At 65.9% G+C, this 57,671-nt stretch carries 36 protein-coding genes and 1 pseudogene (1 of these 37 running past the window's edge); 28 read left to right on the plus strand and 9 right to left on the minus strand.

Annotated features, from left to right (window positions below; all coding sequences use genetic code 11):
* Both ABMA59_RS37355 and ABMA59_RS31030 read right to left on the minus strand, forming a co-directional pair.
* Window positions 1-194: transposase (locus ABMA59_RS37355; protein WP_425476014.1), on the minus strand; the 194-nt coding region annotated here is incomplete at its 3' end.
* 470 nt (window positions 195-664) lie between these two features.
* Window positions 665-2,422, minus strand: a complete 1,758-nt coding sequence (locus ABMA59_RS31030) for a winged helix-turn-helix domain-containing protein (protein ID WP_349009248.1) — start codon at window positions 2,420-2,422, stop codon at window positions 665-667.
* 249 nt (window positions 2,423-2,671) lie between these two features.
* Here ABMA59_RS31030 and ABMA59_RS31035 point away from each other — a divergent pair, with 249 nt between their 5' ends.
* Both ABMA59_RS31035 and ABMA59_RS31040 read left to right on the plus strand, forming a co-directional pair.
* The gene (locus tag ABMA59_RS31035) at window positions 2,672-3,058 is read left to right on the plus strand and encodes a hypothetical protein (RefSeq protein WP_349009249.1); all 387 of its coding nucleotides are present in this window, start codon (window positions 2,672-2,674) and stop codon (window positions 3,056-3,058) included.
* 925 nt (window positions 3,059-3,983) lie between these two features.
* A complete protein-coding gene (locus ABMA59_RS31040) occupies window positions 3,984-6,341 on the plus strand; it encodes a calcium-binding protein (protein WP_349009250.1) in 2,358 nt (785 codons plus the stop codon).
* Between the two features lie 326 nt (window positions 6,342-6,667).
* Here the strand turns inward: ABMA59_RS31040 and ABMA59_RS31045 are convergent, their stop codons facing one another.
* From ABMA59_RS31045 to ABMA59_RS31065, 5 genes are all read right to left on the minus strand, one after another.
* Window positions 6,668-6,931, minus strand: coding sequence for a hypothetical protein (locus tag ABMA59_RS31045; protein WP_349009251.1), 264 nt, complete (start codon window positions 6,929-6,931; stop codon window positions 6,668-6,670).
* Window positions 6,932-6,954: 23 nt separating this feature from the next.
* Window positions 6,955-7,164: a hypothetical protein gene (locus ABMA59_RS31050; protein WP_349009252.1), complete on the minus strand. Its 210-nt coding sequence runs from the start codon at window positions 7,162-7,164 to the stop codon at window positions 6,955-6,957.
* Between the two features lie 773 nt (window positions 7,165-7,937).
* On the minus strand, window positions 7,938-9,302 hold the full coding sequence (locus tag ABMA59_RS31055; RefSeq protein ID WP_349009253.1) for a calcium-binding protein: 1,365 nt from the start codon (window positions 9,300-9,302) through the stop codon (window positions 7,938-7,940).
* A gap of 145 nt (window positions 9,303-9,447) precedes the next feature.
* A complete protein-coding gene (locus ABMA59_RS31060) occupies window positions 9,448-9,753 on the minus strand; it encodes a hypothetical protein (protein WP_349009254.1) in 306 nt (101 codons plus the stop codon).
* Between the two features lie 508 nt (window positions 9,754-10,261).
* The gene (locus tag ABMA59_RS31065) at window positions 10,262-10,687 is read right to left on the minus strand and encodes a hypothetical protein (RefSeq protein ID WP_349009255.1); all 426 of its coding nucleotides are present in this window, start codon (window positions 10,685-10,687) and stop codon (window positions 10,262-10,264) included.
* Here ABMA59_RS31065 and ABMA59_RS31070 point away from each other — a divergent pair.
* Together ABMA59_RS31070 and ABMA59_RS37360 are read left to right on the plus strand one after the other, a co-directional pair.
* Window positions 10,676-11,194, plus strand: a complete 519-nt coding sequence (locus ABMA59_RS31070; RefSeq protein WP_349009256.1) for a hypothetical protein — start codon at window positions 10,676-10,678, stop codon at window positions 11,192-11,194. The two genes, ABMA59_RS31065 and ABMA59_RS31070, sit on opposite strands and share 12 nt — an antisense overlap.
* 24 nt (window positions 11,195-11,218) lie before the next feature.
* Window positions 11,219-11,401 (plus strand): annotated as a pseudogene (locus ABMA59_RS37360) (tyrosine-type recombinase/integrase); the annotation flags it as partial.
* Window positions 11,402-11,695: 294 nt separating this feature from the next.
* Here ABMA59_RS37360 and ABMA59_RS31075 read toward each other — a convergent pair.
* Entirely contained in the window at window positions 11,696-14,074 is a 2,379-nt protein-coding gene (locus ABMA59_RS31075) for an AAA family ATPase (RefSeq protein WP_349009257.1), read from the minus strand.
* Window positions 14,075-14,297: 223 nt separating this feature from the next.
* On the opposite strand from ABMA59_RS31075, the gene ABMA59_RS31080 reads away from it, so the two are divergent.
* The 22 genes from ABMA59_RS31080 (at window position 14,298) to ABMA59_RS31185 (ending at window position 50,893) form a co-directional block, all read left to right on the plus strand.
* Window positions 14,298-16,337 (plus strand): hypothetical protein, encoded by a 2,040-nt coding sequence (locus ABMA59_RS31080; protein ID WP_349009258.1) that lies wholly within the window; start codon window positions 14,298-14,300, stop codon window positions 16,335-16,337.
* 27 nt (window positions 16,338-16,364) lie between these two features.
* On the plus strand, window positions 16,365-19,298 hold the full coding sequence (locus tag ABMA59_RS31085; protein ID WP_349009259.1) for a phage tail sheath subtilisin-like domain-containing protein: 2,934 nt from the start codon (window positions 16,365-16,367) through the stop codon (window positions 19,296-19,298).
* Window positions 19,299-19,302: 4 nt separating this feature from the next.
* A complete protein-coding gene (locus ABMA59_RS31090) occupies window positions 19,303-19,956 on the plus strand; it encodes a phage tail protein (RefSeq protein ID WP_349009260.1) in 654 nt (217 codons plus the stop codon).
* A gap of 31 nt (window positions 19,957-19,987) precedes the next feature.
* A complete protein-coding gene (locus tag ABMA59_RS31095) occupies window positions 19,988-20,518 on the plus strand; it encodes a phage tail protein (protein WP_349009261.1) in 531 nt (176 codons plus the stop codon).
* Between the two features lie 72 nt (window positions 20,519-20,590).
* A complete protein-coding gene (locus ABMA59_RS31100; protein ID WP_349009262.1) occupies window positions 20,591-21,415 on the plus strand; it encodes a hypothetical protein in 825 nt (274 codons plus the stop codon).
* 2 nt (window positions 21,416-21,417) lie between these two features.
* Window positions 21,418-21,618, plus strand: coding sequence for a hypothetical protein (locus ABMA59_RS31105; RefSeq protein WP_349009263.1), 201 nt, complete (start codon window positions 21,418-21,420; stop codon window positions 21,616-21,618).
* A 2-nt stretch (window positions 21,619-21,620) separates the two neighbouring features.
* Entirely contained in the window at window positions 21,621-22,382 is a 762-nt protein-coding gene (locus ABMA59_RS31110) for a CIS tube protein (RefSeq protein ID WP_349009264.1), read from the plus strand.
* A 2-nt stretch (window positions 22,383-22,384) separates the two neighbouring features.
* Window positions 22,385-22,672: a hypothetical protein gene (locus ABMA59_RS31115; RefSeq protein ID WP_349009265.1), complete on the plus strand. Its 288-nt coding sequence runs from the start codon at window positions 22,385-22,387 to the stop codon at window positions 22,670-22,672.
* Window positions 22,669-24,033: a hypothetical protein gene (locus tag ABMA59_RS31120; protein ID WP_349009266.1), complete on the plus strand. Its 1,365-nt coding sequence runs from the start codon at window positions 22,669-22,671 to the stop codon at window positions 24,031-24,033. Before ABMA59_RS31115 ends, ABMA59_RS31120 begins: the two co-directional genes overlap by 4 nt.
* Entirely contained in the window at window positions 24,030-24,407 is a 378-nt protein-coding gene (locus tag ABMA59_RS31125) for a GPW/gp25 family protein (protein WP_349009267.1), read from the plus strand. The genes ABMA59_RS31120 and ABMA59_RS31125 overlap by 4 nt, the downstream gene beginning before the upstream one ends.
* Complete coding sequence (locus ABMA59_RS31130) at window positions 24,404-29,041, plus strand: baseplate J/gp47 family protein (RefSeq protein ID WP_349009268.1); 4,638 nt, start codon at window positions 24,404-24,406, stop codon at window positions 29,039-29,041. The genes ABMA59_RS31125 and ABMA59_RS31130 overlap by 4 nt, the downstream gene beginning before the upstream one ends.
* Window positions 29,038-31,512, plus strand: a complete 2,475-nt coding sequence (locus ABMA59_RS31135) for a baseplate J/gp47 family protein (protein WP_349009269.1) — start codon at window positions 29,038-29,040, stop codon at window positions 31,510-31,512. Before ABMA59_RS31130 ends, ABMA59_RS31135 begins: the two co-directional genes overlap by 4 nt.
* Entirely contained in the window at window positions 31,509-35,363 is a 3,855-nt protein-coding gene (locus ABMA59_RS31140; protein ID WP_349009270.1) for a phage tail protein, read from the plus strand. Before ABMA59_RS31135 ends, ABMA59_RS31140 begins: the two co-directional genes overlap by 4 nt.
* Window positions 35,360-43,093, plus strand: a complete 7,734-nt coding sequence (locus tag ABMA59_RS31145) for a hypothetical protein (protein WP_349009271.1) — start codon at window positions 35,360-35,362, stop codon at window positions 43,091-43,093. Before ABMA59_RS31140 ends, ABMA59_RS31145 begins: the two co-directional genes overlap by 4 nt.
* Before the next feature lie 21 nt (window positions 43,094-43,114).
* Window positions 43,115-43,447, plus strand: a complete 333-nt coding sequence (locus tag ABMA59_RS31150; RefSeq protein WP_349009272.1) for a hypothetical protein — start codon at window positions 43,115-43,117, stop codon at window positions 43,445-43,447.
* The gene (locus ABMA59_RS31155) at window positions 43,444-43,656 is read left to right on the plus strand and encodes a hypothetical protein (RefSeq protein ID WP_349009273.1); all 213 of its coding nucleotides are present in this window, start codon (window positions 43,444-43,446) and stop codon (window positions 43,654-43,656) included. Before ABMA59_RS31150 ends, ABMA59_RS31155 begins: the two co-directional genes overlap by 4 nt.
* Window positions 43,653-44,870, plus strand: a complete 1,218-nt coding sequence (locus tag ABMA59_RS31160) for a phage baseplate assembly protein V (protein WP_349009274.1) — start codon at window positions 43,653-43,655, stop codon at window positions 44,868-44,870. Before ABMA59_RS31155 ends, ABMA59_RS31160 begins: the two co-directional genes overlap by 4 nt.
* Before the next feature lie 17 nt (window positions 44,871-44,887).
* Window positions 44,888-45,085, plus strand: coding sequence for a hypothetical protein (locus ABMA59_RS31165; RefSeq protein ID WP_349009275.1), 198 nt, complete (start codon window positions 44,888-44,890; stop codon window positions 45,083-45,085).
* The gene (locus ABMA59_RS31170; protein ID WP_349009276.1) at window positions 45,054-46,697 is read left to right on the plus strand and encodes a hypothetical protein; all 1,644 of its coding nucleotides are present in this window, start codon (window positions 45,054-45,056) and stop codon (window positions 46,695-46,697) included. Before ABMA59_RS31165 ends, ABMA59_RS31170 begins: the two co-directional genes overlap by 32 nt.
* A 1-nt stretch (window position 46,698) precedes the next feature.
* Complete coding sequence (locus tag ABMA59_RS31175; RefSeq protein ID WP_349009277.1) at window positions 46,699-49,176, plus strand: hypothetical protein; 2,478 nt, start codon at window positions 46,699-46,701, stop codon at window positions 49,174-49,176.
* 776 nt (window positions 49,177-49,952) lie between these two features.
* A complete protein-coding gene (locus ABMA59_RS31180) occupies window positions 49,953-50,165 on the plus strand; it encodes a hypothetical protein (RefSeq protein WP_349009278.1) in 213 nt (70 codons plus the stop codon).
* On the plus strand, window positions 50,162-50,893 hold the full coding sequence (locus tag ABMA59_RS31185) for a hypothetical protein (protein WP_349009279.1): 732 nt from the start codon (window positions 50,162-50,164) through the stop codon (window positions 50,891-50,893). The genes ABMA59_RS31180 and ABMA59_RS31185 overlap by 4 nt, the downstream gene beginning before the upstream one ends.
* 348 nt (window positions 50,894-51,241) lie before the next feature.
* Here the strand turns inward: ABMA59_RS31185 and ABMA59_RS31190 are convergent, their stop codons facing one another.
* A complete protein-coding gene (locus ABMA59_RS31190) occupies window positions 51,242-51,502 on the minus strand; it encodes a hypothetical protein (RefSeq protein WP_349009280.1) in 261 nt (86 codons plus the stop codon).
* Between ABMA59_RS31190 and ABMA59_RS31195 the strand changes: the two genes are divergently transcribed.
* Both ABMA59_RS31195 and ABMA59_RS31200 read left to right on the plus strand, forming a co-directional pair.
* The gene (locus ABMA59_RS31195) at window positions 51,392-57,565 is read left to right on the plus strand and encodes an eCIS core domain-containing protein (protein ID WP_425476016.1); all 6,174 of its coding nucleotides are present in this window, start codon (window positions 51,392-51,394) and stop codon (window positions 57,563-57,565) included. The genes ABMA59_RS31190 and ABMA59_RS31195 overlap by 111 nt on opposite strands.
* Window positions 57,555-57,671, plus strand: the beginning of a protein-coding gene (locus ABMA59_RS31200) for a hypothetical protein (RefSeq protein ID WP_349009282.1). Its footprint extends 456 nt past the window's final position; the window shows 117 of its 573 coding nt (coding positions 1-117); its start codon is at window positions 57,555-57,557; the stop codon falls past the right edge of the window. The genes ABMA59_RS31195 and ABMA59_RS31200 overlap by 11 nt, the downstream gene beginning before the upstream one ends.

Consider the following 57,671-nt stretch of genomic DNA (forward strand, 5'->3'; position numbering starts at 1 on the left):
TCGGGAAGATGTCGCCACTGCGCACCCGTGCGCCCCATCCAAATCATGCCTTCGAAGTAGAGCCGGTTGTCTTGTGCCGGCCGACACCCGCGTCCGCGCTCAGGCGGCAGCAAAGGCCCGATCAGCGCCCATTCCTCGTCCGTCAGTCCAACGCGTTCGCCCAAGGCTCCCTCCAAAAAGAAGCCTTGAATCAAAACCGGATTCCTCAGTCAACGTTTGTCCACGAGCGCTAAGTCGCTATGACCAACGCGCCGTCAACACTCGATCCCAAATCGATCGCCTCCAGGGTAACCCATTTGTGGCAAACCCGGTTATGAACTGTTGTCTGCGGCTGGCTTTTAGATGATACGCGCTCCCGCATGTCGAGGTAATTGGGATCACGGGACGACGGCTGACTGCGGTCATCCTGATCAACGGACACCGAATTTTTCTAGGACTTCGTATTTTCTCGCTGTTCCTATCGAATCGACATCCGCCGGTCGTGGGGGCAGGGAAATCAGCGATGGATCCCGATCGTCGGTTGCTCGTGTTCGAAGAGTCAAAGTTGCCGACCCTGGCACGGCGTGATTGTCGTCGTGCTAGGACCGGTTGCTGCGTGTTACTACGCAAGCATGGCCTTCATCTCGGCGACCTGAGGAGTGATCCCCGGATCATGTCCAGCACACTAATTCGACGCCGCCTGCGCCCGCTTCTCGTCGCATTGCTTGAGTCGATACAAACCAGTATTGGCCGCAGCCTGCGCCGCGGTCATGCAGACTGGTAGCGCCGCCTTGGCGGCTGCTTCGGGGAGCAGGGTCTCGTCCGAAAAATTTTGGTAGGGGAACATGCTCTCTGCGGTCCAGTCGGGATTCATCCGCAGCGCCTTGGCGGCGGCGTCGGCCGCCTCCTGCTGCTTGCCGAGCTGTGCGGCGCTCATGGCCAGATACGCGGCCTGGTTGGGCGATTCTCCCAGATGCTTCGCCGCTGCATAAGCCTGGTCGAAACGGCGCGCCGCGAACCAGGTCTGCGTGATCGGGAAGTTCCACCAGGACGGATAGCGCGGGTTGTGCGTCAGCGTTCTTTCGATCAGCTCAGCGGCGCGTTCCGTCTGCCAGCCGCCCAAGCCCCAGGCGACCACCATGCGCACGTCGAGGTTGGTGGGGGCGACCTGCAGCGCCTGTTCCCGGTAGCGCTCCGCCCGCTCCTCATCATCCCCGTGAACCACTGCCATCATGGCGTTCACCATGGCGTCATTCGGATCGAGCGAAAACGCCTTTTCCGTGTAGTTCCGTTCCGCGTCTTTCCATGCAGGAAAGTCGATAGCCGCACCGAGGTCCATCTCGACGGAATAGGCGACCCCCATGTCGCGCACGAGCGGCATGAAATCAGGCGCCAGCTTCAACCCCTTCTCGAACCAAGCACGGGCCTCGACAAGGCCCTGCGGACTCATTCTGTGTTTTGCCCCGACGCCGAGCAGCCAGGAGTCATAGGCGTCGAGATCCGCATTGTTCTTGCGTCGCGCGATTGCGCGCTCAGCTTCGGTCACCGTTCCCTGATAGCCCGTCAGCGTCGCCGCGATCTTCTCCGTGATTTCGTCCTGCACCGTGAGCAGTTCGGCTGCCGGTCGGTCGTAGCGCTCCGACCATAAATGCGTGCCCGTCTCCGCATTGATGAGCTGCGCCGTCACCCGCATCCGCTCTCCGTCGACCTGTAAGCTGCCTTCAACAAAGTATTTGACGTTGAGCGCCCTGCCGATCTCGCGCATGTCGTCCGCCTTGTCGCGATAAGCCTCAGTCGATGTGCGGGCGATCACCGGAATGTCACGGAACCTGGCAAGGTCGGTGATGATGTCCTCGGTTATGCCGTCGGCGAATCTGTCCCAACGCGCGTCGCCATTCATGTTATCGAACGGCAGCACGGCGATGGCAGGTGGCTCTGCTCCGGACTTTGTCACCGGCAGGAAGTAAGCTGCTGCAGCGGCCCCGGCGATCGCGAGCCCCGCGACGATGCCCAGCCAGGATTTCCGGTGGAATGCGAGGGCGCGGAGGTTGACGGCAGGCTTTCCGTAAACGGCCGCGTCGCCTTCTGCGGCAGCCTTGTTCTCGATGGCCCTGGGGCCCTCGACGGATGTTGCGGCCTCGAGCAGGTAGCCCCGCTTCACCAGCGTCTTGACGATCTCGTGCTTCTCGTCGCCGAGGGCTTTGCGGATCTCGGTGATGCACTGCACCAGGCTGTCGTCGGTAACGGCGATGTTTCCCCACACGGCCTGCATGAGCGCGTCCTTGGAGATGATCTCGCCGGGTCTCGCGGCGAGCATCTTCAGCACCTCCGCTGACTGCGGCCGGATAGTGACGACGTGCCCGGCCGCATCCATCACCGACCCGCGCCCAACGTCGACCATGCGACCGTTGAGGCGAAGCGACTTCAGCGCCGGGCTGTCCATCGGAAGGATCCCCCCAGGGCCGAGGCCGTTCAGGGCATCGGCCAACCAAATTACCTCGAACCCCACCGTTGCGCCACCATTTGCAACGCTTTTCCGTCCGGAATCGGCAAGCTTTCGTCCGATTTCGTCTGCCGATCGTGTCGTTCACGTTGCGAAAGAGAGGGTCGGGCTCAAGATGTCTGCTGTCCGCATCAATCGGACGCAATAGCGTGCCGCGAGGCTGGCGCCCAACTGGAGGAGAAAACAGCAATGATCAGGTTACTTGCGCTATCCCTGTTGGCGGGCTCCGTGCTGACTGGCGCCTCTGCTGCCGACGTCAAGCTGGCGCCGGGCAGCGCCTACAGCGTCCATCTCGCCGACGTCGACGGCGTCGTCTACTACTCGATCGATAAGGACGGATACCGGGTTGTCGCAACCCTGGCATCCGGCGTGGATAACCTGCCGGTAAGGGTGGTCTCCACGCTCACGCCTGGACAGCGGATGAGCCTCTCGGTGCCAGGAGCGCTCGGCGAGCCGGCGTTGGATGTCGAGATCCTGCACGACGGTCATTCGCTTGTCGTCAGCGATCCAGCGTCCGAGACAAAGGACGCGGTGAGCAAGTTCGGCAATGGCGCACCACAATTGCCCCCAAGCTGACCGTGTGGTTCACGCCTTTCGCCACTGCGGCCGAAGGAAACGTCAGCCGACGGCATGCAGGCTGGTCTAGGACGCCAGCCCACGCGGAGCTTTTTCCCATATCACTGTGAAATCCACTACCGTGAAGCAGGGGCCTGGTTGCCAGGACTGCGAACTTGATCGCGGCCACACCTTCTCGCCCGGCGCCTCGAAGACCTGGCGGACGATGTCCTTGGGGCCAAGACCGACGCCGCAAGTGTTGGTGTCGTCTTCCCAGACGACGACCTGGCGCCCACCCCGATGACTTCGATCTGTGCATTGCTTTGACCCGATAGTGCTCCCGCGAAAGGATCGAGGATGGTATTGGTAGCATTCGCCTGGACAGCGCTGCTCCAAAGCGTCGATGTGTTTGGCATGCCTCGTCCCCCAAGCAACGGCCGCCGATTTTGGCAGCACCCCAAGCCAGAAGTATTTCAAGTTCGGATGGCTAGGAAGCCACAGGCCGCAACCCGCCCAGCGTCGACTGGTCGCCTGCGTCACCCCCCAAATGCCGCAAGGATGACTGTCTTGCGACGTTGTTCCGAGCCCGGACCTCGTCCGCCTTGTTCGGCATGTATCCCACTGTCATTTGGGCTACCCCACTTTCGCTAGACTTTGTTGCCATCGTGCCATTGTCGGGCTAACCTCCGACATTGGATTTGTCAGCAACATCATCGCAGCGATGAGCGTGACAACAGAATAACATCCCGACAACCGTTGCCGCGCCGCAAGCTGACCGAAAGGTTACAGGGGAAATGCCATGGCAACATTCGTCGTGTCCAATACCAATTCTTCTGGTGCAGGGAGCCTCGCCGCTGCGATCCTCCAAGCTGAAGCATCGACTAATGCAGACAGAATTACTTTCTCGGCTGGCCTGGGAACAATCGTCACACCGAACCTCTTCACGTTGACGACCAAGATCACATTTGACGGCGACCTGAACAATGACGGCATCGCCGACGTCACGCTGTCTGCCGATACAGATGGCAACGGTCTAGGCAACCATACGCTTTTCCAGATCGATCCGACCGGCGACGTGGCGTTTGACGGCCTCAACCTGACAGAAGGGTCGGGTCAAGGCTTCACAAATGCCCCCACCGCCGGGGCCATCGTAAATTTTGGTAAGGCCTCGATCGTCAACTCCCTGCTCGCAGCCAACGTTGGGGAAGGCCGTGACCAGGTTGCCGCTGGTGCCGGACAGGACGGCGCCGATGGTGGCTGGGCGGCGGGTGCCATCTTCAACGCTGGAACGCTCTCGCTGTCCTTCACGACGTTCCAGGACAATGAGGGGCGTGGTGGCGACGGAGGAACCGGGGGCGCAGGCTCCAATGGCGGCGATTTTGGGGGCGATGGCGGCAAAGGCGGCACGGCCGGTTATGCCTCGGCCCACATCATTAACGCCGCAGGTGCCTCAATGGCACTAAACGTGGTCGACTTTAAAGGCGGGACTGCGGCCAGTGGCAAGGCCGGCAATGGTGGCAACGGTGGAGACGGCATTCTATTTGGCGGCGATGGGGGCGACGGCGGCGCCAATGCCTTTCTCGGTGGGGAGTTCCTGAATTTCGGCTCTGCATCGGGATCGTTCACCACCGACTTAGGGCCTGGCCTCGGTAACTTCGGTCCTTCTCCTGGCGGCCTTGGTGGCACGGGAGTATTGGCGGTCGGCGATCCGGGCTTGCCCGGAAGCGAGGTGCAGCGTGCCTTCTTCGGGATGACAGTCGGGACGGATGGCAACGACCTCAGGATCGGCCTGAGTGGCAAGGACTTAATCATCGGACTGGACGGCGCCGATCGACTGTTCGGCCGCAACGACAATGATGACCTTAGCGGTGACAGCGGCAATGATACTTTGGATGGAGGTGCAGGTAATGACGCGCTTCTCGGGGGCGCAGGCGATGATACGCTGATCGTCTCGACGGGCGCCGACACCTATCTAGGGGGCGCCAATACCGATGAGTTGGATTTCAGCGCGATCACCAAGGGTGTGTCGATCGATCTTGCTACGACCACCGCGCAAACGATTTTTGGCGGCAGCGTCGATCTGTCTCTGGACATCGAAAATGTTCGCGGAACCGATTTCGGCGACACGCTGACCGGAAGCGGAGTTGCCAACCGTCTTGACGGAGGCGGCGGCAACGACACGCTCGCAGGCGAGGCAGGCGACGACATCTACATCGTTGATGTGGTTGGCGACGTAGTGACCGAGGCATTCGGCGATGGCGTCGCCGACCGCGCAATGGCGCGGTCGAACTATGCATTAGCGGCGGGAGTCGACATCGAACTGCTAACGACGGTGTCGTCGACTGCTGCCACCGCGATCAATCTGACTGGAAATGCGCTTCATCAGGAAATCACCGGCAATGCCGGGAGAAACACGCTGAAGGACGGTGGCGGCGCGGCCGATCAACTGCGCGGACTAGGCGGCAACGACACCTATCTGGTCTACGCAGGTGGAACGAGCGTCATCGAGGGGTCCACCGGCGGTGCCGACAAGGTTTTGGCGGCCGTCGATTTCACGCTCGCCGCAGGCCAGTATGTCGAGGCGCTGGCAACCACCAACGGCTCCGGCACCTCGGCTATCGACCTCACCGGCAACGCGCTACACCAGACCATCACTGGAAATGCCGGGGTGAACATCCTGAGCGACGGTGGTGCCGGCAATGCCGACACGATGATCGGGCTTAGCGACAACGACACCTACCGGGTCTACAATGGCGGCGACGTGATTCAGGAGACGGCAAGCCAGGGCGCCGCCGACAGGGTGATGGCAGCGGTGGACTATCGGCTGGGCGCAGGGGTTCACGTCGAACTCCTCAGCACGAATGGCTCGTCGGGCAAATCGGGCATCGATCTCACCGGTAACGAGTTTGCACAGGAGATTGTCGGCAACGCCGGCGACAACCGACTGGAAGGCCGCGAGGGCAACGACACAATGCGCGGCCTCGGCGGCAACGACACCTTCGTCTTCAACACAAAACTCGGCGCGTCGAACATCGACACGATTATCGACTTCAACGTCGCGGACGACCGTATTCTCCTCTCGGATGCGATCTTCACCAAACTGAACACCGGCGTGATGCTGTCAGGTTACTTCCGCGCCAACACGACCGGGGTGGCGCAGGATGCCAACGACCACGTCATTTACGAGACCGACACGGGAAAGCTGTTCTACGACGCTGACGGCCTCGGAGGCGCGGCCGGAATTCAGTTTGCCAAGATCGGCATCGGCCTGGCGCTCACCAACTTGGACTTCCACGTCGCATAGTCATGGCAATTATGACATCACCGAAAATCCCTCGGCTTGACCTTGATGATGTCTATGTGGAGGTCGGGGATGTAGATATCGCGGGCCTTCGTCCCCTTCGGCGGCAACGTTCGTGGATCGAGGCCAGGGCTGCCGTTATGGAATTCGTCGCCGCGGCCATGCGGTAGCGGGAAGGCGGCATCCCGGCTGCCAATACTGGCCAGTTCGGCAGACAGATCGGTGCGTTGGTGCGCAACGACATGCGGGTGTCTTTTTATGTGAATTTGCCTGCCGTCGTCGGCCAGAGCGTCAGCTACCTATCGGATAACGGTCAAGCCCGGCCGTCCTTATTTCGGAAGACATTCTACGTTGTAGGCGATGATGATCTGTGCGGGGTCAGCACCACCTGTGCTTTTCAAGTCTTCCAGGCCCGTTCTTAGCTTTTCCCCTGCCTCCTTAAGGCTACCCTCAAGTTTCGCTTTGGCGGCCATGCACCGCTCTTCGTTTGAAAATTCTTGGAAAACAACCGTGGGGACGAGCCGCCATTCTGCCCGATCGTTTGTGGCGGCTGGATCGACCGAATACGAGAAGACATACATCAGAATCCACATTGGCATGCTCCAATCGCGGTCCCCTACAAGCCTTGCGCCCCAAGGAACGCTTCGATTTGCGCCTCGGTCGCTGAAAACGGCAGTGGGCACCTACCGAACACAACGTCGCCCGCGCGGTTTCGCACCATGTAGCCGCCGTATCCGTTGCCGACTTCAAGAAGGAAGCCGCCGGCATCAAGCCTAAACCGCACTGCATCCTCGCGCGGCTCCTCGCGAAGCAGTTTCTTGCCCATGGTGACCCCCTCTCTGTCCCCCGACAGCCGAGATTGCCCCTTGGCCGAGGGCGGCGCAAGGCAAAATCCGGGGCTTCGATCAGGGCGGGGGTAGGGCTGAAAATCGCTAATCCGGCAGGGGACCGGCGCCCCTATCGACAATTTGCGAACGGACGCACTGGGGGTCGATGGTCCGCTGGGTTTCAGCATTCCAGCGCCCCGCATCGACCAGCAGTCACCTCCTGCCTACGCAGCGCGTCCGAGGGCCGTCCAGGCCGTGGAGTACGAGCGCAGAGGGCCCCTGTGCCCACTTCTAAGGCAGTGCGCGCGGGGAGGCGCAGATAGCTGGCTTTCCGGGCACCAGCTTCCTGCTATTGATTGGCGGGACTGATGGGTGCCGACCTCCTTTAGGTGCTTCGGTAGAAGGAAGTCGACGATCGCGAAAACCAAGGGCGCCAGTCCGGTCAAGGGAAAAAGGATGCAGACCGTAAGGGCCATGATCAAGATCGCGATCGGGACCTGGAATTTGCGTGGGTATGCCCGCCCTTGCCTGGCATCAAGGCGTGCTTGCGCGAATGAATTCCTAGATGAGGTCATGACCGGCATGCGTGAATTGAAGGGCAGCGTCTCGAGGCTTCACCAGCGCATAGACCAAATTCTTCACGACAAAGGGCGGGGGAAAACTGTTTATCGCCGTTGGCGCATTGTTGGCCTGACGATAGGATCTTCTGTAGGCGAAACTTGGCCCCGCTGGCTCCGGCCGGCGGGGCTTTTTGTATTCGCAGGAGCTTCAGCTAGATCACAACGAAATCGGCCGCAGTCAGTTTCAAGCCTGCATCCAAAACGGCGAACTGTACTCTTGCCGCAGTACCCGTACCGTCGGCGTCATAGAAAAGATTACCCGTGTCGGTCTCGAAGATGATGCGGTCGGTGGTATCACCCGCCAAACCAGTGGTATTGGCCCGGAACGCTGACGCTGCAAGAGTGCCGGTCGCAGTGAGCGCCTTGAACACGGCATTCTCCAGCCGGATCGTGTCGTCGACAGGCTGGAAGTCGGTGATCGTGTCAATATTTCCAGCGCCGAGTGCAGACGAAAATACGAAATAATCCTTGCCGGCGAGGCCCGTCATCGTGTCATTGCCGCCCTTGCCATCGATGATGTTCGATCCGGCATTCCCCGTGAATTTCTGCCCAACCTCATTCCCGGTGAAATCGATCGCGGCTGTGGCAGTCGAGCTGTTTGTGGTCAGTTGCTCGATATAGACGCCGGCAGACAGCTTATAGTCCGTTGAGGATATGATCCTGTCGGCCGTGCCCTGGGAAGACGATTCAACAATCACCGCGCCGGAATTGTAAACTCGGTACGTGTCGTTCCCGCCTAGACCTGCCAGTTTGTCAGCGGCGCCAACGCCACCTTCGTTGAGGATATTAGCCCCGGCGTTCCCGGTAACATCCTGCTTCAGCGCGTTGCCGGTCAGATCGATCGCAGCCGTTCCTATCGAACTCGCGGTCGCCATGAACTCGACGTAGACGCCAGACTTGAGCCCATAGTCTACCGATGCCGTAAGGCGGTCGGCGGTGCCCTCCGATGCCCCCTCGAGGATGACATCGGCAATATTGTCCACGATGTAGGTGTCGCTGTCCGACCCACCGATCAGTGTGTCAACACCGACGCCTCCATCGAGGCGATCGGCTCCGCTGTCGCCGCGCAGCGTGTCGTTTCCATTTCCGCCCATCAGGCGATCTGAGCCGACGCCACCCTTGATGACGTCGTTTCCACCGAACCCGTAGAGCACATCCGGTCCGGCTGTCCCGGTGATTGTGTCGGTACCAGCGAGAGCGATGCTGAGCAGGCCAAGTGTGTTGTTTGCATACGCATAGTCAGCAATCGTCGTCGCCGGGACATCGTTCAAGCCGGTGATTTTGATGACGGTCGCACCATTGGCCACAAATGACGCAGATGTCACGACGCCGCTTTTTGGCTCTCCGTCGGAATAGTAGGTAAGGCCTCGCCCTTGAAACAGCGTGTAGTTGGACGCATTGTCGTAGAACTTTGCGGACGTGCTCTTCAGCGATGCGTATTGATAGTTGAATATATTGGCGATTTCGATCGCCTCAAAATCCAGCACATATACATTGCCGCCGGTGACGGTTGCCATGATAGTTTCCCCTGCCTCTAAGCCCGGATCGGTGCTATGCCAAGTTTGGTCGATTTGCAATTGAGATAAAGATCGCTGCCTGCACGCTTGCGGCGCTTCTTCAAGCTAAAACGTTTTTATGCCGCGTTGCTCAAGCCTGTGCCGACTATTTCGCGGTACGCCAAGGAGACCATGGTGTTGCAGTGGCAAACCGCACTGTGGCACTTGCCCCGACGGATCTCTTTGCTTCTCCGGCCATAATCGCTACGCAACGGGGGCACGTAACGCCGGCATTCCCAAAACTGGCCTCGCCGGTCGGCACCTCTCCATCGCCGCAGCGCGGCCACAACAGGCGACCTTCGTCCAGCGTTTCCGACCCTTCGACGGCATGAGTAATGCCCTCCCGGTCGGTCCAGCGAATGCCGACGCCATAGACCTTCGTGACTTCATTAGGGGTGATATGGGTATTCATGACCATCTCCCGTCACATGAATTGTGGTGGCCCGCCGAGGTCGGAAACCCCATACCGCCCTCCCTCGGCGAGCGTTCAATTCCCGATTTGGTACATCGGTGCCAGCAAGTGGCCTGGCAACTAAGCACGAAGCACGTGCCGTGCCAGTCAGTTGCGTTGCGCTGTGCATCGAAGCGGGATGGGTCTCACGGACGGAGCGTCGGGAATCTCTTTGACGCGTCAAGCTTGTTGGAGAGCGTAGCGCGTCACTACGCGAGGATGAGACCCACCGCCGCCGTTGCCACGACTACCACGAACAGCGTGATGACAAGCCGACCCACGGACCAATGTCGGGCTCGTGTTCGGGTGGGTGCTTGTCCCAGCCGGAGACCATGTCAATGGCAGTGGACGGTTCCGGTGCTGTTGTTCATATGGCAGCATTGACCGGGCGGCGAACTCTTGCGGCATCCCCCGCCGTGGGCCGCCGAGGCAGCGGTCTGCGCCAATGTCAGCAGCAGTGCGAGCCCGATTAAACGCATGTCACCTTTTCGCGCGCCATTGTGACCAGCCCAGCCGCGACGATCACCGCTGCACCGGCGACCGAGATCGGGTCGATTGTCTGGTTAAAAAACATGTAGCCGAACAGAATGCCCCAAGGCAGCGCGGTATAGTTGAAAGGTTGGAGGATGCTTGCCGGGGCGTTCGCCAGCGCCACCATGATGAGGCCAAGGTCGTCCCCTTCAGGAAGGGCGCGCCATCCAAGTCGGTCGCCCATCCCTACCTGGTGCTGAAGAAGACCAAGGACTGGAAGGCGCTCGAACCGAAGACGCAAAGCCACTACAGCCAAATCATTGAGACCCGCATTTTGGACGCCAAGATACTCGGCAAGCTTTTTGGTTTCGCGCCCTTCGCCGAGGTCCAGAGGAAGCATATCCTCGCCGTCTTGAACCTGCATGCCGACGAGCCGTTTGAGGAGCGCATCACGCTCATCTGCATGCGGAAATTGACGCTGGTCGCCATGGACGAGGGGTGGCGCACCGACGACCCCTGCTGCCGCATCAGGCGTAATCCGCCCACCGATGGGCACAAGGCGTGGCCGCTGAAAGCCTTGGAAGCCTTCGAGAAGCATTGGCCCATCGGGACGCCGCAGCGCACCGCTTATGCGGTGGCGCCCTGGATGGGCAATCGCTGCTCCGACGTCGCCCGGCTCAAATGGTCCGACCTGACCCGGAAGGAGATCGTCATCGACGGTGAAATCGTCACGGTCGACGGCTTCGAGTTCGTGGAGCACAAGGGCCGGAAGCGCCATCCAACGAAGTTCTTCCTGCCGCTGACGCCGATGCTGGAGGCCGAGTTGGAGGGGGTCGACCGCTCGACCACCTACGTCGTCAACAACACCGGCAACCGGCGCAGCGGCGGCTGCTACACCGACCACTCGCTTAGCCGGGGCGTGTCGCTTTGAGCGAAGGAAGCGGGCTGCGGCAACGGCTGTACGGCGCATGAGCTCCGCAAGGGTCTCGGGACGAAGCTGGCCGAGGCCGACGCCTAGACCCGCCAGTTGATGGACGTTTTGGGGCACAGCAACATCGCCCATGCCGAACTCTACTCCCGCGAGGCTTCGCAGGTCCGCCTAGCGGTCAAGGGCATGGAAAAGGTCGCCAAGGTCGAGATGGCGCGGCGGGCCGTGCGAAGCTGGCTGCCGCAAACTAGTCCCCTTGGGACACTAGACTTGGGACCACTTGGGACGCTTGCCCATTTTTTTGGAGTTACTATCGCGTTCAGCTACGAAACGTTCTTGTCAAGCATAGTCTTTTCACCTAACAGTTGGTGCCTGTGCAGAGGCACCTTCCAATCTGGAGGAGCCGTAGCAGAAGCTTACCGACGCCATTTCCCGGACGAAGACCCTCTATTTCCAGACAATCGTCCCGTTCACTTAAGCGGAATTTTGCGACACAACCATATGTCAGTCGATCTCGACTTCTAGCACGAGCGAGGGCTTCACGGGTTGTTCATGGCTGGACCAGAACCGTTGCAGCATCTCGAAATCGTGGCTTTCCTGTAGGCGCAGGGTTAGCGGCCGGACACCGGCAGCGATGCTCGGTGGCCGGGAAAGAAAGGCGTGGACGACGCCCAGGATTTCCAGTTCCTCCTCGGGGCGCTGGCACCAGGCCGACAGGACGAAGCCCAGGCGCAGTCCTTCGCCATCCTTCGTACCGCCGCGGCGGCCGGCCAGCCGGTACATTGCTAGCGACAGTGCCGGACGCTGGCCCGAGAGCGCCTTTTCGGTGGGAGCGCCTTCCTGAATATGTATCTCTTTGAGGAACACCGAGCGAAGGTGTCCGTCCAGTGCCTCTTTGAGCGCGCGCGCCGCGCCACGCAATACCGCGCCGCGGTCTTCCGCCACGCCGGCATCTGATGGATCGCGGGAGAGGCGGCCCATCTCGTACAGTTCCAGCCGGACCGCAGCCTCCAGAAGCGCCTGGCCGATCGGCACCCCGCGCTGGTCGGCGAGGAATACGGCCTTCAGGGCGGCGTTCCGGATCTCGCCTCCCGAGAGTTGATGCGCCGCACCGAGCGCAGCTAAATCAACCCCCGCGACGGCGCCAAGCATCCTGGCCCAAATCTGGTGTCGCTCGCCTGCGTCAGGGAGTGGGAACTCGGTGCGGAAGCGGAACCGCCGCATCAGCGCCTCGTCCATCCCCTGCATCAGATTTGTCGCAAGGATGATCGGCCCGTCATGTATCTCAATCCGCGGCAGTATATAGCCCAACACCATGTTCGAGAACTGCTCGCCCCCCGATGACGCCTTTTCCACGCGTTTGGAGAACAGCGCGTCAGCCTCGTCAAAGAAGAGGATCGCGCCGGCCTGCTCTGCGTCTATTAGTGTCTCGTCGATGTGTTTCTCAGTTTCGCCCACGTATTTGCTTACCAGTTGCGACAGGTCGACAGAGTAGAAGGGGCGCGAAAGTGCCGCAGCGACGGCCTCGGCCGCGACAGTCTTGCCTGTGCCTGGGCGACCGTGGAACAGGGCGACGGGGCCCCGCGCCATGTCGAGGTGCCGCCGGCCCGGATGTGTCTCGTCGACACGATCGCGCGCCTTGATGAAGTGTACCAGTCGATCCAACCCGGCACGCGCGGTTGGGCGCAAAACCAAGTCGTCGAGCGTCAGGCGTGGTGTCCGCACGACCGCACGCTGAGCTGTCGCCGCGCGAGTGCCGGCGATGAGAGCGTCGAGCGTGCGCTGCGCTTCGTCGGGCATGAGTCCGGGGGAGAGCTGGGCGAGCAATCCCGCCATATCCTCCCGTTCTGTCCGGTGGCGGCTGGCAAGGCTCCCGGCGACGCCGTCGTCGAGCATGACCCCGGCGGACTCCGCTGCAGTCAGCCAGTCGACACGGCGCTGGCTCCAGGCCGGAGGATCGCATCTTAGGTGCGGCAAACCGCAGGGCAGAGGCCGCGATGACAACAACTGCAATGATCCTCCAAAAGCGGCGGCTAGGCGGGCGGCTTCGGCCGCGGCAGCCTGCGCCGTGTCGGACGACAAGGCGCGCAGGTCGACAATCGGGCAGACATCCAGAATGAGACCAAGTCGCCATGCCGCCGCGACGGTCGCAGCGGCTGGCTCGGCGCTTCCCGGCTGAGTCAGGCGAACGTGCATTGCGCGAGTGCCGCCGGGCACATCGGCAATCGCCCGCTTGCCCAGCCCCCCTGATCCGAAGAGGATACGGGCGGGCGGGCGCGGAATTTCATTCCCTCCGCTGCCGTCTTCGCACCGAAGCTCTCCCGCTCCGGCAAGGCCTGTAGCGGGTTCACCGAGAAGCGCCGCAGCGACCTCTTCGGAGAGCGTGAAAGGTTGTCGTAGAGGGGCGTAGCGGCCGGCCGGCGCGACGATCAAACCCGACCGGCGAAGCGCCCCGCCTGAGCGCAGCAGGGCGCCTATTTCACCGCGCCGTGACGGCGCCCGAGAGAGCGCAGCGACGAGCAGCCTTTCGGTCGCAAGTGGTTGATGAGGATCATCCTGCAGAAGCGCGTAAACATTCTGATATCTCGGTTCGACGAAGGGCGCGAGAAGCATCAGGAGGATGTCGCCGGCCCCGGTTGTCCCCATCCCCAGAGCGGTCGAGATACGGGCGAAAACGAGGTCTGGCGCTGTCGGCGCGATCACCTCCGACGGACCTGCGGCAAACAGCGCCTCGGTTCGCGGACGAATGAGGTTCCGGACCCCCTCCCAGCCCGCCGATCCGTCCCCTGCAAGAAGCGCCGCGCGACGCTCCTCCGCCGCGACCAGTGACTCAAGACGGCGGTCGAGACGAATGAGCGCTTCGGCAAGGGCATGCGAAAGCATTGGATCGAAATCCTGTGTATTGTTGAACCAAGAATCTCAATCCGACACGGTCTGTCAAATGGAAGATGCACTTGACAAGTTTGCGAACCTGTCCCCAAGATTGTTGACGTTGGGTAACTAAGGATCGCGCCTAGTTCGAGCCTGTCCTTCGTGGGCATGCTTTGACTTCAGATCGGCGGGGTTCCCTCCTTAATTTGTGATGCGCCCAGTGAAGGCCGCCGCGATGCTGGCAGACGTCTTGAATGCCACGATCTGGCGTTGTCGAGTAGCCATTCGACTGGCCCATGCTCCGACGTTTGCTGGGCATGGACTCGCCGATGCGAACTACCGGCCAAGCGGGCTCCCGTACGTGTCCGTCGTGGGTCCGCTGAACCTGGAAGTCGAACCCGATCGTGACCTTCCCAACAACGCCTTCATCTTCGCACAGACGCCGGGCTACCTGGCCGGAGTCGGTGGTATGGCAGCGCGACAGGTGCCGAATGGCGGGCAGCTCCACCTGACGCTGGATGGGGACGCGGAAATAACAGTTCCGGTAAACTTCGGCGTCGATGCCGGGGCCAGCTTCGCCGATCCTGTCGCCCGTCGCGTCGCCCGGGTCGTGACCGCCGCCATCGCAGCTCGCGTCGCCGCCGGAGACGCCCGGGTGAATGGCCAACAGGTAACCGATCCCGATCGCTTGGTAGACCTGGCACGCGCCGCACTGCGCTGGGAATCGGGGCGCCAAAGGTTCCTTCTGATTTCAGGCCGGAGGGCCGTCATTGGCCAGGCCGAACGGCTCGCTGGCACCGCGCCTTCGTCCGCCGCCGTGCGCACCGGGCCCCAGGATCTGTCGGCCTCCCTTGGGTTGCGCGGCGACAGCGTGCTGACGGTGCCGTCGCGCATCGCACGGCACCGCGTCAGCCAGCCGACAGCCGTCGCGGTTGACCTGCGTCTGGACCTTTGGGCCGGGACACAGCAGCACCTGGCGGAGATGCTGGAACGCTGGGCGATGTTGACCCCGACGCGAGGACTGCTGCTGACATGTCCAGGCATGCTGCGCGACGATTTGGCGCGCGGCGCGGTCGACTTGCGACTGGCCACCGGAGTCTGGCCCGCGGAGACGTGGACGCTGGCGATAATGGACGCGGCGGCTGGGTTCGAGGATCGGATCTCGGGCCGCGCGCCGGATCTCGCCAATGGTGCCGCGCTGGTCGGCGGTCGGCTGGTGCTGGGCGCGAACGCAACAGCGACGATGAGTGTCTGGGACGCACCTGCCCTGCCCCCGCCGGACCGGCCAGATCATCCCGCGCCATCGGGCTACGCGCTGACAGTCGAACTTCAGACCGACGGCGCGCCGCAAAACGGCGAGACTGTACGCGTAGCCTCTCTGGCAACCGATGCGGGGGAGGCGTTGTCGCTGACACTGATGACACGAAGCCGGGCGGGCCGGGATGAGACGGTCCTGCAGATCCGCGCGGCCCACACGACGGGCAATTTTGCGCCCCGGGATTTCCTGATGGCCCCGGCGCAGCTTGCGGCTGGAGTTTCGATACACGCGGTGCTTGAGGCGCCGTCGGGGCGCATCTCGGCCTATGCCGACGGCGTCGCCCTGCCGCTGGACGATGCCGCCCCTCCGGCCGCCCGCATCGAGGGCGTTCCCCTTGGCGACGAGGACATGCCGCTCACGTTCGGGCGGGCCGGAAACGACCGTGAGATCCGCATCCTGCGCGCCGAGCTCCTTGGCCGTCCGCTAGGGCCGGTCGATCCCCGGCTGGCGCTGACCGGGGCCACGGCCGCGCGTTGGGCCGTCGGCGATCCGATCGGCATCGCATCGAGCTATGACGCGCGAGAGGCGACCGAGACGTTCAACGCGGTCGTAATAGCGGTCGAGGGTGACCGGCTGGTGCTGGACCGGCCGCTGCCCCGTCGCTTCGGTCGAGCGCGGTCGGTCGTCTACAAGCGGTCGCTATTCTTCGCCCAGCGCCAGTGGCGGCGGAGCGACGACCTGATGAACCGGATGTTCCGGTTGTCGGCCGAGTACCGGGTCTCGGCCTTCCTCGACGATCGCCTGCCCTCGACCACCGCGCCGATCGTGGAGTCTACCGACGTGCAACTGCGCGACATGGCCAGGACGCTAGCCGCGCAGCGTGCCGCAGCCGAGGGAGAGGAACCGCCCCCGCCTGCGCTGCCGCCGCGTGCCAGGACGCCGGGCGTCTATCCAGAAATCATCACCGCGCCGCCGTATCCGCCGCGCGCTCCGGATACGGAGACCGAAGAGGCCTGATCACACCGAGCTCAAGGAGTTGCTGCCATGAATGCCCGACTGACACCTGGGGTCTACATCGACGAAGTCTCGGGCGGCGTGCGCCCGATCGAGGGGGTCGGTACGTCGACCACCGGCTTCATCGGCGAGGCAGCGCGGGGTATCCCCAACCGCCCGACCTTCGTCAACAACTTCGGTGCGTTCCAGCGTGAGTTCGGCAATCACCTGCGGGGCGAGGCGGGATATCTCGCCCATGCCGTGTCCTCATTCTTCGAGGCAGGCGGCAAGCGCGCAGTCGTGATTCGAGTGCTGCCGGCCACGGCGACCAGCGGCCAGTCGGCGCCAATTCCGGCTCGCGGCGCCGACGTGTGGGGATTGGACCGGAATGTCCTCCGTCTCCGGGCGCGCGGCGAAGGCGTCTGGGCCGACAGCGTGCGGATCTATATCACCCGCTCGACAGTTTTCACCGAGGCGACCTTCGGCGTCCGCGTCGACTGGGTCGAGGCCGGGCGGAGCCGTACGGTCGAGACCTTCGATGCCCTGCGCATGGACCCCGAACACGAGGACTACGCCGTCCGGGTGATCAACGACCGCTCACGCTTTCTCGAGGCAGACGACCTGCTGCAGGCCGAACTGGACCTCCCGGTCCGCACGGTTCCGCCGCTGCCCGAGGCGGCGGCGCGGCTCGACCTGGCAGCGCCTTCAGGCACGTTCAACGTGGTGGAGCGCGCGACGCTCGACTTCCGTTGGCGGGACGAACTGTCGGGGGCTGCCGATGCGACCGGGCGCCTGGTCTTTCCCGATACCGATGCGGCGCTCAGTGCCGACGAGATGGCGCGGCTGCTGATCCCGGCCCTTGGCGCACGGTTCCGCGTGCTGGGGCCGGTCGAGCCCGCAGCGCTGGATTCGGCGGCGGGGCCCTTTGACGTGAGCGGCGCCGCTGGGCTCACGCTGACGATTGACGGCGTCGCCGTCGCGTTGACGTTCCAAATGCCCTCGGCCGCGTCGGTCGGCTTGGGCGCCGGCCCCTTCGTGGGCGTGGGCGCCGGGACGCAGCTCGACATCACAGTCGATGGCGTGGCGCTCAGTTACACGCTGGTCGCGGGCGACGCGGCCGGCCCGGATTCGACGCGGCAGGAGCTGAGGGCGGTTGTCGACAGGGAGTTCGCCGGCGTTTCGAGTTCGCTCACTGGAGGCGTCCTGACGATCAGCAGCGCGACCGTTGGCGCGGGGTCATCGCTTTCGGTGACCGGCGCGGCTGCGGCGGCGCTTGGCAATCCGAGCCCGGCCCAGGGTGTCGATGGCGTGGCGGACGCGACCGCCGTGACCGCCGCCGAGGTCGCCGATGCGATTAACGCGGCGCTGGGTGGCACGCCCTACGAGGCTGTCGCCACCGGCGCGGGGCTGAGGATCGTCCAGATCGACATGGCCGACCACACGCTCGCCGTGACCGCGACGACCGCGCCGAGCGCGATCTTCGCGCTTGCCGCCAACGCCAACGGCCCGACTCCAACCGGGCTGACGACCGTCGCGGTCGAACCCGCGGTGGCGACCCGCGCCTACCGGGTCATCCGGCTGCTGGCCGGCCAGGACCAGTTTGATGCCGCGGGCGCTGCGCGGTTGATCACCGTGCGTGTCACGACCGGCGCCGTGCAGAACGAGGTGCAGGTGAACATGGCCGCGGGCGCGCAACTGTCGCCCGCCGAACTGGCCGCCGCTATCCTTGGCGCGAATGGGGCCGAGAACCTGCCAGCGCTGAATGTCGAGGATGCCACCGAGTACCTGACGGTCAGTGCCGGGCCTGCAAGTGCCGGCACGACGGTCGAGATCCTGGTCAACGGCGCCGCCATGTGGCGTGACGAGGCGACGTCAGGCGGCGCGCCAGGCGCGATTGTCGACGATCACGGCGCCGTCGAAATCTCGGTGAGCGAGGCCTTCCTGCCGGGCGTTCCCCGCGTCTCGGGCCCGATCTTTCCTTCGCCCAAGGCACGCGGCCGAACCGAGAATAGTCCTTCTGCCCCGGTGCTCAGGCCAGAGGAGAGCGACGATGACCCGCTGCGCCTGGTCGGCGGCACCGACGGCACCGGCCCGGTGACGGCCGCGCAGTATGCAGGCACTGTCACCCCCACGGGCCGGCGGACCGGGCTTTTGGCCTTTGACGGCGGGCCGATCGCGATGCTGGCGCTACCCGGCCGCACCGATCCCGCCTTCACTTCCGCCGCCATGGCCTGGTCCGATCGCAACGACGTGTTTCTGATCGTCGATGGACCCGGCTCGCTGGCGCGCGATTTCGAGATCGGCGCCGACGATGTGCGGCAATATGCCGAGGGGATGCCCTCGCGGTCAAACAACGCCGCGATGTTCTACCCCTGGGTGCAGGTGCGCGACCCGGTCGGCGTCGGCCGGAACCCGACGCGGTTCATGCCGCCCTCGGGCCATATTGCGGGAATCTACGCCCGGACCGACGTGGCGCGCGGCGTCTGGAAAGCTGGAGCCGGGATCGAAGCGCAGGTCTCGGGTGCGATTGGGCTGCAGGCCCGGCTGATCGATGCCGACCAGGACCTTCTGAATCCGGTCGGCGTGAACTGCCTGCGGCAATTGCCTGGTGCCGGCACTATCGTATGGGGAGCCCGCACGCTCGCCCCAGACCCCGAGTGGCGCTACACCTCGGTCCGACGCATGGCGCTCTTCCTCAAGCGCTCGCTGAAACGCGGCCTGGTCTGGGCGGTCTTCGAGCCGAACGACGAGGAGCTTTGGGAGCAGATACGCATCTCGATCAACGGCTTCATGCTGGGCCTGTTCCAGCAGGGCGCGTTCCAGGGCGGGACGCCGGGCGAGGCCTTCTTGGTGCAATGCGATCGCGAGACCAACCCGCAGGAGCTGATTGACCAGGGCGTGGTGACCGCACGGGTGTCATTCGCGCCGCTAAAGCCTGCGGAGTTCGTCGTGGTCGAACTGTCGCAGAAATCGCTGGTGAGCTGATCCCATGGTCACCGCCCGCCCCCACGACCCATTGCGCAACTTCCAGTTCCGGCTGAAGCTTCTGCCGACTTCTGCGGGGGCTGCGGATGCAGGTCCGGCATCTGACTACATTGCCGGAGTGAAGTCGGTCTCGGGCCTGAGCGTGGCCATCTCCGCGACCGAGGTCTGGTCCGGCGGAAACAACCGGCATCGCTACGCCCAGCCCGACAAGTGTAGCTGGGAGGCCATCACGCTCCAGCAGGGATTGGCGCGAGACACTACTTTGTCGACGTGGGCCGAGGCGGCGGTCAGCTATGCGACGATAGGCGCGCCGCCGCCGGGTGTTCCGGTCAAGCGCAACGTCGTCCTAGACGTCTGGGATCCGTACAAGACAGAACCGCCCGAAGGCGGGACGGACGCTGGCCCAGGCGAGGTTCTCCCTGCCCAGCCGCTCTTCCGTTTCGTCATCCACAATGCCTGGATCAGCCGCTTCGAGGCGATGCCGGGGCTGGACGCGATGGCCAACGAAATCGCGCTGATGTCGGTCGAACTCACCCACGAAGGCTGGCACGGCCTTTCGCTCGACGGCGGCGGATCGTCCAGCAACAGCATTCTTACCGAACCCGGAGCAACCGACCTCTACCAGGAGCCTGGGCCGGATTCACCCATGTTCGCCTGAGGCGGACTGCAACGTCTGAAAGGAATTCGCCATGCCGATCGGCATCCGCTTCGAGGGCAATCGCCGCGATCCCTACCGGAACTTCAACTTCGTGGTGAAGTTCGGCAACACCGAGGTTGCCGCCTGCCGGAAGATGTCTGGGCTCGACGCCACGGTCAACGTCGTCGAGTTCCGTGCAGGCAATTCCATGCACACCAATGTCGAGCGGTCACCGGGCCGGGTCGAGTACCAGGCGGTGACGCTGGAATCCGGAAAAACCAACGACCTCGCCTTCGAGGAATGGGCGAACATGCTGATCACCAACGAGACGCGCACCACGCGGCCGGCCGATCCGGGCTTTCGTCGCGACGTGACGATCGAGGTGCGCGACGTCGATGGCACGCCGGCGCTGAAGTACATCCTCTACAAGGCCTGGGTCACCAAATACACCGCCATCTCGGACCTGGCCGGAGACGGCAACGATACAATTATTGAGACGCTGGAAGTGACCCACGAGGGCTTCGACCGACTGCCGGTTCAGGCCGGCGGTGGCGCGGACGAGGAAGAGGCGGCGGCCGAGTAGGCCCGATCCTGGATTTTGGAGGGGCCGGGCCGAGACCCGGTGCCCGCGCGTCTTTGCCTTCGGGAGTGAATAATGTTTTCGAACGAGAGGCACATTCTGCTGGATAGGGGGCTCACCGATGCCGCCGGCGCGCGCCACCGGCATGCGCGGCTGGCGCCCGTGGACGGGCGCGCCGAGGAGGCGATCGCTTCGCTTGCGGGCCGTCCGGTGAGCGGGCCGCAGAAAGACCGGGTGCTAACCGGCACGCTGGCCGGACTGGGGGGCTATGACACGGTTACGCCGGACCTGGCTGCCGCACTGTCGCGTTCGGATCGCGACCGTCTATTCCTGGAGTTACGAGCGACGCTCTTCGGCGAACGGATCCAGTTGACGACACGCTGCTTGAACCCGGCCTGCAGGGCTGAGGCAGACATCGACCTTACCCTGTCGGAGCTTGTGCCGCCGGCACCGCCCGAGCCGCTCCCCGAAACGGTTGAAGTCGTCCTCCCGGGCGGGACGGTGCGCCTGCGTCCGGTGATCGGCGCCGACGATCCCGAGGCCGAAGAGATCTGGCCCACGCTGGTGACCGAGGGCGACTGGGCGGCGCTGGGGCCAGCCGACCGGCAGCGCGCCGCGCTTGCGCTGGCCGAAGCCGACCCCGGCCCCGCGCTGGGCTTCGCGGTCGGCTGCCCGGAGTGCCACCTGCCGATACCGATCGAGATCGACCCGCTCGAGCTTTTGGCGCGCGAACTGCAGATGGGCGCGCACAGGCTACTGGCCGAGGTGCATTCTCTGGCGTTCCACTACGGCTGGTCCGAGGCCGAGATCCTCGCCCTGCCCCGCAATCGGCGCTGGCGATACCTGGAGCTGATCTCGGCCCAGTTGACCGGGGGCGCCCTGACGGACGGATGGAGGTGACGATGGCGGTCGTCCAGATCGGAATGTCTCGGCGCGATCTGGAATACGAGCTGCAGTGGAAGCTGCGGCGCGCGCCGTCCGATCCCGCACGGCTGCAGGATTTCATGAACGAGCTTCTCGTCCACTTGATCGACATGAACAACCAGGCGATCGCCGCCTCGCTGGCTGATCGCGACCGCAAAGACCTGCCCGAGGGAGGCTGACCATGCCCGTGCGCGCCACCACCTCGGCCCCCAGCCCGCAGTTGCCCAGGCTGGAGCGCGGCAAGCTGATCCGGGTGAACGCCGTCGCCGAGGCGCAGGGCGCGACGGCCGACACAGGCGGTCTGCCTACGGCGGCGCTGGTCTTCCAGTACAACCCATCCACCATCACCCGGTCGCGGACCGGCCGTTGGGAGACCCGTACCAAGCGCAATGAAAAGGTCGCGACCGCGCAGGAGCAGCGCGCCGCCTCGGGCAGCGGATCGGCCAATCTCCTGGCAGAATCCGAGACGATCTCGCTGAAGGTGACCTTCGACGCGACAGAGATGATCCTGAACGGCGAGGCGAAGGACGGCATCCTGCCGGAACTTGCGTTCCTGGAAAGCGCCTCGCTGGGCAAGATACAGGAGCGGCGCAAGCAGGGCGGTGACGGTTCGGCCGCACGAACGGTGCGGCCGGACGAGATGCTGCTGGTGCTTGGACCGCGGCGGGCCTTCCCGGTGGTGATGACCGGGCTGACCATTACCGAGCAAAAGTTCGCACCCGACCTGACGCCCATCCGGGCCGAGGTGGACCTGAAGTTCAACGTGCTGGAGCCGGTGGATGTCGCGTACAACACTTGGGTCGCGACCGCCTTCGATCAGATCGTCAGCCGCCGCACCAGCCTGTCGGCGACGGTCGAGGAAGCCGGGACAGTGTCCGACATCCTGTCAAGCGCGGTCGCCGGAGCCGGTTCGGGCATGGGTTCGGATGGGACTGAGATCTGACCATGATCAAAAACCGCAATTCGCGTCATAATGGCCTGGCCACCTACCGGGTGCCGATCCCCGGCCGCGACGGGACCGCTGACATCTGCCAGCCGCGCTTCCGCCCGACCGTCCTGCCAGAGACGGTGACGCAGGCCATCAGTGCCCAGGATCGGCTCGACACTTTGGCCTCTGCGCTGACCGGCGATCCCCAAGGCTTCTGGCGACTTGCCGACCTGAACCGCAGCTACGATCCGGCGAGCCTGCTGGACCCTGGCCGGACGATCCGCGTGCCCCGGAGGGTGCGATGACCACACTACAATACGAGCCGCGACTGCGGCTCTGGATCGATGGGGTCGAACTGCCGCTGGCGGGCGACAGAGTGTTGGAACTGGAGGTCGAAGAAAGCACGGACGCCGCGTCGTCCTTCCGGATGACTTTCGACATGAGCCCGGTCAGCGACGCGGCCGAGGGCGACTGGAGTCTTCTGGAACGCGGGCCCTTCCAGGAAGCCACTGGCGGACCGACTCTGGAACTGATGAGCCGTATCACAATAGGCTTCGTTCTAGCCCCCGATCCCGGGGCAGGCGAGGTCATCGCCGAGAACGTCTTCGATGGTTACGTGACCGAGATGCATCCGGTCTTCGGCGAGGCCAGAGTCGAGGATAGTCGGCTGGAGGTATCGGGGCTGGATGCCTCGTGCCTGATGCATTTCCAGACCGTAGTCAAGACCTGGTCGGGCAAGTCCGACAGCGAGATAGCAGCCACGATCTTCCAGAAATACGGGTTCAAGACCGACGGAACCTCAATCGAAAAGACCGCTCCGGTGCGCGAACTGGTGCGCGGTGCGATGGTGCAGCGTTGCACTGATGCTGAGTTCCTACGGCTTCTGGCACGCCGGAACGGGTTCGAGACCTATGTCGAGCTGGAACAGGGCGAGATCACCGAGGCCGCCCATTCTACCGTCCAGACGCGCGGCCATTTCCACGCCCCGGGCACGGAAGGCCGCGAGGTCGACACGACCAAGGTGCAACCCGAATTGCAGCTGTTCCCACGCGACGCCCCGTCGTTGCTCGAGTTTGACGCACGCTGGGAAAGCCACCAGCCGACACGAATGCGTAGCTGGCGGCTGAACGAGCTTACCCGGTTGATTGAGCGGAAGGACACGACTGACCCAGGATATCCCCGTCTGGGCCAAGACCCGCGCGAGAAAATCATCGGCGCGCGGCTAAAACAGATCGAGTTCGGCGGCCCGGCGATGGACCCGTCGGAGGGCGCGAAGGCGGTCAATGCCGACACGGCACTGAACGTGCTAGAGGCGAGCGAGATATTCTCCGGCCGGACACCGCATCACTCGACTGAACTCGAAGCGATGAACACCGCCGCGATGCGCGAGGCCGACTGGTTCGTGCGGGGCGCAGGCGTCGTTCGTGCTGAACGCTACCCGGCGATCGTGCGGCCGCGCCGCCCGGTCGGGCTAAATGGCGCGGGCCATCTTTTGAACGGCATTTGGTATTGTCTTTCGGTGTGCCACCGCTGGGCCCGTAACCAGCATCTTGCCGAGGGCGCGGAGAGTGAACAAGTCAGCCGCCGCTACGAAGCCGATGTCCGGCTCGCCCGCCACGGACTGGGACCGGGGGCCGGCGCGGCGTCGCGGGAGGCCGCATCATGAGCTTCTCCGCAATCCGCTTCCCATTCGGCATCAGCGCGCGCGGCGCGGTCTCGGGCGCTTCGCGGACCGACGTGATTCGCCAGCAGATCGAGCAGGTCCTGTTCACCAACCCCGGAGAAAGAGTTGGCCGACCGACCTTCGGCTGCGGGATCGAGCGGCTAGTCTTCGCCGGTACCGGATCGGCCACGATCGCGGCGGCGGAATACACGATCTCCGTCAACCTGCGCGAGGCGATGGGCGACCTGATCGACGTGGATGCAGTGCGGGTAACTGCCGAGGATGCCGAACTGTTGATCGACATCCTTTTCACCATCCGCGCCACCGGCGAAGAGCTGCACATGGCCACGACCCATCCGCTTGAGGGCGCAACGTGACTACCCGCACGCTCGATCCGCGTAACCTTGAAAAAGCGCTGCGCGCGGCGCAGGTGGCCTTTGCCGCGCGCGGGGTCGGCGAGGCCGAGACCTGGGTGTTGCCGCAGGGGCGTTACGTGATCGAGGCGCCTTTGGCGCTGGGTGCCGATGGGCTGATCCTGACGCTGCGCGGTGCGGGGCGCGGGGCGGAGTTGCACCTTGGCCAGTCGGCTGCACTTTCGTTGGTCGGCGCGCGGCTGCAGGTCGAGGGGCTAAGGATCACCGCTGCACGGGGCGTGCATACTGGGCTCGCAGCCCGAGCCTCAATGAGCCTACGGGTAAGCGGTGTGTTTGTGTCGGGGCTCTCCGCGAACGGAGACCTGACCGGGCTCTCGCTGCAAGCGCCGGACGTGCGCCTGGCGAATGTCGGTGTCTCCAGCCTGTCATCGGAGAACCGTGTCAGGGGAATTGCGGTGCAGCCGGGCGGAAAGATTCAAGCCGAGAAACTGCGAATCGGCGAGATACGCGGCTCGGAGGTCCTGGCGTTCGACGGGACCGGCGCGTCCGAGGTGCGGTTTACAGGCCTTGCCATCGGGACCCTGCGTTCGGACGGGCCGGTGACCGGCGCCAGGATTGGCGGGACTGTCCTGACGCTGAAAGAGGCCACCGTCTCCGATCTGAAGGCGGGGGGACCGGCGCTCGGGCTTTCGCTGGCCGCGACCGGCACGGCGATCGTCGGTGATCTGCGGGTTTTCGATCTAACGGGTGCGGGCGCGCCGGGACTGCCGTTCGACGATCTCGACGGAGACGGCGCATTGGGTCTCTGGCTTGCCGCACCCGCCGGACGGCTGGAACGTGTGACGATCGGCACACTGACAGCTTTGGCGGGGCGCGATATCGCGCTGCGCCTTCCCGCGGACTTCCCGGTCCAGGGCCTCTCGGTCGCGCGTTCGCTCGATGGCGGCGACCTGGCGGCTGCGCTGGCCTCGGCTCAGGCAGCATTGGAGGCAAGCCCGGCCGGCGCCGTGGCCGAGTGGTCGCTGCCCGCAGGTGACTTCCACCTGGCGGCGGGCCTTGCGCTCGGGGCCGCCGGCCGGGGTCTGACGCTTCGAGGCGCGCCGAAGGGGCGCGGCAGTACCCGGCTAAGCTTCGAGGCGCAGGGAGGAGGGCCGGTAGCGGGCGACCTGACGGCGCTGGAGCTGACTGGCACCGAACTGAGCCTCACAGCGCTCGGCATCGACGCCCGAGCCACCGGATTCCTGACGGCTCTCGCCATGACCGCCACCACCACGGCCCTCTGCGAGGGGGTGAGCTTCGGTCCGCTTCGCGCCGGGACCACAACGGGTGTTACGGTCGACGCGCCCTCCGTCACACTGCGTGACCTAGCGGGCGATGACATCGGCGCGACGGCCGGCCACGTCATCGGGCTCGCACTGACCGGCGGTGATGCGGCAATTGCGGGCCTGTCGCTATCAGGTCTGGCCGCCTCGGGCGACGTCACCGGCATTTCCACAGATATGACCGCAGGCGCCAGCTTCTCAGCCGCGCGGATCAACGGTCTGACAGGCCGGATCGCGACCGGGCTACTGGCGCGCGTCAGTGGCGGCGCGCCAGGCATCATATCGGCATTGGACGTGCGGCTGAGTGGGTTGGAGGCGCGCGCCGGCGGCGACATGGCACTCGGAGCGGCGATCCTGTGCCGGGGGGATGTCGAACTGAGGGCGCTGGGCACGAAAGGATTACTCGGCGAGCGGGCATTAGGCGTTTTGATCGCCGCGACCGGCAGCGTCGACTGGCTGGCCGGAGAGACGACCGACATCCAAGGCCACAGCACCGGCGCGGCGGGCGCGCGCATCGTGGTCGCGGCCCAACCCGCGCGCGATGACGGAACGCCGGGGATTGCCCTGCGGGACCTCGTCGTCGAGGCGGTGCGCGGTGCCAACCCGTCCGGCCAGAGTGCGCCAGCCGACAGCTGGCTGACCTTGGGACCGGAACTGGCCGAGGCGCTGATCGTGGGCGGTGTCGCCGCGCTTCCCGGCCCGGGAACGGCGGGCCATACGCCGGAGGTCACAGGCCTGTCGGTCACCGCGCCGGTTTCAGACTTTGCCGAGTGGCTCGGCGGGCAGGATCCAGGCTCGCTCACCGTCGAAAGTTGCCTCGTCCGACGTGTCACGGGCACAGCGGTGCAGTTCGACGCCGCGCTGCGTGATGTCTCTCTGCGCGGGACCGAGGTCTGGACCGCCAGTAATACCGGATGGATCGACGCCGAACGCGTGCTGCTGGCGAATCTGACGGTTCACCACGTGGGTCATGGACTCGACTGCACGACCTCCGACGTGACCGCGGTGAATTCGCTTTTCACCGCGACGGACAACGGGCCGGGCCTTTTCGTCGGCCTGGGCGGCGACCTGAACGGCGGCACCTCCTGGGCCAGCCTCGGCAGCGCGCCTCTGGCGCCCGAGCCTGATCCGCTGCCCTACGTGGCGTCAGGTCCCACGACGCCTGTTCCGGCGACGTTCCTCGCCGGGACGCTGACACCAGCGACTGACATCGACCTGTCGCTTCTACCCGGAAACGCGCTCGATCCCCTGGCAGAGCCGGTGCCGGGGGATGCGCCTGGGGCACCGGTCTGGATTGGTGCCAGCCAGCCGCGCGCGGGCGGGCACTGCGTCTTTGCCGATCCCGACCCCCCGCCGGCGCTCGCGCCGCTGCCTGCGCCAGAACCCAGCCCCTTCGTAGACTATGTCGGTCGCGACGGGAGCGCTTTCCTCGCGACGATGATGGCTCGCGCCGGGGTCGTCATGCCCGAATGGACAACGCGGACGGCGGGCGACTTCACAACGATGTTGATGGAGATGCTGGCGTCGGAGATGGACCTCGTCGCCTACCGGCAGGAAGAGGCGGTTGCGAATGGCTACCTGTCTACCGCTACGCTGTGGCGCGCGCTCGAAGATCACGCGAGGCTGGTCGATCACATGCCCGACCGCGGTCACTCGGCGAGCGCTATGCTGCGGTTCGAGGTGACAGACGCGGCTGCCCTTGGTCTGGAGGCCGACTTCGCGGCGGGAGGGACACTTGAGATTCCTCGCGGGACCCTCGTCGTGAACCCCGATGCCGACGCACTGTCGCTTGTCTTTGCGACGGAGGCGACGCTGGCCTACGACCCGCTGGTCGCCAGCCTGGATCTGGTCGAGGACAGCGTGATCCTGTCCGGCGGGCTTACCGCACGGGTCGCCGGCGACCTTGCGCCACGGCTCGCCGGGCGCTGGCTGGTGGTCGAAGGTACAGGGCCAGACGGCGAGGATCTGCCGCGCCATGTGGTTCGCGTCGTCTCGGTCGAGCAGGGCGCTGATTCCACGCTGATTGCCTGGGATCCCCGTCGCCCTGCACCGGCCGAGTATGCCGCCGGGCGCTGTACGCTGCGCGGCAATGTCGTTCCGGGCCATCACGGGGTGCCGCTCGAACCACTGGCGCCGGGAGTGGAGGCCTCGGCCACGGCGGCAGATCCGCTGGCGCCCTGGCGTGCGATGATGACGCTGGAAGTGACGGCGCCTACGGGCCGGCTGGCCGAGGTCACCCTGCCGGTCGGGCCGGTCAGCCGGCACCGGTCAGGTTGGCCCCTGCCCGACGAGGCGCCCTCGATAGGCGCGGCGCGGATAGCCGCCACCCTCGATGGCATTCCGCTAGCGCTGGTCGAGGACCTGTCGGCCGAGACCGGCGGCGCGCCGACCATGTCCCTACGCTCCTCGCGCGCGGGGCGGCCCGGGCTGGCAATCGCTTCGGCAGGGGACGGTGGTCGCCTGGAGCTCGCATTGTCGGTCGGCCTTGGCGCCATCGGGAATGTCGGCCGCGGGGCGCTGACCCGTGTACTCACTTTCGGCCCGGGCAGCGAGATAGAAATGCTCCTGCCGGGCCGTGCCGACCGGCTGGACGTACTGAGCCGGGCCATCGCAGTCACCAACGATCTGCCCGCGACCGGCGGCCGCGATCCCGACGGGATCGAGACGATCCGGGCCACGGCGCCGCTGGCGCATCGCCGGGCTCTTTCGGCAGTCGCGCCGCGCGACTACGAGCGACTGCTCGAGGCAATGGACGAGGTCGGCGCTGCCCGCGCCTCGGTGATCGACACCGGCCTCGGCCGCACCGTCTTGGTGACCGCGCTGATGACCGGCGAGGACACTCTGACGCTGGACGAACTCGCAGAGGCTCGCGAGGCGGAGCGGCTGCGACGCTGGGCGCTGACCCGGAGGCGTCTGGCCGAAATTCGGCTCATGGGCTTCGACGTTGAACTGGTGCCGCCGGACTTCGTGCCTCTGGACATCGACTTGGCGGTCGACATCGCCGACTGGGCTAGTGCCGACCGGGTACAGCGCGGGGTGGAGGCCGCGTTGCGCGACGATGGTGGGCTGTTCGATCCAGACCGGTCGGGCCTTGGCCGGGACGTGACGCCCGACGCGATTCAGCGCGCGGTGCTGGCGGTCGAAGGCGTCACCGCGGTTCGTATTCTGCGGCTGCGGCGGCTGGCGCCGGGCGCACAGGATTACGCCCGCGCGATCCAGATGCCCATCGGCGCGACCGAGGTCGCGGTGCTGGCCCGACCCTTCGGCGGTCCGGACGGCGTATTGACAGTCACCACCTGCGGAGGGATGGCATGACCATCACCCAACGCCCCGCCCCAGCGACAAGCCGCGTCCGAAGCCACCCCGAACTGGTGCGCGAGATCGCCGACGCGGCGCGGCGCGCCTTTGCAGGGGCCGAGACGCCGTGGGATCCGCGGCGCGACCGGCGCGAGGTGCCCGACCCCGGCCGCGGCTTGATCGACTGCTATGCGCTTCCGCTCCATGTGCTGTGGACCTACCAGGAGGAATGGGCGCGTGAGGGGTTCTTGCCATGCCTGAGGCTCGACGCCTCGCGCAAGCGCCTCCTGGAGCTGGTCGCCACGCCGCCGACGCCCGGGCTCGCCGCGTCGGGCCTGCAGCACTTCGTGATTAAGCCAGGCCGCAGCGCTACCCTCCCGCCCGAGTTCCGGCTGACGGCACCCGCCGCTGGAGGTCGCCCAGAGGCGCAGTTCGAGACGCTGAAGGCGGCCGAACTCTCACATGAGAGGAACGCCTTCCTGCCGTATCTTCCGACCGTGCTCCCCGCGCTAGACACCGCTGGAAGCATCGCCGCCTCGGCGCAACTGCTCGATCCCGAAATCTTCGTGCCGCCGCCGGGCGCTCCGCTTCTACCGCAGTTGGAGCGGCGGCTCGCAGCCGGGCTGGCTGGCGACGTCGCGCGCCGAAACGCCGACCGCATGCGGACACGCGCCTTGCAGCGCGCCGAGACCCTGCGCGAGTTGCAGGAGACGGGGGCCATTGACCCGTTCTCGGAGGCTTTCCAGACGCTTTGCGCCGAGGTCTGTGCCGCGCAGTCACTTGCGAACGAGGTGCCGGCCGATGCCGAGTTCGGCCCTCTGTCCGAGGCGCAGGAGATGCTGCTGGGACAGTTTGGCAAGATGGCCCGGCGCCAGCCGTCGGCCATGGCAGGGCTCGAATCCGCACTGGCCCGACAGGCAAGCGAGAGCGATGCCGACTGGTCGCGCCGGCTGGATCAGACCACCGGTTTCCTGGACGCGCTGGTGAACGGGCTGATGCAAGACGCGCGCGACCAGATGGTGCGACTCTACGGGCCGGGCAAGCTCTCGCGGCTCGACCGGGCGCTGCGCGCGCCGGGCGATGGCGCGCCTGGCCAGCCGCCGCGCGGCTTCGCTCCGGTGGGGACGGATACCGTATTCCTGCTGTCGAGCCTCGACGAGTCCCGCGCGGAGCGGACTCAGAGCACCTTCCTGCGGACCGGCGACTGGCTTGTCGTGGCCGAAACCTCGCGCACCATCCTGGCGAACGGTGACGTGCGCGAGGACATCGCCTACCGCCAAGCAGTGCAGGTTATGCGCGTGTCCGAAGCCGTACCCGATGGCCGCAGCCTTGCGATGACGCAACTGACCTTCCGCCCCGCGTTATCCCGCGCCATGTGGCTCAGCGACACGATGATTTTAGGCAACATCGTGCCCGTCAGCCATGGCAAGACTGTGCGCCGCACCGTCACGCGCGCACAAATCGGCGCGGCGGGGCTTGTACTAACCGGCGATCCGCTGACCTGGTTGCCTGATCCGTTGGCTCCGGCTGGGCGCAAGACGCAGGTCTCGCTCAGGATCAGCGGACAGGTCTGGACCGAGGTGCCGATCGCCGCCATTTCCGAGGCCCCGCCGGGCGCCTTCTTCCTGGCGATCGACGCCGAGGGCGTGGCGCGGCTGCGGATCGGGGCGGGTGACGTCGACGCGCCGATCCCGGCCGACGCTCCCATCGAAATCAGCTATCGGGTCGGGTCCGGCCCGGACGGCAACCGTGCCTCGGGTGCGGTCAGCGAAGTTGCCACCGCGCACAGCGCCATCGCGGCAACGTTCAATCCCCTGCCAATGGAGGGTGGGATCGCGGCCGAGACCGCCGAAGAGGCACTGGAGGCCGGGATCGCCGCCTCTGTCCTAGACCGCGCTGTCTCGGTCGCGGACGCGCGGCGGCTGGCGCTGAACTACGGATCGGTGCGTCGTGCCGCGGTGCGTCGTCATCGGCGCCGTGGCGGCACCGTCGAGGCGCGGGAGCGGCTGGACATAGTTGTGTCTGGCATCGCCGGTGCGGAGCTCTCGGCGGTCGAGTTGTCGGATCTCACCGCATTCCTTCTGGCCCGGGTTCCGCCGGGTATCGCGCTTGACGTGCGCAACCGCCAGATCGCGCCAATTCTCTCAAGGCTTCGCCTCAGGGTCGAGCCGGGCGCCTCCCCGCTGGCGGTCATCGCTGAGGCAAGGGCGCGGCTGGGATATGACCCGGCCGACCCGCCGGGGCTTCTCGATCCGTCGAAGGTGGAACTGGGGCAGACCCTGAACCTGTCGGACTTGCATCGTGCTCTGTCGGGTATTCCGGGGCTTGCCTCACTGCATGTCGAGGCATTCCACCGCGGCGGAGAGCGTTTCCCGCGTCGTGCGGACCGGATCGCGGTGGACTTCGCGGAATTGCCGCTCTGGGCGAGGCGTAGCGCCAACGCCGAGCCGCTCGACATCCGTTGGGAAGAGGCACGCGACTTGCCATGACCTTGCCCGCCACACCGACTCTGGCCGACCTGACCCCACGCGCCCAAAGACTCGCCGGCCTGGTTCCGGGCGTCTACCATCGCCAGGACGCCCGCACCCAGCCGGAGCGCCCGCTCCTGCGGCTGCTGCAGGCGCTGGCCGAGCCGCTCGACATGCTGGAAGCAGCTGTCGACACGCTGCACGAGGACCATTTCGTCGAGACCGCCTCGGACGAGGCGCTGGCACTGATCGCCGATCTGGTGGACGCGCGGCTCTACCGCGATGGGGCGCCGACCAACCGTGCGGTGATCGCGCAGATGATACACTGGCTGCGCCGCAAAGGCACGGTGCAGGTGCTCGAGGACGTTATCTCCGGCTCCACCGGTTGGAGCGCCGAAGTTGAGGAGGCATTCCGTTCGCTGTTCGTCACCCAGCGGCTGGATCATCCGGTGCCGCAACGGGGACTGACCGCAGTGACCTGGGATCCGATCGGGCTAGCCGATCCTCTGTCGCGGCGTGCCGCTCGTGGGACCGGGCCGCGCGACGCGGCGCGGTTGATGGACCGGGACGCGCTGGTCCGGGCCGAAGGCGAAACGGTGGAAGCCGCACTGCGCCGGCTTGGCCAAGCCGATGCCGGACGCATCGCCGTCGCGCCGCGCAACTTGGATCTCAACGGCTGGGCGCAGCCGCATATCGCCCTGATCCGGACCTCGCGACTTGCCAGCGCATTTATTGAGGCGCGCTCGCCCGGCAGTGCGCATCCGTTGGCGGGACCCGATGGACGCGGCACGATCCGTGAAATCGCACATCGCCATCGGGCGAATGTCAGCTTCATCGGCTTCACGTTCGACCCCGCGGGCGGTGTGGAGCGTGCGGTCTGGGACGCGCCGGTCGAGGCCGACTATGCCGCCGCCCGCCTGACGCCGGCACATGAACCGCCGCCGGAGCCCGTCCCTGAACGCAGGGCGACGCAGGTTCTGACGCCGACAGCACTGGCCGTTGCGGGCGCCGAGGTCGAGGCGAGTGGTGCGCTACAGATCGAGGTCGACGGCGTCTGTCTGGTCGGCGCGGATGTTCCGGAGGATATCGGCCCGGCTGAGTTCCGCCCGGTGATCGGCGATCCGGTTCTGCGCCTTGCGGATGCGGATCGGCCCTCGCCTGCTGACCGCTGGACCTTGCGCCTTGTCGCGTTGGACAACGATGCAAGCATTGCCGCGACCGTAGCCGGCAATGTCGCGCTCGGCGCGGCGGGAGCGGAGAACGCCGCGACGCTGGAGTTCCGCGCGACAAAGGGTCTTGTCGCGGCGCCGACCGAAGGACCGGCCGCGCGATTTCAGGCAGGCGGCGCCGTCGCAGCGATACGGCTGACCCGCGACCAACTGGACCGGGGTTACCGCCGTGCGCCGAATGGCGACTGGACCTCCCAGACCTTCGGCGTTGCGGGCGGCGCCCCCTTGAGCCCGGTGGTCGCAATGGCCGACGCCGGGCCATTGCGGTTGGTCCGGCTGGAACGGCGTGGAGTTGCGATCGGCCTCGCGGCGCTGCAGCCCGCTAGCGGGCCGGGCTGGAGCTTTGCACCGCTCGACCTTGGCGCGCTTGCCGCTGAGAACAGGCCCGACACCGATGCCCCGGTCGATGGACCGTTCCATGCTCTCGTGGCGGCGTCGGACGGGTCGCTTCTGCTGATTGGCGCGGACGAGCCCGAGGCGGGCCTCGGTCTTTGGCGGATCGCTGATCCCCTGGGCAATCCCGCGATCGACCGAATGGACGCGGCCCCTGCACTGCATCCCGCGGCGCGGCTTCTGCCGATGGCCTGTCTGCATGGTGACAGGCTTTGCATCTTCGGCGGCGCCGACGAGGCGGCCGACGGTGCGGAGCCCGAGCCGCGCGACGACCTGTGGTCGATCGCGCTTGCCGGGCCTGAGGCGTTCACCTGGCGCCCGCATCACATGCGCCTGCCGCGTGGCCGGCAGGGAGAGATTCCGCGAATAGGGGGGCAGTTGGTCTCGACGCCGGAGGGTCTGGTGGCGATCGGCGGCGCGTCGAAGCCGGGATCTCTGTCAGCGGCTGTCTTCCTGAGCGATCTGGCTGGACCTCGACCTCGATGGACCGAACTCTCCGACATACCGCTCGAGGAGGCCGGCGCGCCGGGCGCGCTTTGGGCCGCCCATGTCGGCGGCCGCTTGCAAGTGCTAGTTTGGGCGAACCGCACCGCGCCGCGCCTCATGCGGCTGAATGCGACCGCCACGCGGTGGGAACAGGGTCCGCTGGAGCGGGACGGCAGCCCGAACCCGCCCACGGACGGCGATGCGCTGTTCGTCGGGGAGGAATTCATCGTCACCGGCCCGCCGCCGCTGCCGCCGTCCGAGGTTGTCTTCTCGCGCGGCGCGAGGGCGCAGATCGCCTTCCTGCCCGCCGTCCATCTGACCCGCGAAGCGGACATGGCTCTCTTCATCGTCGAGGTTGACGGCACCGCGCGCCGCTGGCTTCCGCCCGGCGAGTTGGCGCAGCCGAGTTTCCACCTGGGCGGGGGACGCGCCGCACCGACAGCGATCCGCCGGGAGGTCGCACCCCGCTTCGGCGCGTGCGAACGGCTGGCATGGCAACCGCTCAAGCTAAGACAGGTGTCGCTTTCGCCATGGGACAAGCCGCTGGCGCTCGATCTATCCGACACGGTGGGCGTCGATCCACGCCTTGGGCGGGTAGTGATGCGGCAGGGCCTGGCACCGGGCCGGATCAGCTTTTCCAAGCGTGTCGCGCGCCCTGCCCCGGCTGGTCCGGGGTTTGAGGCATTCGAACCCTCGATCCAGCGCACATGGGCGGATCCGGGGGCGCGCGGCGATGCCGTCGTACGCCGGGTGCCGAGAGACCTGGACATGACATACGTCGACCCGCAACTTGCCGGCGAGCCTGCGCCCCTAGGCCTTTACGCTGCCGACCTCGCGATGGCGACAAGCGGCGGTAATGCGCATGTCGTTTTTGCGGGATCGCCTCGACTCGGGCCGACGCACCTGCGCCTTGCCGAGGGGAGCCGCACTGTCATCGGCCACGGCGCCCCATCGCACGTTCCGTTTATAGCTCCCGATCCGGACGGCACGTCGCTCACGCTGGCGGAGCGGATGTCGGCCGGGGGGGAGGCCGACGAGGGACCGCACGTCTGGCTTGGCGGGCTGGACCTGGGTGGGCGCTTGGAAGGACAGATGTCTGCAGGACGGATCGACGTGCGGTGGTCCTGGCTCGGCCGGCCGGGCGCGACCGGATTGTCGGTTCTTGGCGCCGGGTTCCAGTCTGGGCCGGCCTTGTACACGGTGCCCGAGGCGATGCTGTTCGTCTTTCTGCACGGCTGCCATGTCGGCCGGGCGGCACTGCCACCTTGGGCGCAGTTGATCGCGACCGGCTGCACCTTTGATGCGGGGGATCGCGGCGCGGCGGCGATCGATGCAACTGGAGGGCGTATCCGGCTTAGGCACTGTACGGTCCTGGGCACGACCCTTGCAGGGCAGATGGAGGCCTCGTCCTGTGTCTTTGCGGGAGAAGTCATCGCAGGCCGCCCCGACCTCGGTCACCTCAGGTTCTCCGTCCTGCCAGAGGGTGGGCGGCCGCCGATGCAGTTTCGCTCGATGGTTGCGCCAGTTTCGTTCACCTCGGCCCTACCGGGCTGTGCGTCGTACCTCGCGCTCGACGACAACAACCCGCCCGCGCTGATGATGGCCGGCGAACGGGGCCAGAGCCCGGGCGCTTACGCCGACCGCGTCGGCGCCTGCCACGAGATGATTTCGAGAACCGAAGACTTTCTGCCGATGGGCATGACGGCCCTTCACGAGGACCGCACCCGCCGCGTCGGCTTTGCCATGAATCGGAGGCTGCCATGAAGGCCCGCACATCTCGATCCCGCTTCGACGAGCGCCGGCGCTTCAACTTCGTAGGCGAGGAGATGGGTCGCGCCCGACTCGATTCGGACGCGAACGAACAGGCGATGATAACCCGTACCGATGCGTGGCGACGGTCCGGCGATGTGGCCGAGGGATCGCCGGACGACGGGTTCCTGGTATCAGAGTACAACCTGCTGGACCCTGTGCTGGGTCTGGCGGGCTGGCGCGGCGCCGGCCTGCCCCCCGGCGACCTGCGCAACATTCGGATGGAGGTGGGCCTGGCCCGGCGCGATCCCGAAAGCCTGCCGCAAGTGATTCGGGCGCGTGGCGTTACCGCGCTACACCGGACCTTCCCGGCGTGGCTTGACCTTCTGTCGCGGCCTGTCTCGGGCATCGAGGGCGCCGCGACCTTCCAGGCCGCCGCGCTAATCGCTCAGATCCGGTTCGACCGTCCGCCGACCGACGACGAGGTGGTGAACATTCGCATCATCTTCGAGGACGCGGCCGGGCAGGCGCGAGAGGTCGCACCGGTCGATCCCGGCGTGCAGGCGGGCGAATGGCGGCAGATTAGCGTCCCCCTTGCCGCCTTCGCCGCCTTCCCGCGCTCCAACGCGCCGAACGGCAACGCAAGGCTTCTGGTCCGTGGCTGGGGTCTCGCCGGCCTGCCGCCGCGCGCCGAAATCTTTGTCGACGCGCTGCTGGCCGTCGATGACGACCTGCCGGAGACCGACCTCGTCCTGCGCGGCGGCGATGGGACGGTGACCGGCGCGGGCCGGGTCTTCGTCGCCGGTCGACGCAGCTTCATCGAGGGCGACTGGCGCTACTCGGCGCAACCCGATCTGCCAAACCCGGTGCCGCTGGTGCGACCCGGCGACCTCAGCCGGCGGCATCTGCTCTACTTCGATATCTCAGACCGGCCGGTCCACAGCTTCGATGACAGCTTCCTCGAGGAACCAGCGCTCGCGGGCGAACCGACCACCTTCCGCTCGCGGATGGTCACACAGATCCGCGCAGTCGAACTGTCCAGGGACGCGCCGCTTCTGCCGCCCGAGCCGATGGGCGGCGGCCTTCTCACCACCAACCTCGCCGAGGGCGCGAGGCCGAACCGGTTCCCGATCGAGGACCCCGATCCCTGCCGCGACCGTTGTCTGTTCTCCGAGAACCTGTCGTCCGGCGAAGGCTACCGCGGCAAGATCAACGCCCATGTCCGGATCGAGATTCTGCACGACGGCGCGGGTCTCGCCGCCCCTGTGATAGCGTGGGCGCGCGACAACGCCGCGCAGGTCTCGCCCCTGATCGAGGACGCGGCGCAGACGTCAGCCTCCGTCGTCATCAGCCACGAGGAGGCGGGGCGCTACTCGGTCGACGACCTGGTGGTGGTGGAGGACGATTGGACCCGACTTGACCCCGGTCGCGACGGGCACCGGCCGACGCTGCGCCGCATCCGGGCGGTTGACACCGCCACCGGGCGGCTGGAGTTTTTCGCAGGGGCCGAGGCGCTTGCAGAGGTGCCTGCGGCGCTGAACGTCGGCGGACCACTCGGCCGTGCGTTGCTGATGAGCCGCCACGCCGCGGTGCGACGGTGGGACGGGGCTGACTGGCTGTTGACGGACGTGCGATACAACCTGCGCGACGGCATCGCCTTCGGCTTCGACGGCGTGGATTTCCGCGCCGGAGAATACTGGAGTTTCGCAGCACGGATCGCCGATCCCGACGGTGGCGCTTTCGGCACGGTGGACCAGTTGACGCTAGACCCGGTGCACGGGCCGCAGCGCGACCGCGCGCCGGTCGGGCTGCTGGAATGGCTGCCGCAGGGGCGTCGTCTGATCGACCTCCGCCGCAAGTTCATGCCGCTCGACCACGTGCGAGACCGACTGATCGAACTGGGCCGGCGGCGCCTGTCACCGGGCGCCTTCACAGTGGTGGTAGGCGACGGCGTTCGCACCTTCGGCGACATCGACCAAAATATCGCCGAGGGTGTCCATGGGGACGAGGTGATCCAGACCGCCCTCGCCCGGCTGGGCGGCCAAGGCGGCACGATCTACGTCCGTGCCGGGGACTACGTCCTGGAACACCCAGTGATCCTGCAGGCCCGGTCCTCGGTCAGAATCCTCGGCGACGGTCCGGCGACCCGGCTGCGCGTCACCGGAGCGGGCGGAGCCTTTCACCTCGACGCCTGCGGCGCCGAGGGGCACGTCACGATCGAGCTAATGCGCGTTGAGGAGACACCGGAGGTCAACACGCCCTTCGGCTCGACCCGGCCAGCGGCGATCATTCTCGGTCCCATTACCGGTCTGGAGGCGATCGTCGCGGGCATCCGCGAAGTGCGGCCGCTTCTGCCGGCCGACCTTGCGCTGGCGGACGCAGGTCCGCAAGGGCTGGTGGCGCGGCTGGGCGAAACGCTGCGCGGCCTCAGGCCGGGTTTCGGCAGGATCGGAGCCTCGATCGTTCGCACGCTGGAAGAACTGCGCCGCTTGCAGCGCGAACGGCCCGGCGTGCCGCTCGAACAGAGTGCGCCGGACCAGCTGCAGGTGCTGCAGGGGCTGCCACATGGCGTGGTCACCGTCTGCGACAGCCGCAACGTCGATATCTCGCGCCTGGATATCCTGTCGCGGGCGCCGGTGGGCGGTGCGGGAACGGTGGCGGCGGGTGTGCTGATCACCGGCGATTGTGCCAACGTCACCGTCCGAGAGAACCGGATCACCGCGCCGGCCGGCATTGTGGCGGTGCCCTACGCGCGCTACCTGTCCATCGCCACCATCCTTGCCTTCCCGCGCTCTGCGCTCTACCTCGGCGACATCGTCATCGCCGATAACGACCTTGCCCCGGTGGATGGGGGCCGCGACGGGATATCAATCGCCGATGGCCGTATCGACGGGCTGGGCATCACAGGCAACCGGATCCAGAGGTTCCTGACCGGGATCACCGTGTCGGACCAGGCCGAGAACCGCTCGGCGGCGCTGGACCGGATCGTGGTGAGCGACAACCAAGTGGTCGACGTGCCCGAGATCGGCCTGTCTTTGGACGGCGACGGGATCGATGTCGCGGCAAACGAGATTCGGTTGGCCGATTTGGGCGCGGGCGTGGCACCCGATACGCGAAGCGGCATCCGGGTCACGGGAACCGGAGTGCGAGTGCGCGACTGCTGGATCGCGCTGCCGCCGTCACCCCAGAATCGCGGTCCATTCGCGCTGGAGGCCGGCATCGTCTTGGGGTCTGGCACATATGCGCCGGGCCTGCCAACCCGGCCAGTCAGCGACCTTGAGGTCGTGGACACGCGCATCCAGGGCTCGGGCGCCACGACGCTGGCCGACGGCATCGTGCTGGCCGGACCGACGCCCGCGCACAACCTCCGCCTTCTGAGGAATCATGTTATGGGCTTGGGCGGATCCGGCATCCGCGCTGTGGGGCATGGCGGCGTTATCGGCGCGCTGGAACTGGCCGAGAACCGGATCGAGGATGTCGCCCGGGCCAGCGTGACGTGGAGTGTCGCCGCGACCCGTGCGCTGGCCGATCTTGAGCCGAGGCTCGCCAACTTGCCGGCCAACGCCACACCGCGCAGTGCGTTGGAACGGCTGCTGGCGCTGGACGGACCAGCTCACGTCGCGGTCGATGCACTCCTTCGCTGGCTCGACGAGGCACTTCTGCGCGGCGGCGTGGTGTTGAGCCATGTCGAGGGCGCCGAGATCCTGCGCAACGTGATTGACGGTGTCGGCACGCGCGTTTTGCCACCGAATTTCCGAGATCCGGGTGGAGAGATGCGCACAGCGGGGTTACTGACGATGGGCGGGCGCGACTTGATCGCGCGCGACAATCGGGTCGCCAACATCACCGGCGTGGTCGAACCGATCGTCTTCAACCCGCCCCTGTTTCTGCCGCCGGGCAGACCGCCGCTTCTGGACCTGTTCGACAAGTTCCGGCTGGAGCCATTGGCCCCCGCAACCTCGGCTGTCTTCGTTCCCGCCGCGTCTTTGCACAAGTCCATCGCCGGGCTGCGCGCCAAGGTGGCCGACTTCGCGCTGGCTGGCGGAGGCGCTGTCGAATTGCGCTCTGGTCTTCGGCTGGCGGTCGACACGGTGCTGCCCTCTATGCGGGCGGCGGGCGGCGAACTGGCCGTGATCGCCGGGCGCATCGCCGAAGCGAGCGAGATGGTCAGCGCCTCCAAAGGCGCGGCAGAAGCGTTGCAGGCGGCGGACCTGCTGCGGGGTGCGGTGTCCGACGCCGCCGGGATCACCGCGCCGGACGTCGAAACGGCGAAGATATGGTCGGTGGCCGGGTCATTTGACAGGACGGCACTTGCCGACAAGGCCGTCGTTACGGAACAGGCCGAGTTTATAGCCCGGCGTTTCGAGGAGTTGCCGAAGGTTCAGCAGCAGGCCATCCCCGACCTGATCGAGGTCGCCAAGGCCGTCATCGATCGTCCAGGCGACGCCGAACCGAGGCGCAAGCTGAGCGCATCGCTGGGCAAGCTCGCGCTGGTGGTCGAAACCGCGCAGACCTTTGGGGCCGCTCCGGCGGGCGCGGCCGGAACTCCCGACATCGACCGGCGGTTAGCCAATTTACGGGACCTCAGCACGCGGCTGGTGACCGGGCTGGAGGATACCAACAGGGGCACGATCATCAATCGCTTCGCGATTGCGGAACGTTCGGTGACGGCGCTTCTAACCGTGCTGGAACCGGTGGCGCCCGACCGTGCCGCCCGCGTCCGGGCGGCTTTTGCCAATGCCGCAGCGGGACGCAGGCTGACTTCGGCCCGCCTCACCGAACTGCGCGATCTCGTGGCGAGTGAGTCGGCCGCCGCAGTCGCCGAGATGGAAGCTCGACCTGTCGGCGTCTTTGTGACGGCGGCCGGCGGCGACCTGGCCGAAGAGGTTGCAAAACGCGCGCTCGACCGCAGCAAAAGCGTGATCTCGGTTGCCGCCAAGGCAGTCGACAGCCGCATCGCCGAGGCTGCCGCGCTCGACAAGCTGGACGAGGCGTTCGAGCTGAAGCTGGCCGAGGCCGCAACCAGGCAGTTGGCCGAGCTGGTGGCCGAGGAAGACGGCGTCGGCGGCCAAGTGGATGACGCGCTCACGGCGCTATCGCGCGCCCTGGAGACCGACGATCCCAAGGCGCGAGCCGAGTTCCGCGAAAGGGCCCGGTTCAGCTTGGACGCGCTGACAAAGGCGGGCGATGTGCCCGGAGCGGAGGCCACGACCGCGCGGGCGATTCCGGCCGACCGTCTGGGGGTGCTGCCGCAAATGGCGCTGGAGATAGGCGTCTATGACAAGGCCAAGGACCGAGCCGATGGCGTCGCCCTTTTCGGCGACGCCGCGGAACGGAACATGAGGGCGCTGGACCTCTCGTCGAAGGAGCAGGACACGGTCAGATCGCAGATCGCCGAGGCGAAGAAGACCCTGAGCCTCGACGCCCCTTCACCTGATGCGCTCGCGTCGGCCGTCTCGGCGCTTGCGTCCATCAGCGCAAAGCTGGCCAAGTCGGGTGCAGCGGACCGTGCGGCGGCGCCCGAGACCACGCCGCTCTCGCAGCTTGCGCAGTTGATCGAGACGGCGACGAGCACCAGCGGCACTGAACAAGATCGGGTGTTGCAGATACACCAGGCGCTCGGCGCCGCGCCCGACATGATCTCGCCCAGCCTACGCGACGGCATCCTGGCGACGCATGACCTGGCCGGGATTCTCGACAAGCTGAAGCGTGGCGTGGGCTCGATCACCGGCATTCCGCCGCTGATCCTGCCGCCACCGCTGCAACCGAATGGGTTCCGGGCGCATCCGGCGGACGGGTTCTATTGTGCCGCGCCCTCATCGGCCCTTGCGCTCGACGGCAACGACATCGCGGCTGCCCGGATGGGCATCGTGCTGGCAGGAGCCGCAGACCATCCTCTCGCCCCCACCGGCGCGCAACTGACACGAGTGAGCGTGACAGCGAACCGCATCGATCGAGCACCGATCTCGGCTATCGACCTGCGGCCCGAGGGGACCGTCTCGCTGCAGGTCTTGGACAATGCGGCAAGGGCATGCGCGGGCTCGGCCGATCCGGCCCAGACCGCCTACGCGCAGGCGGTGGTCGCCATCATCGGCCGGGGCGAGTTGGTGCTGAACGACAACCGCCTCGCAGGAAACGGCAACCGCACATCGGCGGCGCTCCTGCATGAGATTCTGGTCGACTGGCGTGGCGACATCACCGCGCGCGGCAACCGCATCCGCCACGCCGGCGGCCAGACCGGCGGAACGGGCCTGCTGATTGTGACCTCGGACCTTGACGCGCGGCTGGTCGGGCGCCTCTCGCGCGAGCCGGCGCTGGTGGTCGAGCCAGTGCCACTGGTCAAGCCTCCGGGCGGCGCGAAGCCGGGCATCGCGGATCTGTTTCCCAGCTTTCTGAATGCCGAGCTTTTTGCGGTCAACATGATCCAGGCGACCACGGCCAAGTCGAGCGCGGCGAACAGTTTCGAGTTCGGCGCCATCGAACTGGCCGATGCGGCGAAACCCGTCAGCTTCACCGCGGTTACGACCGGCCCGCGCCCTGCGCCCGATATAGGCCCAGCCATTGCAGCCGCTGACAGTTGGTTTGCCGATCTACCGGTGCTGGAGCCGGTAAGGCCGATCAAGCCGATCCTGGATTTCATCCGCTTCCGGCCGCCGATCATCCTTCTACCGCCGCCGCGCGTACGCCGCTCGGTGCAGGTGGTGGCTAACGATATTACCGCGCAGGGTCCCGCGCTGCAGATCCTGAACGACGGGGTGGCGCTGATCTCGGGCGGGGTGACCGCGAACGAGCTGGAAACGGCGACCGGAACCTCGGCAGTCTATCTGCGCAATCTCGACGCCGTTGTTTTCACCGGCAACCGCTGCGAGGCGCTCGGCGAGGTGAACGTCGCTGTCCTACGCTGTGGCAACGCGGCGGTCACAGCATCCTCCAACGGGCTGGTCGGAGACCAGCCAGCGGCGCTGCCGCCGAAACCGTTGCCCAGGCCCAAGCCGATCCCCTTCCCGGGCGGGACCATCAAGCCCGGCCTCAGCCTCAAGCTGGACTTCGGCGAAGGAATGGGCCTGTCTCTGCCGCTGCAGGCGGATGCGCTTCTGGAAGGGTTACGCAACGGCGACCAGCACGGGGTCTACGGTCAAAGCGCCCGCGAGGCCGAGGCGAAGTTCAAGGTCTTCGCCGCGGAGAAGACGATCAGCCCGGCCGTGCGGATCGTCAATTCGAACCTTCTGCGCGGTGCGGCGGGACTGGCCAATGCCGACAACCCGCCGAAGGACGAGGACGGCGCGGCTTTGCACACGGTCCTGAGCGATCCAAATCTCAGCGCGGGCGGCAAGCTCTTCGGCGTCGCCAAATTCCTGCAGTTCTCGGACACCCAGGCCCGTACGCTGGTTGCACGACAGATGTACGAGGCAGGGGGGGACGGCGCGCTGGCGTTGGAACGGGGGATCAGCGTCCTGGCCGGCTCAGGCGACGCCGGCGCCGCGGTCGTTACCAAAGCCGCCGCGCCGCGCGCGTTGTTCGAGGAGATGATCGGCGCCACCTTGGGGACGGCTCGCCCCTCGTCCATCTTCGACTACGGCAAGTTCGCGCCCGTGCCGCCGCCCCAACCGCCGCCGGCGAGAACCTTCGCGCGCGACCGGTCGCTGGTAATCATCGGAGGTGCGCGGGTCGCCGCTGTCGGCAATGCGACCAGCGCCGGTGTCTATGTCCACCCCGGTCCCGACCTAGTACTGCTCAATGTGTGATCTGATCATCGGAGGCCCGAGATGACACTCAGCAATCTGACCCACGAAGAGATCACCGGAGTCTTGCCGCCCGAGGCGCCTGGGCTGAAGCCCAATGATCTAGACGGCGCGCGCGCCTTCAAGATCGCGCATTTCGACGCCGAGCTTGTCCGGCTGGCGGACAGCGTCTCACTTCTGGACGCCTGGCGCGGCAAGTTGGATTTGGTCCGCCCGCCGGCCCAACCCAAGACCCTGCAGGACCTGGTGGCGCAGGCGCGTGACACTCTGAGGCGCGGTCGGCTGGGCACCGACCGGGTGCTGATCGACCGGCGGATTGAACTGGTGACGACGCTCAGAACCGAGATTGCACGATGACGATGCGGGCCGCGCTAGAAGGCTTTCCCGCAGGCGAGACGATCCTGATCTTCACGACGCTTGGCCATGCCTATTCAGGCCGGCTGGTCGACATCGACGACACCACAGTGACCATTGGGCGACCTGACGGCGGGGCGAACATCACGCTGAACCTCGGCGATATCTCGGGCGCGCGCGCGCAACAGGAAGAGGCGGAGCCGGGCACATGATTGAAGACCTCGTGCAGCGCCTCATCGACCGGCTTGACCACCACTATCTTGGCAAGTACCGGGGATATGTCTCCGCCGTCGAGGACCCGGAGGGCCGCGGCCGCATCCGCGCCGTTGTGCCGCGTCTCCTGGGCGAGCGGGAGCAGACGGGCTGGGCCGAGCCAGCGTCGCCATATGCAGGGCCGGACCAGGGATTCTTCACCGTGCCAGACCTTGGCGCCGGGGTTTGGATCGAATTCGAGGAAGGCGATCTTTCCAAGCCGATCTGGGCCGGCTGCTGGTGGGGGGCGCCGACCAAAGAGGAGGTCGAGCACGCCGACTCGGCCACACGCCGGCTGACACCGATGACCGAGGCGGCCGAGCAGTCTGGTGCGCGGGTACCCGAGACGCCGCAGCACTACACGCCTCGCGAAAGTCCAACGCCGAAGGTACGCGTGTTCAAGAGCGCGACCGGACACCACATCGTGCTGGACGACCGCGAGGGGTCGGAACGGATCGAGATCCATGACAGCCGCGGCAACCGGCTAATCCTGTCCGAGGAAGGGCTCGACCAGATCGTCATCAACGACCGCACCTACAACAAGGGCAACCGCACCCACGACATCGACGGCCGCGACGTTCTGGAGGTCGCCAAGGACCAGGAGGAGAAGGTCGGCGAAGGCCATGTCCGCGAGGTCGGCGGCGACGTCGACCTGACCGTCAAGGGCAGCTGGTCCGAGGAAATCTCGAACGGCGGCTACAAGTTCACCTACGGAACCGACGGCTTCCGCGAGACTGTGCGCGGCGACGTCACCCAGACCATCCAGGGCGGAGAGACCAAGACCGTCGTGGGCGCGGCCAGCCACACATATACTGGCGGGCTGAAGATGAATGTGGGCACTGGATCGATCGGGCTGATGTCCTCCGGCCCTTTCCAGGTCAACGCGGCCATGGCCGATACTTCGCTCAGCGCGCTGTCGCTGTCTGCCGGCGTGGGCAACGTTTCGATCAACTCGATGCTGGGGGTGATGCAGTTGGGCGGCATATCCGCCTATTCGCCGATGGTGCTGGGTGACGGACTGATGATCCACTTCACCGTGCTCAGCCAACTGCTCAAGGCGGTCTACCCTCCATTGGCCCCGATCTATGGTCCGGCCATCGACACCTGGGCGGCGATGACGCCCGCGCTCGACCTCTCCTATTTCGGCTTCGTCAAACGTTTCCCGGTCGGCTGACCGGAGAAAGGAGACCCATGTCCAACCAATCCCCGTGGCGGCCCATGGACTTCGGCGACCTGGAACGGCGCCTCCTCGAGGCGCGTGATCTGTTGGCGCAGGCCGCCCGGATGATCGCCGTGCAGGAGATGGAGAAGGTGTCGTCGATCGCCGACATGCACTTGGAAGAGGAGAAGCAACGCGATGAGCATTCACACCGGCGACGCTACCGCTGACCTTCTCTCGATTCTGAGACTGCACTGCCCGCGGGTGGCAACGTCCACTGCCGCACTCGAGGCCGGCTCCGGCAAGCTGCGCTGGCGCCCGATGACGCTGGGCGACGTACCGGGTGTCAGCGAGGTGATCGGGCTGGTTGAGCCGCCCGTCAAGGTCGTCTCGGCCTTCCTGAAGGTGGTCAGCGGGATACTCGACATACTGCAGGCGCTGCTCCTGGCTCTGCCCGATCCGATCAAGGCCATCATAATGGCCGCCTACGATCTGTTGAAGGGCATAATTGACGACATCCTCGCCACGGGCGCCTACATCTACGTCGATGTGCCGGGCCTTCTGTCCAACCGCAAGACCATCAACGATCTTGGCGGCCGCATAGCCGATCCTCCGCAATGGCTGGCCGGTGGCCCGAGAGAGGAACCCGTCCGCCCCGCCGCGGGGTTTGAGGCCTGGGCCGAGACCTTCATACGCAGCTTTGACGATCCGGGCGACGAAAATCGCCCTATCTTTTCCGACAATGCACCTGTCGAGGCGCTGTTCATCGTGGCGACCATGCCCAACATGGTCGACTTCCGCCGGTTCGCGAAGCTCTGGGCCAAGCTCCTCGACATCTCGGCCTTCGAGAAAATCTTCGACGAGTTCGAGTTCCCGGTGAAGGACCCCGATCGCGAGCGCGTGCGCGGCAAATCGGTTGCGCCGGACTGGCGGTCCTGGAAGCTGCGCGACATCGGCCCGAAGGACTATCCGCTGCGCAAGCTGGAACAGATCCCCGAGTTGCTGAAGACGCTGCTTTTGAACACCGACAACCTGATCGAGACCCTCCAGAAGCTGATCGCGGCAGTCCAGGCCAAGGTGAAGATCCTGCAGGAGTTCATCGAGCTGATCGAAAGCGTGATCGACATCCTGCGCGCGCTGTCGGCGACCGGACTGCACGCTCTGCCGGTGGTCACGACAGAAGGCGTCGAAGGGTTGAAGAAGGCTTTCCTGGAGGCCGAGAACCGTCCGAACGACAACCCCGAGACCAGCAAGCCAGACAAGGCCTCTGCCATTATGGGGGTCTGTTTGATGACCGGGAGTTCGGGGGCTGTGCCGTTCAATCCGCAGATGCTTTGGGCGATGCTCGGCCAGGGCAAGAGCTTCGAACAGGCCTATGCGGGGACGATCGAGGAATTTAAGGCCGCCGGCGGGAGAGTCGAGAAGGCAGCGCTGGACGTGAAGGGCATTGCGAGCGACGCCTGGAGCGGGGCCGAGGGCGCATCGGGCGTCGAGGGCAAGGGCGTCACCGGGCTCTGGAACCACTTCGAGACGAAGATGGTCGAGGTCGGCGGTGACATCGAGGCCTATTTCGACTCGCTGCCCGACCAGCTTCGCACCGATATCGACCGGGTGCTCGGCGCGCTCGGCATGTCGCTTCTGCAGGCAGACGCGCTGTTCCGCGCCGACCGCAACCGGTTCATCGCGCTTCTCGAAGCGGCGTTGGCGCCGGGCCAGCCGGTCAGCCCGGCGGTAATGGGCCATATCGAGGCTACTCGCCGCGCCCGCCGTCGCGGCGCCAGCGGCATGGCGGCCGCCGTGGCCGCGGGGGCATGGCCCGACATGGGACCGCGAAAGGGATAGGATGCGCGCTGCCCGACATCTCGTGGCCGAGATGGAGCTCTGGAAGCTCTGCTGGCAACAGGTTGAGGCCTTCGTCGACCGCGTAGAAGGCGCGCGCGACCAGGATAACTCGGCCGAGGCGCGGTTCCACGCGCTTCTGAACGCGGCGCTGGTGGTCGAGCGCGAGCGTGCGCTGCGTAGCGAGACGGCGCCTCTGGGCGATCCGGTCGTCACGGGCGAACCGCGTCCCAGCCTGGCGACCGGCTGGACCGGCGAATACCGGATCTGGCGGCTCCCTGGCGCGGACGAGGCCGAGCTTGCTGTCGCCCAGCTTTATGAGGAACCGGGCAGCGGGCAGGACCCGGTCCAACTTCTGCCTCCTCGCGACTTCTACAGTTACTTCGTCGAACCATCGGACAAAAAGTTCGCCAAGTCCGACAACGGCGAGATCACCGTGCGGATGCCGGCCTATCCGGGCGCCGGAACGGCGACGATCATCGGCACGGCCGCATCGATCACCACCAACCCCATTATGGGCGGCATTCTTACCCCCGACATCAAGGAGGACGGCGACATCGTCAGCCTGTTCTCGCCCGACCGGCGCGAGGACGCGACGCTGGACATCGACCAGACCGGCGAGTGGATCCAGACCTGGTCAGAACTGACCTCGAAGCGCCGGGACAACCGGGCGTCGGCGAGCGAGGGCGACGTGAAATACTTTGGCGCCTCGGGCTCGACGACCGCTTGGTCGGCGGGCACGGCGCAGGAGGCGCTGACGCTCTGCGACAACGTTATCGCCGGGCGGCCTGCGGTCGGCACATTCTACATGGCGACCGCGCTGAAAGTGGCGGAAGCGGCACGCGGCGCGGCGCAGACCGTGGCCGGCAACGCCCAGATCCTGCGGGACGCCGCCGAAGTGCTGGACGAGACCGGAACCAGAAGCGCCGACATTCCGGGATTGTTGCGCACCACCGCCGACGGACTCGCCCCGCGGCCGGATCTCTTCGTGCTCGTGGCCGATGCCGCCGATGCACTGGCTCCGCTGCTTGCCGTTTCGCCCAACAGCACGCCTTCGGCCAGCACCCTTTCCGCGCGCAAGACGGCGGCCGAGGCACTGCGCGCTGCGGCGGGCGAGGTTCTGGCCGCCATGTCGGGGGCTAACCTTCCTCTCCTGATGGCCCCGCCCGAGGCCGGGCCGCTTGGCCCCGAACTTGACGAGACGCTGGCTGAGCGGATCGCCTATCCCGACGGGTCGCTGCGCATCCTGCGCGCGCTGGAACAGGGCTTCGTCCGGTTCTGGCCGTCGCGCATGCGCTGGTTCCTGCAGCGGAACCGTCTGACGCTGGGTATCGCCATGGCCCGTTTCCGCGCCCCCTTCCTCGCCGGTCTGCGCGCGCTGCTGCGGGGGGGCGACACGGGGTTCCCGGTCGATGGGCTGTCGGTGCTGACGCCAGCCGCCACGCGGTCGACGAAGCTGCGCCTCGGCCATCCGGCATCGTTGCTGCCCGCGATGAGCGATGTCGAGGCCGGCCACATGGTCCTGACCACGGAAGGCCGCTCCGCCGCGATGACAGTATTGGGCGTGACTGGAGACCAGGGTCGGCTGGCCTTCGATATCTCGCCCTTGAGAGTGTCCACCGCGCCTTCGCCTGCGGCCGGGCCGGAAGACTCACCAGGCCTCATCAACCCGGGACAAGCGCTGGACACCTTCGTGCCGGGAACCGGGCTGTCGGTCGCCGCGCTCATGGGGGGCGAGGATCCCTCCGATCCGGTCCGCGACGGACCGGTGGAATCCGCGGTGATCCTCTACAGCCAGCTTGCGCTGCTGTTCGGCTGGAAGGCTGTCGAGCCCGCGCTGTCGTCCTCGGTCCCGACCTATGCCGCGCGGTCGATCCCTGACCCGTCCGGCATGCCGCTGGAATCGCTGCATCTCTACGGTGGGGCCCCGGCCAACGTGACGACGTTTGTGATCAGGGGGGCCGGGGCGCAATTCCTCGACATGTCCGTGCCCAGCGCGCCCCGGCCGCGGATCGCGCGGCCGGGCGAGCACCTGCTGATCCGAGGCCGAGCCAAGGGTGAGGACGACGGCCGCCCCGGCCAGATTCGGCAGGCCGCGATCATGGCCGGTGACTGTTACGCCATCCCGGCGCAGGCCTTCCATCGCATGGACAAAAGCGCCATCGCGCTGCTTTCGACCACGCCCCTTCCCTCGGGTGACATCGACGCCTGCCTTGCCGGGTGCAGGCCCGAGGAACCGTTGATCATGCTGGTCCTGGAACGCACTTGGCAAACCTTCGAACTGGTCTCCGAGGTGACACTCAGGCGCGATTTCGACGGGTTCGACCTGCCCTCCCTTGCGGCGGGCACGCTGATGCCCGTCTCGGTGATCCAGACGGTGACGGGCAGCCCGCCTCCCGGCCCCGCCGACGTCGAACGCAGTGGCGAGTTCAAGGCTGCCCGCGGCTACCTGGAAGAATGGACGAGGTTCGCACGACGATGAGCGACGATTTCACCCATCGTGAGCTGCTGGCCGAGCTGATGTCGCTTCTGGACGACATCGACAGGGTCATGGCGCCGCATCGTCGGAGGCAGGGCGCGCCTTACCGGGTCGATCCCGTGCCGCCACCGCCACTGCCGCCGACTGGCCCGATCGGACCGGATAGGCCCGGCCGCTCGGTCGCGCGTGCCATAGAGGGCTGGCGCAGCAGCCTCGGGCAGCGAGCTTCGTCCCTCCCCCGTGGGATGGCCGCGCCAAGGCCAATGGAAGCACCACCGCGACAGCAGCGCATCGCACGAGACAACATTCTTGCGGAGCCGGACCGGCCGCTTCGGCGCGACGTTCCATCTTCCCCCGCGATAGGGAGGGAGCAGGCCCCGTCTCAGGAGGAAGCGGGTGGTCTCGGGACCGGAGCCATGAGACCCACGCGAGGCGCGGAGCGTTCGGCCCTTCGTCCGGAGAAGCCTGCACCGGCAATGGACGAGGGAACGCCGAGCCATCAACGCCCGCCGTCGCCAGGTGCACGCCGGCCACCGCCACCGCAGTCGGCGGAGGTCTCAAGAATCGGGAGGCCAATCGTGCGGCCCGGCATCGCGCTTCCTTCGGCGCCGCGCGAAGTAGCACCCGTCCCCCGTCGTATCGTTTCCCTTGGGTACAGGCCCGAGCGGGATCTGTCGGAGGCATCACGGCTGGCGCTGCCGCCTAGGCCGCCCGATCCCGGCCCGAGACGTCCGGCCCCGCAGCGTCCTGCGTCGCAGTTACCTACGGAACCTTCATCTGTGCGTGACCTGCCTGAGGTAGTCGAGTTTGAACAATTCGACGACCTTCCGGAAGCCGACTGGACGGAGCGTCGCCTCCCCGGACGGCGCCTGCGAGCACGACGCATCGCCAGCGGTCGCGGCGGGGAGACGCTGACCGAGGCCGAGGCGCGGCGTATCGACCGGCGGCTGCGCCGCAACTTTCAGGATCGCGCCATGCTGAGGCTGACATGACCGCCACTTCCGGCCCGCATCATCGCCTTGCGGCCATCGTCGACCGCTTGCAGCGCGAGGTCCCAGATCGGTTCGGCATCCTGTTGGCGGCCCCAACCTTTTCGCGCGGCAAAGCGGCGCTGGACGCCCTTTCCCGCCCCGGACGGCAAGGGGCGGTGATCGCCGACCTGTCCGTAGAGGAGGTGAACTGGCTGGCCGATGAACTTGAGCGGCGGTGGACGCGACTGGTCCCCGTCAGGATGGAGGGCGGAGTTCAGCTAATCTGTCCGCGGGAGGTCTGGCTGCCCGGCGGAGGCGCAAGGATAGACCTTCAAGTTCGGGCACCGCAACTGGTCGACGGCTGGGAGGTGACCTGGCCTGACCGTGCAGTGCCACACGGCCCTGCTTCGGCGTCCCTGGAAGTGACTGAATCGCAAGCTCCCGTCACGGTTATCCGCGTGCGCGTCGCTGGCCGGCGCCTCCCTGACGGCCCGCGCGAAGCCCTGCATGCCAGCGCGCGGATCGAGCTCAGGAGACCTGTCTGGAGCCTGTCCGACGACGGGACCCGCGTTAGAGTTCACGACGCGGCAGGATATCCCGCAGCGGGCATCATGTTCGAGATCGAGGGGAAAACCCAAAAAACGGATGAGGACGGCGAAATCCGGGTGGAAATGCCGCCTGCCGCAGAGGCGAGGGTGACGATGGCGGGAGCGCCGGTGCCACGATCGGTGCCGCCGGCCGAGGAGTGACGCGATGCTGGTGCAGACTCAGCGCAGGCTGGAAATGAACCGGAGCGGCGGGGTGATGTCGGTTGCTGCCCCTGCCCCGTCGCCCCAACACACGCCGGGAACAGCCATGCCCTCCGCCGTTCCCGTCGTCGCCGGCGCGGGCTACTGCCCTTCCGTTGCGCCGGTTCTGTCCGCAACGGGCGGCTCGATTATCCGTCGCGGTGTGCGATGAAATGGGAGCGCCTCCAGGCGCCCGTCCGCGCCGTGCCTACACCCGATCTCGCGCGGCGGGGACCGGAGCCTACGGCCAGTACGGCTGGACACCCCCATACCGCCGCGACGTTTCAGGCCGCGTCGGGCGAGACAGCGCTACCCGGACCGGTCGCGGCGCGACTGGGTCATCTGGTATCCCGAAGCCAAGGCCAAACGATCGAGGCCGCCGACACGAAAGGGAGCGAGGTCGGCGATGCCGAAGGCGCCCGGGTCCATATCGACGACGCCGCGGCCGAAGCCGCCGATCTGGTCGAGGCAGAGGCCTTTACGCTTGGCCACGACATCTTCTTCGCGGCAGGTGCCTACCGCCCCGGCAGTGTCGCCGGGCGCGCCTTGCTCGCGCACGAGTTGCGCCATGTGGCCCAGGCCGCGGCGGCGCCGTTGCTTTCGGCCGAGGGAAACCCGTCCGGCCCGCCCCCCGCCATGCCGCCGCGACCACGGGCTGTAGCGGGCACACGTCACGCATTGGAACGGGAGGCCCTGAGCGAGACGGGCGCGACACCAATGCAAGCGCCCATCGGGCTGATCCTGCGGATGCCGGCCTACTTGCCCCAAACGGCTGGCGGACAGCGCCTGGGGAGGGAACTGGGACGCGCCCATCACGACCAGTTGTGCGACGACATCGTCCAGCACCTGATGAAGGAGGAAATAGACGAGATTCCCCCGCTCGATCCCATAGCGCGCGCCGCTGGGGAGGAGCCGGCCGAGTACGTCCGCAAGACGGTTCCGGACCTTCACGCGGAGATCCAGGCCGTCGCCGATGCCACCGTTCAATACAAGATGCTGGACGATTTCGACCTCGATATCGGTGCCCTGATCTTCGAGATCTACAACGACAATGACCAGGAATTTTCAACCTACAAGTTACGGATCGACGCGGTCGTCACGGTCTATCGCAACTTCATCCACCTCTATCTTTATGAACAGAGCCACCCGAACGCCGTGTCGCCTTACCGCACGCCCATGCCGAAGTGGTTCGAGTCAAGGGCCGATGTGTTCCGTAAAGCAGCGCTCGCAAGCTTTTCGGTCGACCAGCTGTACTCAGTCCTTGCCGGGCTCGCCGCGGATGTCAGCGCCTTCGGCTTGTTGGGCCAAGGGCCTCTGAGCATGGCGCGCGCGCAGGTCGGCGCGCTCTTTGAGGACGGCATCAGTCCCGACGACCTCGATGCAATCGGCCGACTCTACGAGTCGATCACCCAGAGCCTGATAGCCACGTCCATCTGGACGGACGATCCGGACGATCTGGACGCACGCCTGGATTTGATGCGCGAGGACTTCGTTCCAGACTACCTCAAGCAGGACGTGCTGAACTTAGAGAAGAAGCTGGCCGGCGATGCCGACGACAAGAAGCGCGCCGACTTTCACCAGGAACTTGCCGAGGAGATCGCGTTCTACCTGGCGACGGTCTTGGAGGACGACTATCTGCCTTTCACCGACGAACACATCGCACGTGTCCGGGATATCCTGAAGAAATACGGAGGATCCCAGCTTGTCGTCATATTCTACGCGGACGTGTGGTTTCCCTGGGAGGATTTCGAGACCGCGGGAGAGCAACAGGATACAGACCAGTCCAAGTCCCGGACCGGCGCCGGTGGCCAGACCACGCAGTCCGGTGCACCGCGAGTTTCCACGGCGCCGGCCGAGCCGGTCTGCGACGGCGAGGTCATTTCCCAGAAGGAAATCCACGATTGGCTGGTCGGCTACCTCAAGGACTCCTCTAGTTTCTCTGATCGGTGGAAGGACGCCAACGGCCTGATCTGCGCGAATCGGGCCTATACTTCCCAGCCCTCCTCCCCAGAGGTCGCCAAAAACCTCAAGGCGATGACCGACGAAGCGCTCCTCTTGATGCGTCAACTCAAGACGCATCTGGATGCCACACGACTTCGCGCGAATGCGATTGGCTATGCCCGCATGGGCGACGTGGCCGGCCCGATTGCCCCGAACGAGACGCCCCAGGCGCAGCGCGGCGAAGAACCCGACACCGTTGCCCTGCTGCGTTACGACTCGAGGTTCCTCGAGGCGTTCCGGTCGGCGCTCCAGATCTACCCCGAAAACTACGATCTGACCCATACCGTCGATGACCTGACCGACAAGGCGTTCAAGCACTTCGAGGCGATGATCTATTACCAGCAGGCGCTAAAAGACGCTGTGGTCCTGTGGCGCGGCCTGGTCAAGGACGGGATGGACGTTTACCTACGCGGTTTCAACGCAGACACCTACGGGCCGCCGCTCGACCAGTTGAAGGAATACGCCGAAAGCAAGGACGACTTCCCGGACTGGCCGAGCCGCCAGATGGACAAGGACGTCGGCCAACCGATCGACTTCTCCGTGGCGGAGATGAAGGAGATGGCCGCGCGCGGGAAGGCCGAGCGCGATCTGGACAGTGTAGAGGCCATCCAGGCCGAGGTCTTTTATCGCGTGCCGCTGGTCGCCACCGAAATCCGGACGGACGAGATCGGCAGCGAGAACGACACTTCCAAGCACGACATGCTGGGCTACGACGAGGTCTGGAAGCTGCTCGAGCCCCAACTGGACGACGGCTGGCAGAAGTACCAGAAGGACACCGCCGACGCGGTCAAGGCCGCCATCGAACTGGTAAACCAGGACAGGCTGACGGCGCTGGCGAAATTCGCCAGTCAGATGGCATCGCTGGGCGACGCGCAAAGCTCCGAAGCCGCGATGGAGCGGTTCCGGTCACTGCGTTACCGCATCATGCCGCAGGACCCCGTTCCGACCCAGGACGATGGCACCAAGGCGGCGCGCGACGACCTGATAAGCAAGCTGTCCCGCGACGACCCGACCGCGCGCTTCACGGAAGCGGTCCAAATGATGAACACCGTCGCGACCCAACATCTGGTCCAGTTGTTCTTGGTGTCCGAGGCGGCACTTAAATATGATTCGCAACCCGGCCGCGTTATGCGCGAGGTCAACCTCCTGCTGGTATTGCTGGAACGCAGCCCGCAGAAGACGCTCCACGGCGCAGTCAACGAGCTGAATACCGACTTCCTGGCCCAGATGCTGGTCAGCGAAGGAGCGAAGACCAAGGAAGAACTGCTGAAGGGCAGCGACCTGGGGCCGTGGGACACGCTCGCCCAGCTCGAAAGCTCTGCCTTTATGGCCTCGTCGCTGGCGATGGGTGACAAGTCGACCGGGCTGATCCAGCAGGCCATCGACGATGTTAACGGGTCGATGAAGCCCGGCGGGGTCCTGTCGATCCTCCTGCAGGCTGAGAACGCGGGCGGGATCGAGGATCGGGCACCATTCTTCGGCGACCTCGGCCAGCTCTTGCGCGAACACGGCACGACCCAGTCGCTGACTTCGGCGAGGTTCATCTATGCCGACATCCTAGGCGTCGCCGACCTGATCGACGAGATGGGGATGCCGCCGAAGGTGTCCGAGGCGCAGACCCGCAGGAACAAGCGGATGACCAATCCCGGCTGGGTGCCCGAACCCGGACCGGACGGCAAGGCCCCGCCGTCGATGGCCGAGGACGCGGCGACCATAGAGGACTACGAGGCCAGGCAATCGCTTGCCTTCGAGGCGCTCGACCAAGGCTACTATCCCGACCGCGAGGAATGCCTGGCGAACCCCAGGCCTCTGACTTCTTTCGATCAGATAATCTGGGAGCGCTACAAGGAGATCACCGGTCGGGACTCCTTCGGACCCAGCCCCATCAGCGTCTCCAAGGCCAAGGACTTCGGCAAACAGGTGTTGAAGATGGCCGCCGTCCTGCTGGTCACGCGCGGGCTTGGCGCGCGCTTTTTTGCCGCCGCGGGGATTGCCGAGGGTGGGACGCTGGCGACCATCGCCCAGATGGGCGCCTTTACCGCTTTCATGCGCGCCGAAAGCTCACTGTCGACCGGACGTTACCCGCATACCTCGTTCCTCGAGGACATGATCGTGAACCTCGCGACCGAGGGCGTCGGACGCGGCACCCAGATCGGTTACCGAATGGCCTTCGGCCTGGGCGGCTCGACCGCCAAGCTGAGCGTGGCGCATACCGCCGGCATGTTCGCGGCAGAGATCGCCACGACGTCGGTCGCCTCGATGATCACCGCCGGCGTCGCAGCGCGCATTTTCGACCGACCCTTCACCGACGCGGAGATGGAAAGCACCGCGATGCAGAACGCCGCCATGATGGTGGCAATGCGCGGGGTACACGTGCTGGGCGCACGGGCGACGGAATACATGCAAGTCCGCTTGGCCGAGGCGCAACTGAAGGAGCGAGTCAAGTCCATCGACCTTGCCGCGCTGCAACGCGAAATGCAGGTCCAGGATGCGGCGATAAAGGACGCCGCCAAGTCGATGCTCGACGACACGACGGATGCCGAGCGGCTTGCGCACCTTGACGAGCAGTTGGTGGCGATGCGGCGCAAACTGGATATCCTTGGCAAGTCCAAAGACCCCGAGGTCCGCATTCTGAAGGAGAGCTACCGCCTGGGGGTCGAAATGCACCAGCGCGCGGTGATGCAGGCGCGGCTCCACGTCGGGATAAACGCGCGGCCCAGCGACCGCGGCGCCGACATGACCTTCGCACCGGGACCGGAGAGCGAGCGGCTCCTCTCCAAGCATCTGGCGCAGAACAACGTTCCATTCACCGTGCGCGAGGGCCTCTCGGGCCGGGTCTTCGAGGTCACGCTGCCGAACGGGCGCAAGATGCGCTACCGGCCGCGGCCGGAGTTGGCCGGGGGAGCCTCGCGCGAAGGCGCCTACACCGGCGCGCAGCGCAGCCCCGGCAAGCCGCTCTCGGCCGCCGATCCGATGTCGATCATGAATGTGGTGTTGCGCGACGGGCTGCACCATCCGCTGATTCCCGATAACGGCACCAACCGCTTCGAGATAGGCGCCGGCGATACCAAGATCTCAGTGACGCTGGTTCCGGTCGAGAAGTTTAGCGAAAGCTCCACGCGCCATAAGCCCGGGCCGGCGACCTTCGACGTCAGGTATGAGAACGGCAAGCTGGTGGCGACCATCGAGGTGATGACCAACCGGCCTGACGAACAGATCACGCGCGCGGTCAACGAAGAGGTCGTCGAGCTTCAGCGCATCAGCCAGTTGCTGGCCAGTCCCGAGGCGATGGCCGAACTCAAGCCGGGCACGCCGGGCGAGCAGCTGAAGCAATTGGTGTTGCGCGAGGCCTCGGCCGGGATGCTGGGCAAGGACACGCCGGGTGGACGGCCCACCGCCGACGACATCTCGACGCTGCAGTCCATCGAATATCTTGGCAAGAAGCTGGCGCAACTGACCGCGAAAATAAACAATCCCGCAACGCGCGAGGCGGACCGGCCTGACCTTTACGCCGCGCGCGCTCTGATCCTTTCGGACTTCCAGGCTCTGTGGAAGGAGGCTCACCTGTCGACCAGCAAAGAGGGGCTGGCCGCCACCATGAAGACTTTCGAAGATGCCGGCGTTCCGCTCAGCCAGGATACGCGCGGATTCCTGGAAGGAATGCGGTTCACGAAGGCCGGCCATCCGCTGATCGACGCGCCGGTCGACATGCTAGACTTGCACATCATCTTCTCGGAACTGCAGAAGGCGAACCCGAACCTCATGGCGGGCGTCACCATCCGCGACTTCATGAACTATTATCACGAGGCTGTCGCACGGAAGGCCAAGGCGAACTACGACGAGGCCCTTAAGGAGGGCAAGACACCCGAACAGGCGCGGGACATCATGAAAGAAACAATCCTGACGATGTCGGGCGGCACGTCGATCGCATCGCACCGCGGGCGGGCGTTCGAGGGCATGTCGATGGAGGATTTCAACGCGAATCCGGCGCTGGTCCAGCAATATGGCCGCATGATCGGGTTCGAGCAGAACAACTATCCGACCTACGACACGTTGACGGTAAAAGGCGCGGTGAACGGCTTTACGATGCATAAGGTGACCAAGCCGAACGCAAAGGGCGTAGTTGTCGACCACATAGTCCTGATGGATGCCGATGGGACGACCTTCTTCGAATGCTACCGCGGCTCGAACGGCGGCATCCTGTGGGACAGCCCGCCGACCCGCTACGACGTTCTGAAGTGGTCGATGAAGGCACGGAGCACGGTCGACACCTATCAGGTGCTGAAGGCAACCGGCTTCACCAAGCCCGCACAAGCGGTCGGCCGGATGTTCCTTTCGACCGAAGGGATGGCCGCCCTGAAAGCAAAGGCCGCGTGGTACTCGGCCGAGGTTGCACGCTACAAAGCGATGGGCGCAAACAAGGCGGGCCATCCGCAGCACAACCAGTACCGCCTGACGCTATGGCGCGAACGCCTTCTAAACCGCGTAGCTGGCCAGACCGGGGTCGGCCGCTCGAACGCGTCGATCGACGCGACCATTGAGGCGCTGCGGCTGGAATCCCTCGACCCCAACGAAGTCGTGAAGCAAATGGCGCCAACAGATACAGCGAAGGACCCCGAAGATGCCAAGTAGCCCGTCGCTCAAGGGTGTGATCGTGCGACCCGGGGCGGCGCGCAGCCGGCTAGAGGCGCTGGAACTGGCCAAGGCGCGCCCGTGCCCAAGCTGCGGTGCACGAATC

It is taken from the genome of Mesorhizobium yinganensis, from assembly GCF_040081985.1.
GTDB lineage: Bacteria > Pseudomonadota > Alphaproteobacteria > Rhizobiales > Rhizobiaceae > Kumtagia > Kumtagia yinganensis.

Excerpts from the sequence above, each read along its gene's own strand:
- ABMA59_RS31030 (WP_349009248.1), bottom strand. The coding sequence starts at position 2,422 with ATGGACAGCCCGGCGCTGAAGTCGCTTCGCCTCAACGGTCGCATGGTC.
- ABMA59_RS31035 (WP_349009249.1), top strand. The coding sequence starts at position 2,672 with ATGATCAGGTTACTTGCGCTATCCCTGTTGGCGGGCTCCGTGCTGACT.
- ABMA59_RS31045 (WP_349009251.1), bottom strand. The coding sequence starts at position 6,931 with ATGTGGATTCTGATGTATGTCTTCTCGTATTCGGTCGATCCAGCCGCC.
- ABMA59_RS31050 (WP_349009252.1), bottom strand. The coding sequence starts at position 7,164 with ATGGGCAAGAAACTGCTTCGCGAGGAGCCGCGCGAGGATGCAGTGCGG.
- ABMA59_RS31055 (WP_349009253.1), bottom strand. The coding sequence starts at position 9,302 with ATGGCAACCGTCACCGGCGGCAATGTATATGTGCTGGATTTTGAGGCG.
- ABMA59_RS31060 (WP_349009254.1), bottom strand. The coding sequence starts at position 9,753 with ATGAATACCCATATCACCCCTAATGAAGTCACGAAGGTCTATGGCGTC.
- ABMA59_RS31065 (WP_349009255.1), bottom strand. The coding sequence starts at position 10,687 with ATGCAGGTTCAAGACGGCGAGGATATGCTTCCTCTGGACCTCGGCGAA.
- ABMA59_RS31075 (WP_349009257.1), bottom strand. The coding sequence starts at position 14,074 with ATGCTTTCGCATGCCCTTGCCGAAGCGCTCATTCGTCTCGACCGCCGT.
- ABMA59_RS31080 (WP_349009258.1), top strand. The coding sequence starts at position 14,298 with ATGCTGGCAGACGTCTTGAATGCCACGATCTGGCGTTGTCGAGTAGCC.
- ABMA59_RS31085 (WP_349009259.1), top strand. The coding sequence starts at position 16,365 with ATGAATGCCCGACTGACACCTGGGGTCTACATCGACGAAGTCTCGGGC.
- ABMA59_RS31090 (WP_349009260.1), top strand. The coding sequence starts at position 19,303 with ATGGTCACCGCCCGCCCCCACGACCCATTGCGCAACTTCCAGTTCCGG.
- ABMA59_RS31095 (WP_349009261.1), top strand. The coding sequence starts at position 19,988 with ATGCCGATCGGCATCCGCTTCGAGGGCAATCGCCGCGATCCCTACCGG.
- ABMA59_RS31100 (WP_349009262.1), top strand. The coding sequence starts at position 20,591 with ATGTTTTCGAACGAGAGGCACATTCTGCTGGATAGGGGGCTCACCGAT.
- ABMA59_RS31105 (WP_349009263.1), top strand. The coding sequence starts at position 21,418 with ATGGCGGTCGTCCAGATCGGAATGTCTCGGCGCGATCTGGAATACGAG.
- ABMA59_RS31110 (WP_349009264.1), top strand. The coding sequence starts at position 21,621 with ATGCCCGTGCGCGCCACCACCTCGGCCCCCAGCCCGCAGTTGCCCAGG.
- ABMA59_RS31115 (WP_349009265.1), top strand. The coding sequence starts at position 22,385 with ATGATCAAAAACCGCAATTCGCGTCATAATGGCCTGGCCACCTACCGG.
- ABMA59_RS31120 (WP_349009266.1), top strand. The coding sequence starts at position 22,669 with ATGACCACACTACAATACGAGCCGCGACTGCGGCTCTGGATCGATGGG.
- ABMA59_RS31125 (WP_349009267.1), top strand. The coding sequence starts at position 24,030 with ATGAGCTTCTCCGCAATCCGCTTCCCATTCGGCATCAGCGCGCGCGGC.
- ABMA59_RS31135 (WP_349009269.1), top strand. The coding sequence starts at position 29,038 with ATGACCATCACCCAACGCCCCGCCCCAGCGACAAGCCGCGTCCGAAGC.
- ABMA59_RS31140 (WP_349009270.1), top strand. The coding sequence starts at position 31,509 with ATGACCTTGCCCGCCACACCGACTCTGGCCGACCTGACCCCACGCGCC.
- ABMA59_RS31145 (WP_349009271.1), top strand. The coding sequence starts at position 35,360 with ATGAAGGCCCGCACATCTCGATCCCGCTTCGACGAGCGCCGGCGCTTC.
- ABMA59_RS31150 (WP_349009272.1), top strand. The coding sequence starts at position 43,115 with ATGACACTCAGCAATCTGACCCACGAAGAGATCACCGGAGTCTTGCCG.
- ABMA59_RS31155 (WP_349009273.1), top strand. The coding sequence starts at position 43,444 with ATGACGATGCGGGCCGCGCTAGAAGGCTTTCCCGCAGGCGAGACGATC.
- ABMA59_RS31160 (WP_349009274.1), top strand. The coding sequence starts at position 43,653 with ATGATTGAAGACCTCGTGCAGCGCCTCATCGACCGGCTTGACCACCAC.
- ABMA59_RS31165 (WP_349009275.1), top strand. The coding sequence starts at position 44,888 with ATGTCCAACCAATCCCCGTGGCGGCCCATGGACTTCGGCGACCTGGAA.
- ABMA59_RS31170 (WP_349009276.1), top strand. The coding sequence starts at position 45,054 with ATGAGCATTCACACCGGCGACGCTACCGCTGACCTTCTCTCGATTCTG.
- ABMA59_RS31175 (WP_349009277.1), top strand. The coding sequence starts at position 46,699 with ATGCGCGCTGCCCGACATCTCGTGGCCGAGATGGAGCTCTGGAAGCTC.
- ABMA59_RS31185 (WP_349009279.1), top strand. The coding sequence starts at position 50,162 with ATGACCGCCACTTCCGGCCCGCATCATCGCCTTGCGGCCATCGTCGAC.
- ABMA59_RS31190 (WP_349009280.1), bottom strand. The coding sequence starts at position 51,502 with ATGGCGCAACTCGTGCGCGAGCAAGGCGCGCCCGGCGACACTGCCGGG.